Consider the following 57,671-nt stretch of genomic DNA (forward strand, 5'->3'; position numbering starts at 1 on the left):
GGTCATTTCTATGCCTATGCGCCGACCAAAATCGAATACGCCATCGATCGTTTCGCCATGGAGGTCAAACGTCAACTCGACGTGCTGGATCGGCGTCTCGCGGAGAGCGAGTACCTGGCGGGCAACGACTATACGATTGCCGATATCGCCGTGTTCCCATGGTACGGTGGGCTCGCGAAGGGCTGGCAATACGGCGCCGCAGAGTTCCTCAGCGTCCAGGATTACAAGCACGTTCAACGCTGGGCCAACACCATCCTGGCACGCCCCGCAGTACGCCGCGGACGTATGGTCAATCGCATGAGCGGAGAGCCATCCGAACAATTGCGCGAGCGCCACGACCCGAGTGACTTTGAAACCAAAACTCAGGATAAGATCGAAGCGAACCAATCCTGACGATCATTCACGCCCGTCAACACGCAAAGGAGACACCCCGCATGACCGATATCGTACGCAGAGAGTCCAACGAGCGCTTGAGCCGCGTCGTGATTCACGGAGATACCGTGTATGTGGCGGGCGTGACATCGAATGCCGCGGGAGGCATTACCGAACAGACCCGCGATGTACTGAAAAAAATCGACGGCTATCTGGCACAGGCCAAATCGGACAAGTCCCGGCTCTTGTCCGTGCAAATCTGGCTCAAAGACATCGAACGCGATTTTGACGGTATGAACGCCGCCTGGGCCGAATGGGTCCCGGCGAATGCAATGCCGACGCGTGCAACGTGCGAGGCCAAATTGGCCTCGCCGGAGTTGCTGGTGGAAATCATTGTCACTGCAGCCAAGCGTCCGAAATATCCGGGCGGGCCGATGTCTGAGGCATGATTGGGCGTCGGAACTACATGGCAGCACCCGCCCATTACCTCTTTCTCGCAGGCAAAAAATTCTCGTCCAGTGTTCTCATCCTGGAATTGTGAATGTGTTCTCGCATCGCATCACGTGCCGCGTCAGGTTGCTGATCGCGAATCGCCTGGAAAATACATTCATGCTCGCGCTGCACCTGCTGGCCTCGTGTCACCGCGCTGGATAAGGCCAAGCTGCGCATGACGCGCATGTAGTCGAATATCTGCTGCGAAAGCGACTGCAACGTCGTCACGAATAGATCGTTACCGCAGGCCACGGCAATCGCTTGGTGAAAACGGTAATCGGCGTCGTTGCCGACTTGACGTGCCTCGAAAGCGACTCGCATATCGTCGAGGGCTTTGGCCATGATGTCGAGATCATCTTCACTGCGTCGCGCCGCAGCCATATAGGCAGCATCACCCTCGATTGCGCTGCGTAGCTCCATACAGCGCACCAGCTCGGCCAAGCCTCCTATCGGAGCCAACCGTATCAACTCGGGACTGGGACGCTTTCGCACATAAGACCCCGCCCCACGCTGCGACACGATGACGCCATCAGCCTGCAGGCGAAACAATGCCTCGCGAACTACCGGGCGGGAAACGCCGAACGTTGCGCATAAATCGAACTCTGACGGGAGGCGGCTTTCTTCGGGATATTTCCCGTAGGTGATCTGTTGCAACAGACGGTCATAGAGTTGATCGGCCAATCGCGGTGGACGCGTTGCCCGCAGGTCCTCGTCGGAAGGCTCATTGGGAGGCGTTTTCCGCGAGCGGTCATTTGTCGGAGCGCTAGCCATAAAATAGTTGCCTGACAACTTAACAATGATGTAATTTACCAAACAAATAATCGTCGGCCACGAGAGCCGAGAAGACGAGTTTGACATGCAAAGCATGTCTATCGGTAGTACGAACAAAAATTCGGAGACAAGCAATGTTGAAAAGGCTGTTATGCGCGGCTGGCATCGCGCTCGGACTACCACTCGTTCCTATCGCTGCGAGCGCGCAGGGCGGGCAACCGGTGCAATTGATTGTGCCGTACAACCCTGGCGGCGGCTCTGACCTGTTCGGCCGCATGGTGGCGCCAGCGCTGGGAAAAGCGCTGCAAGAAACCATCGTCGTAGAAAACCGCGCCGGTGCAGGCGGCATCATAGGCACCGAAGCAGTCGTCAAATCAGCCCATCCGAATAAGATGCTGTTGGTGTCGGACTCGGCGGTCTATAGCATCATCCCTTCTCTTTACGCCTCTCTGAGCTACTCGCGCAAAGACTTGGTCCCCGTGGCCAACCTGGCGAGTTTTGGCAACGTACTTGTCGTCCCCGCCAACTCGCGCTTCAAGACATTCCAGGACGTACTCGAAGCCGCCCGCAAAACACCAGGCAAGCTCACCATCGGCTCTTCCGGCGCAGGTGGCATCACGCATTTGGCTGCAGAGAAACTCATGGAGCAGGCAAAGATCAAGCTGGTGCACGTCCCCTACAAAGGCAGCGGCCCTGCCATTTCGGATACCGTGGGCGGTCATATCGACATGGTGTTTACGGGATTGCCGTCCGTGTTGGAGTTGCTACGGGCAGGCAAGCTGCGTGCTCTGGCGATCGCGACTCCCAATCGCTCGCCCTACGCATCAGACATCCCGACCATCAGCGAATCCGGTGTGCCGGGATTTTCCGCGATGATCTCGCAAGGCCTATTCGCGCCGGCAACGATGCCGGCAGCAGATATCCAGAAGCTTAATCAGGCAGTGCAGGATTTCATGCGTGATCCTAGAACCGTGGAGACGCTGCGAAAAATGATGGTCGAGCCTGTGTACCAGTCCGCCGCTGAATACAAACAATGGTTGGATGCGGAATCCAAGGACTGGGCCGGATTGATCAAACGGGCAAACGTGAAAGTGGAATGATCCGAAGGAAGCTGGCCGCATCGTCGGCAAAGCGCTGTCACAGCACATCAACAGAAAGGTAAATGAATGATAGATGTCTACGCTTGGCGTACCAGCAACGGTCTACGCGCCACTATCGCTTTAGCGGAATCAGGTTTGCCGCACCGCGTGATCCCTATTGATGTAGGTGCAGGCGCGCACAAGACCCCGGACTATCTGGACATCAATCCGGCCAGCCAGATTCCTGCCATAGTGGACCCTGACGGCCCGGATGGCCGCCCGCTTGTGTTGGCGCAATCCGGAGCCATCGTGCTGTATGTGTGCCAGAAATCCGGCCGCTTTGTACCTCAAGACGCAGCAGAACAGGCCCTGGCAATGCAATGGGCCTGGCAAGCCGGCACCGATATTGGCGGCACCAGCGCCGCCATGAATCAGGTGGAGGTCGTATCCCCTGAAAAAGTCCAATCACACATCGATCTGTTTCGAAAGCGCTTCCTGCGCTATTTCGGCATTGTCGAGCAACATCTCCAAACGCGCGAGTATCTGGCCGGTGCGATCAGCTATGCCGACTTCATCCTTTACCCCAACTATGCGCTACGCCGCAACCTGCTGGATCCTGCGATATGTCCCGCATTGACCGCGTGGGCCGAACGCATGGCGGCACGGCCCGGCGTAATTGAGGGTATGCGCTTATATACCGAAGCCAGTCATTGATCACCGAGGCTGCCGCTGCACTACTGCATTGAGCTGAACAACAGCGAGCCGCCTCACCTCGGAGCATTCATGAAGATCGACAATGTCAGCGTCACCCTCTTCTCTTGGGATGACATTCCTCCTACCAGCTACGCGGCCCATACTGGCAAGTTCGCCGGATCAAGCAAAATGGGTCTGCTATCCATCCAGACCGACGACGGCGTGACCGGGCATGCGTTTCTGGGGTCCGCGTACTATCCGGCGGACTTGGATGCTCCTAATCTGATCAAATATCTCAAGCCCATTTTGATGGGTCAGGACCCTCTGGATCGGGAGCGGCTGTTTCAAGCCATGTGGCGTCGCGCCCGCACCACCACCATACGGACGATTGGCGCATGCGACGTGGCGCTATGGGACATTGCGGGTAAAGTCGCCGGCCTGCCCATTCATCGCCTGATCGGCAGCTATCGCACCAAGATCAAGGCTTATGCCAGCTCAATGATTTTGGACTCGGCTCAGGAATATGCCGACGAAGCGTTGCATTATCAATCCTTGAACTGGGCCGCCTACAAGATCCACCCTCCTCACCCGTGGCAAGAGGATATCCGAGTATGCCAAGCAGTACGCAAGGCGGTCGGCGACGATTATCTGGTCATGCTCGATGCCGCGTGGGCATATCAGTACCCCGAGGCCGTCCGCGTTGGTCGCGCTATCGAGGAATTGAATTACTACTGGTACGAAGACCCGCTACAGGACTCAGACCTCTACAACTACGTAAAGCTCAAGCAGCAACTGCATATTCCCATCATGGCCACCGAGGCCCCGGCGGCTGTGCTCGATGCTTATGTGCCGTGGATCCAACAGAATGCGACTGATTTCCTGCGAGGGGACATCCCACTCAAAGGCGGCATCACCAGCATGCTGAAAACCGCTCATCTGGCCGAAGCCTTTCGCATGAACTATGAAATTCACCATGGTGGAAACTCATTGAACAACGTGGCTCAACTGCACGTTGCAATGGCTTTGAAGAACACCGAGTTCTTTGAAGTGCTCTTGCCTGGCGGCGCACAAAAGTACGGTTTGATCGAAGACATCGAGCCTGATGCGCAGGGGTTTGTTCATGCTCCGACCGAACCAGGGCTCGGGGCAAAAATCGATTTTGATCTTATCGAGCGTAAGCGTATCGCCGTATTGTGAATCCGGCGGGGTGAGGCAGGCAGGTGCTGCATCGGCCTGCCTGGAGGAGTAGCGCGCCGGCGTGCCGCAGTTGCATTGAAATGTTATTACATTACAATTCAGTCACTTTTAAGCACCGACGCATTTGCCGCATTGCCGGCACGCCTGCCTCCATTACATGTCTGCCGTCCAGCCTCACTCGCCTAACCCATCTGCCGTCTTTCACCGTCTTTATTCCATCGATGCCTTGCGTGGCTTGGTCATCGTCATCATGCTGCTGGATCACGTTCGCGAAACGTTCTACCTGCATTTTCAGGTGGGCGATCCGATGGATGCCGCGGCCACGCCCCCCGATCTGTTTTTCTCCCGTCTGCTGGCGCACTTGTGCGCCCCGGTGTTCGTTTTACTGACCGGCATTTCGGCTTGGTTATACGGCGACCGTGCCGGCAGCCGAGCCGCCACGGCAGCATTCCTGGCCAAGCGGGGTCTGTTCCTGATCGTGCTGGAAATTGTGGTCGTGAACGTCGCGTGGACGTTTGCTTTTCCGCCATCGGTCATTTATCTGCAAGTCATCTGGGTCATCGGCCTGAGTATGCTGGCTCTGGCGGCGTTACTGTGGCTGCCGCGCTCAGTCGTGGCAGGCGTGGGACTGGTGCTGGTTGCAGGCCACAATCTGCTGGATTCGGTCCACTTCGCACAAGGCCACTGGGCACACATCCTCTGGGCCGTCCTTCACGATCGCGGCTGGATCGAAGTGAGCGACGCGTTGCGTCTGCGCACCTCATATCCTCTGCTGCCCTGGATAGGCGTCATCGCACTGGGATATGCCGCCGGTCCCTGGTTTCACGCGAGAGTCCAATCGACGGTGCGACAACGGGGCCTGCTTTATGGCGGCTTGGGAGTATTGGCGGCGTTTATCGTACTGCGTGCGATCAATGGCTATGGCCAAGCGCAAAAATGGGGGATGCAGGACGACACGATACACACGCTCATGAGCTTTTTGAACGTGACGAAGTACCCGCCATCGCTCATGTTCCTGTTGCTGACCCTAGGCCTGGGATTGGTGTTGCTGGCGTTGATGGAACGCGCAGGACGAGCCGCCTGGATACGCGTGTTGTGCGTGTTTGGCGCCGCGCCCATGTTCTTTTATCTGCTGCACCTTTATGTCCTGAAAGCGCTATATCTGGCGTGCGTTGCGATCTGGGGATTGAACCAGGGCGACTACTTTGGTGTGTCTGGCGTGCCTGCGTTGTGGGTCATTTCGATACTGCTGGCCGCCGCGTTGTTTGTACCGGTGCGCTGGTATGGCCAACTGAAAGCGCGCCGTCGTGACATCACCTGGCTGAAGTATCTGTGATGCGCAGTTGGCTACGGAATGCGGCAATTCATGCCGGATGCGCGGCTGCCGTCTGCGCGCCGTACGTCGCACACGCGCAATCGCAGAAACTCGTGCTGTATGGCGTCATCGACCTGAGCATCGCGGGCATCAACTCACAAGAACAAGGCACGTCGATCTCCATGCAGAGCGGCGTGCAATCGGGATCGCGATGGGGCCTGCGCGGCACCGAAGACCTGGGCTCGGGTTGGCGTGCAAGCTTCAATCTGGAAAGCGGCATTCTGGCGGCCAACGGACGGTCCGCGCAGGGAGGCCGGCTATTTGGGCGAGCCGCCTGGGTGGGGCTGTCAGGCCCCATTGGCGAGTTACGACTGGGGCGTCAGGCCTCGGCATCGTCCGCTACGCTGGCTGAGTTCGATCCGTTCCTGGCGTCATATCTGAATACCGGTGCGCAGACCGATCTGTTGCCGTTCAATGCAAATCGCGCCGACAACATGGTGTCCTATTGGACGCCATCGTGGAACGGATGGCGCGTCGGCACGGACTATAGCTTCGGCTACGACGGTGCAGGCGGTTTCGCCACGGATACCTCCAATAAGCTGGCCAGCGCGGCGCTTGTCTATGAACAAGACGCCTACGCGATTACCTTGACGCACGAGCGCGCCCACTGGGCAGAAAACACCCCGCAGGCCCAGGCGATGGCGGCACAGGGCGCCGCACGCCAACCCTATTCCACAACGGCCGCGGCGCGTGCCACGTGGGACGCGTTGACGGTCTATGTCGCATGGTCATGGATACGGCACGGCTCCACGATTCCCGCCGTTCCGTCTCCGGGGCAGCAGGCGTATTTTCCCGATAGCACGGTACATGGACTATTGGCGGGCCTGACCTGGCGCGTGGGCGCAGGATCGGTCATGGCGTCCTGGCAGGCGAGCGTGCCGCAGAACGACGGTGCATTGGCAGCAGCCAATGCCACGCATCACCAGCAAGTCTATTCACTGGGTTACACCCACGAACTGTCCAAACGCACGGGCGTTTACGCCATTGCGGGATACTTACGTGGTGCTTGGGACGATCCGTCGTGGCACCAGACGCAGTATGCGGTGGGGCTGAGACACAGGTTTTAAGCACGGCATAGATGTAGCGCGAGTACCTGCACCATTGTCTATGCCCGTTCCTATGAGGATGCCGGAGAAGCATCGAAACGCTCAGAGGATCAAGCCGCCGCGCGCATCAATACCTGTGTCTCCGTGAGCAATCGTTTGAGCTCTGGCACGCACGAACCGCAGTTGCCGCCGGCTTTGACACAGGCCGTTATCTCACCCGTCGTCTGCAACCCCTTGTCGCGGATCGCGTCGCAGATGGTATTGCGGCCGACGCCGAAGCACGAGCAAATGACTGAACCGGTATCCGCTCCAGCCACGATGGGCTGGCCGAGCAACACACCTGCGCGATCGATGTCCTCCAGACGCTCCTGAGCGAATAAACTTGCCAACCATTGGCGCGACGGTAGATCGGGACGTGGCGACAGATAAACACAGGCTTCGATGCGATCATCGATGAGGTACACGGCGCGATAGACGCGTGCGGTACGGTCTTCGTATTCCAGCCAATCGGCCTGCATGTCGCTCACGCCCAGTAGCGCGCGGGCCCAATCCTGAGGGGTATCGACGAGCTGCCGACCGGCCAATTCATAGCGCAGAAACTTCCGACCCTGGATACGCGTCCACCAAGCGACATCGTCGGTCTTCAGCTCTCGGCGCGTCAGCACAAAACCGTGCCATGCCACGTCGAAAGGCTCCACCATCACCGGTGTGTGCTTGAACTCTGGCTCGCCCGAAACAGGGTCGACGACTGGATTGACCACAGCCCCCACGCGCGCGTCGGAAGCAAACTGGCCATTCCAGTGAATGGGCACGAATACACTGCCGCGAGCGATGCCGCCCCCTTGGCGCACTCTGGCAACCATGCTGCCCCAGCGAGAACGTACCCGTGCCAACGCTCCTTCTCGTACGCCAGCCAAGAGCGCATCGTGCGGGTGCAGGTCAATGAAGGGCTCGGGAACATGCTCGGCGAGTTTTGGAGCACGACCCGTGCGTGTCATGGTGTGCCATTGGTCGCGCACACGGCCCGTGTTGAGAATCAGCGGATATTCGTCATCTACGGCGTGTTCCGGAGTACGCACCGGCGTAGGAACAAAGCGTGCGCGTCCGTCCGCATGGGAGAAAGCGCCATCGCTGAACAGGCGCGCAGCGCCACTGCCACCCGACGGCAGTGGCCATTGCACCGGCGTCAACGCATCGTATGCCGCTGGAGATAAACCCGCCAGCCCGCCAATATGAAATGCTCTAGGTATGAGATTCGCTTCATTGGACTCAGCCGATAAGCGGGCATGCTCGTCGAATACCTCTCGTTGGTGACGATACGAAAAGCCCTCATAACCCATACGTCTCGCCACGTCGGCAATGATGTCCCAATCTGCTCGCGCCTCGCCTGGCACCGGCAGGAAAGCGCGTTGGCGCGAAATCCGGCGTTCCGAGTTGGTGACGGTGCCGTCTTTTTCGCCCCAGCCCAAGGCAGGCAGCACGATATCGGCATGAGCCATGGTGTCGGTATGAGCGACGATATCGCTCACCACGACGAGTTCACACGCATCCAGGGCACGTCGGACCTGGTCGGCATCAGGCAGGCTGACCACGGGATTCGTTCCCATGATCCATACTGCCTTGACGCGCCCCGCCTCGATGGCCCGAAACAAGTCAACGGCCTTCAAACCCACACGATCGGCCATACGCGGCGCATCCCAGAATGCCTGTACGAGTTCGCGATGCGCCGGCTCATGGAGTTCCAGATGAGCGGCCAGCATATTGGCCAAGCCCCCCACCTCGCGTCCGCCCATGGCATTGGGCTGGCCGGTGATTGAGAATGGCCCCGTTCCGGGTTGACCGATACGGCCGGTAAGCAGATGGCAGTTGATGATGCTGTTGACTTTGTCTGTGCCTGCCGAGGACTGATTCACGCCTTGCGAGAATGCAGTGATCGTCCGAGGCCGTTCGATGAACCACTGAAAGAAAGTGCGAACCGATTCCTCATCGAGCCGGCAGTCGCGGGCCACGGATGCGATGTCGCTATCAGCGCCTGCGGCGAGCAGCGCCTCATCAAGGCCCGCGGTGTGCTCGGCAACGAAACGCTCGTCTGCCAGGCCCTGCCGCACCAGATGCGCCAGCAAACCATTGAACAGCCAGACATCGGTGCCGGGCTTGATCGGCAGGTGCAGATCCGCCAACTCGCACGTCGCGGTATGGCGCGGGTCGACCACCACCAGCTTCATGTCGGGCCGGGCTTCTTTCGCGCGCGCGATCCGTTGGAACAGGATGGGATGGCACCATGCCGCATTCGATCCCACCAGAACCACCAGGTCAGCCAATTCCAGATCGTCATAGCAGACAGGCACCAGGTCTTCACCAAAGGCACGCTTGTGTCCCGCCACAGCCGACGACATGCACAGCCGGGAGTTCGTGTCGATGTTGGCGCTGCCGATAAAGCCCTTCATCAATTTATTGGCAACGTAATAGTCTTCGGTCAGTAACTGACCAGAGACATAAAACGCCACGGCGTCAGGACCATGCGACTCGATGATGCGACGCAATCCCTGGGCTGCGGTGTCGAGCGCCTGATCCCACGATACGCGTTGCAAAGGCGCGCTTTTATCGGACACGGCCTGCCGCATCGCAGGATAAAGCAGACGGCCTTCCAAGCCAACGGTCTCACCGAGCGCGGAGCCTTTCACGCATAGACGTCCGCCATTGGCGGGATGTTGAATATCCCCTTCAATGCGGACTTCGCCATCCGACTGCGGCATAGCCAGCACCCCGCAACCGACGCCGCAGTACGGGCACGTGGTACGTACCGACGTATCAACGGGAGCTATCTTAATCGTCGTTGTCATCTGCAATCCTGCCGTCAACCTGCTTCGCAGAGCTTTTGGCCGAACAATAGGCGTTGCCGAATCGAGGTGATCGGCGCTTGCCGTTGGATCAAATCGAAATACCACGGCCCATCCGTCACGTCGCCGTACAACACCGCGCCGACGACGCAATCATTCTTGAGTACCAGCCGCTTATAAATGCCCCGCCGTGGATCACGCAGAACGATATCCTCAGTATCGGCGCCGCCGACAATATTTCCGGCCGAATAAAGATCGACGCCCGTGACTTTGAGCTTGGTCGCAGTGGCACGCTGTACATAGCGGCGGTGGCCCGCCCCCGCCAGATGCGCCGCACATACGCGCGCCTGTTCCCATATAGGGGCGACTAAACCGAACGTGCTGCGGCGATGCTCGACACACTCTCCCACCGCGTACACGCACGGATCATAGGTTTGCAGCGTATCGTCCACAACAATCGCACGCTCGCAATGCAGGCCCGAGTCACGAGCCAGGTCGACATTTGGCCGCACACCTGTCGCCATCACGACCAGATCGGCTGCAATCTCGCGCCCGTCGTTGAAACGCACGGCGGTAACGCGCTCCGTGCCTACCAGCTCGGCAGTTTGCGCGCCCATTTCAAAACGCAGGCCGCTGGACTCCAGTGCCCGCTGCAACAATGCAGAGGCCGGCGCATCCAGCTGGCGCTCCATCAAACTCGGGTGCAGGTGCACCACCGTTACCGTCATTCCTTGACGCAACAGACCGTTGGCAGCCTCCAGCCCCAGCAGTCCACCTCCGATCACCACGGCATGATGATGCTGGCGCGAGGCTTCGAGCATGGTTTCCACGTCCTGAATATCGCGAAACCCGATTACGCCATCGAGATCGCTGCCCGGCACAGGAGGAATAAATGGTCTCGACCCCGTGGCGATCAACAATCGGTCATAGCGAACCTGCAGTCCGCTTTGCGCATGCACGAGCCGGCGCGAACGATCGATCTGCACCACCGGATCGCCGGCATGCAAGGTGATACCGTATTCGGCATACCATTCGCGCGTATTGAGCATGATATCGCCGACGCTCTTTTCGCCAGCCAATACTGGGGACAGCAGGATACGGTTGTAGTTGCCATGCGGCTCTGCGCCGAACACAGTGATGTCGTACAAGTCCGGGGCGAGCTGCAGCAGTTCCTCTACGGTACGCATGCCAGCCATACCGTTGCCTACTACCACCAAACTGGGGCGCCCCGACTGACTCATGCTGCCACCCAGATCCGAGCCTTGTCGATCTTGGCGGGGTAGGCCGGCACCGAGTGCTCTGGCTCCTCCAGGCACTCGCCGGTGAACAAGTCGAAATGCTGCTTGTACAGCGGCGACGCGACGACGACACGATCACCGATATTTCCGACCAAGCCGCGTGCCAGCACGCTGGCGCCGCTCTTGGGGTCGATATTGCCAATGGCAAAGATGCGCCCGTCACCCAGACGAAACACCGCCACATGCTGCCCGCCGACCAAGGCACAGACGCCGGTGCCGGACACGATGTCTTGAACTGCGCAGACGTCTGCCCAGCCTTTTTCAAGGGTTGTCATGCTGCCATTCCTTCTCTATATCCAATGAGGCCGTACTAGACGGTGAGGGCTTCCGCCCGCTCGGTCTCTTCGCGCTCCTGCGGCGACGCCGGGCGTATCTGTCCGCGTTCCGGTACAAAGACGATTTTTTCGTCCAGCGATTCGCTGTTCACAAAACTGCGAAAACGCTTGCGAACCTCCGGTTGCGTGACAGCGACCTTCCACTCATCCTGATAGGTATCCACGACATGCTGCATCTCGGCTTCCAGCTCGGCCGCAATGCCCAGCTTGTCGTGCACCACGACATCTTGCAGATACTGCAGACCGCCCTCTAGGTTGTCGCGCCAGGTGCTGGTGCGTTGCAAGCGATCAGCGGTACGTACATAGAACATCAGGAATCGGTCGACATACTTCACAAGCGTGGCCTGATCCAGATCGGATGCCAACAGCTCGGCGTGCCGCGGTTTCATGCCGCCATTGCCGCACACGTAGAGGTTCCAGCCTTTCTCGGTAGCAATGATGCCCACGTCCTTGCCCTGCGCTTCGGCGCATTCACGTGTGCAGCCCGACACGCCGAACTTGATCTTGTGCGGGGAACGCAGGCCTTTGTACCGGTTCTCCAGAGAGATGGCGAAGCCCACGGAATCCCCCACACCATAACGGCACCACGTGGATCCCACGCAACTTTTGACGGTACGCAGGGATTTTCCATACGCATGACCGGACTCGAAGCCCGCCGCGATCAACTCTTCCCAAATCAAGGGCAGCTGCTCTACTCGCGCGCCGAACATATCCACGCGCTGACCGCCCGTGATTTTGGTGTAGAGCCCGTATTTCTTGGCGACCTGTCCCACGGCGATCAGCCCCTCGGGCGTAACCTCGCCACCGGGCATGCGGGGCACAACGGAGTAACTGCCGTCCTTCTGGATGTTGCCGAGGTAATAGTCATTGCTGTCCTGCAGGCCAGCCAACGGCGGCTGCAGAACGAACTCGTTCCAGCAGGACGCGAGAACGCTCGCCGCGACGGGTTTACAGATGTCGCAGCCCAGCCCCTTGCCATGCTTTTCCAACAATGCTTCGAAAGTCTTGATCTCACCCACGCGCACCAAGTGGTAGATCTCTTGGCGCGAATAGGGAAAATGCTCGCACAAATGGTTGTTGACGGCCATTCCCTGCTTTTTCATCTCGGCCTTCATGACCTGCGTCACCAACGGCACACAACCGCCGCAAGTCGACCCGGCCTTGGTGCAAGCCTTTAGATCGCCGATCGTGCACACCCCTTCCCCTACAGCCGCGCAGATCTGTCCTTTGGTGACGTTATTGCAGGAACAAATCTGTGCGCTGTCGGGCAGCGCGTCCACGCCCAGGCCAGGCTTGGCCTTGCCGTCGCTCGAAGGCAGAATCAGAAACTCGGGTTCCTCTGGCAGGGCGATACCGTTGAGCGCCATCTGCAGCAGCGTGCCATACTCATCGGCGTTGCCTACCAGCACGGCGCCGAGCAATTTTTTGCCATCCTCGCTGGTGACGATTTTCTTGTAGACCTGCTTGCGTTCATCGACATATTGGTAGCTGCGGCAGTCTTTCGTCTTGCCATGCGCATCCCCGATGCTGGCCACATCCACGCCCATCAGCTTGAGCTTCGTGCTCATGTCGGCGCCGGCGAAACGGGTGGCCTCGACACCCATCAGGCCAGCCTCGCTGGCGATATGACGAGCCGCCACACGCGCCATGTCATAACCGGGCGCCACCAGGCCAAACACCTGCTCCTGCCACGACGCGCATTCGCCTATCGCATAAACATTACGATCGCTCGTGCGACAGAAGTCATCGATCACTACACCGCCACGCGAGCCTACCGCCAGCAAACACTGACGCGCCAGTTCGTCTCTCGGCCGTATCCCGGCCGAGAACACAATCATGTCGGTTTCCAGGAGTTTGCCGTCGGCAAACACCATGCGGTGCTGCGCCAGCGCTCCGTCTACGATCTCTACCGTATTGCGATCGGTGTGCACTTGCACGCCCAATGCCTCGATCTTGCGGCGTAGCATCTGGCCGCCGCTCTCGTCCACCTGTACCGTCATCAGCCGAGGCGAGAATTCGACTACATGCGTTTCCAGACCCATATCCCTCAAGGCTTTCGCACACTCCAGCCCCAACAGTCCGCCACCGACCACCACACCGCGCCTGGCCCCACGGCCTGCAGCCTGCATCGCCTCCAGGTCTTCGATCGTGCGATAAACGAAGCAATTCGGACGATCCCGCCCGGGCAACCCTGGCACAAAAGGATTAGAGCCCGTGGCCAGCACCAGCTTGTCGTAGGGCAGCACTTCGCCATCCGCAGTGGTCACCGTATTGTTACGGCGTTCGACGGCAACAGCGCGCGCAGCCAGGCGCAGCTTGAAACCGGTACGTTCAAAGAAACCAGGTTCTACCAGCGATAGATCGTCAGCGGTACGGCCGCTGAAGAACTCGGACAAGTGCACCCGGTCATAAGCAGGACGGGGTTCCTCGCACAACACCGTGACTTCGACATCTTGCAGTCCCGTCTCAGCGAGGCTTTCCAGAAACTTGTGGCCCACCATCCCGTGGCCAACAACGATGATCTTCATACTCATGAAAAATTCCTCCTCAGGCGCCCGCGGCGCTGGGGTTCAGCGTGTTGTCGTACAGGGCTTGCTCGCGGGCCTTATGTTCTGCAGAAAAGCGCACGGCGATCGCACATGCCGCCGACAGGATCACCAACACACCCAGCACGGATAGCGTGCTCTGCGTATCGCCCATCCCCTTCATCAAGAAACCCGCCGCCACCGCGCCCACATTGCCGCCGGCGCCGATAATGCCCGCCACGCCGCCCAATGCATTGCGATCCACAAAGGGCACCAGCGCATACGTCGCGCCGCAGGCCATATGGGTAAAGAGGCCGAACACCAGCATTGCCAGCACGGCTAGCGTGGCGTTATCCGCATGAGCAAAGCCCAACAGTCCCACGCCCTCACCGACCATCAGCACGCATAGCAGCAGCGTGCGTCCATCCAGCCCGCGCCGCTGCGCCATCCGATCAGACACGATGCCGCCCAACGCGCGGGCAAACAACGCCAGCAAGCCAAAGCTCGCCGCCGCTATGCCTGCCGACGAGAGGGACAGGCCGAAACGCTCGACGTAGTAAATAGCCGCCACGTTATGGATGAAAATCTCCACACCAAAGCAGGCGCCATAGGTCACGAACAAGAGCCATACGCGATAGTTACAGGCGGCCGCGGCAAAGCTGGCCCAGCCGCCTTTCTTGCCGCTGTCGATAGTCTTTCCTGCTGCTCGCAAGTCTGAATAGTTGCCTTCCGGGCAATCCTGGGTGTAGCGCCAGTAGAGCGCGGCAACGATCAGCATCGCGACACCAGGCACCACCATGGCCAGACGCCAGCCCAGGCTTTGGCTCACGCCCATCATCACGATGGCCGTCAACAGCAGCGGCATCGTGCCTTGCGCCACACCGCCGCCGGCGTTGCCCCAGCCCGCTGTGGTGGCATTGGCCGTGCCGACCACATTGGGCGCGAACATGACAGAGGTGTGATACTGCGTGATGACGAAGCTCGCCCCGATCGCGCCTATCGCCAACCGGAAGAACAAAAACGCTTCATAACTCTGCGCCAGTGCCACACCCAATACCGGAATCGCTCCTAATACCAGCAAGCCGGTATAAGCCTTGCGCGGCCCATAGCGATCACACAGCGGCCCGACAATGAGACGCACAAGGATGGTCACTGCCACCGCGGCAATATTGATATTGGCGATCTGTCCCGGCGTGAGATTGAATTCGCCCTTTAGTACGGGCATCAGCGGCGCGCACGCGAACCACGCGTAGAAACACACAAAGAATGCCAGCCAAGTCAGGTGAAAGGCACGCATCTGCGGCGTACGCAGGCTGAATAGATCAATGCGAGTAGCTTTGGCAGTCATGTCTGTCCCAATAACGTAGTACTTGAGACCAGCTGGTGTACCGGCTGGCACGGGTCTTTTTTGCCTTAGAAACTATGCAAAAACCATGCCAAGCAGGACTACCAAGACGAGACAATGTTGCGTCGCACCAAACGAGTGCTGGACGCACTCATTCCGGGTAAAAGCGCACCAACGAGGTGCTGACGGGTTTTTGCGGACATCTGCCCGCACGACAATGGTGCTGATCGTTCCCGCTAAAGGGGACGCATGAACCAACAAGGGGAATGCTGGATATCGGCGCCAGCATTCCCCTTCAATGAAGATCTGAGCATCCTCGGTTGCCCTAGGCCGCCTGAGCTTGCTCGGACATTAACGAACTCCTGCCATCAAACCAGGCGCGAAGTTATTGCTTTTCTACTAAACCCAGGCGCTTGATCAGATCGCCATACATTTTGAACTGGTCCTGTGCAAACGCGGCGAAGGCTTGCGAGTCCATGTAATAGGCTGGGGTATCTAGCGGCTCGACGTCAGCCCGATAGGCATCGCTTTTCAATGCCGTTTGGCAGGCGTTTTCCAATGCACCCATCGCCTCTTTAGGCAGGCCCTTGGGCGCAATCAATCCGCCCCAGATAGAGGCATTGATAGACCATCCCGCCTCTTTAATGGTCGGAACATCCGGGTAGCCGGCAAGCCTCGTGTCCGAGAACACCGCCAATGGGCGCAGCTTATAGCGCTTGGACACCGTCGGCGTTTCATTGAATACCATGATCTGCTTACCCATTAGATCGGTGACCATCTCGCCAGAGCTTTTGTATGGAACGTGCAGTGCCGTAGCCCCAGCCTGGTCCATCAACATTTCCATGGCCAGATGCAGCAATGTGCCATGCCCCGAAGACCCATACGTCAGCTTGCCCGGGTTTTCTTTCGCGTAGGCAATGACATCCGACACACTCCGAAAAGGCGAGTCCTCGGTAACCATCATCATCAGCGGCACTGAATAGGTCGCACATACGTGATCAAAATCCTGATAGGTGTACCCCGTCTTGCGGATGGCCGGCTGCAGGACTTCCGGCCCGATCACAGACAGGCCGACCGTGTATCCGTCCGCCGCTGATCGCTTTAGTTGGGTCATACCGATGGCCCCGCCCGCCCCGGCTTTGTTTTCAACAACAATCGTCGCAGGCAACGCGGCGCTCAGATGCTTTGCCAGGATTCGAGCCATGATGTCGGAGGTGCCGCCTGGACCGAACGGCACGATCATGGTGATGGGTTTACTGGGGTAGTTCGCTTGCTGTGCAGACACGATCTGAGGTGCCATTGCCAGCGCCGCGGCCGCCGCGATCGCGCTCACCAGAGCCGATGGTGATTTCATCGTGATGTCTCCCAATCTCTCTTTTTTAGTACACGCTGCTTTCGAATTTTTTTGCGATGGCGGGCCGGATAGCACCGATGAAAGCAGTCGCCTGCCGCATCATCATGCCCATATCCGAAGCCACGGCAACGAACGAATAACCGAGTTCGATGAACTCGGAAACCATCTCTGGGGTAGGACCGACAATGCCGCAAGGTTTGCCGATCGCCTGGCAACGTTTGGCCACATTGGCGATCACGGCTTTCACGTCGGGATGAGCGATATTGCCGATATGCCCCATGTTGGCAGATAAATCGCCCGGTCCCAGGAAAAGCGCATCGACGCCCGGCACACTCGCAATATCCTCCAACGCGGCCACGGCCTGCGGCGTTTCCAGCTGGATGATGGTGAAGACCGAGTCATTCGCACGTTTGGCGTACTCGCTGGCAGTGCCATAGCCGCTGGCTCGATGCACGGCCGCAAAACCGCGAATCCCTTCGGGCGGATACTTTGCATACGACACCGCTTGCCGGGCAGCAGCGGCACTATCCACGAACGGCACCATGACGGTTTTGGCACCCAGGTCCAAGGCGCGCTTGAACAGGATCGGATCATTGGCAGCCAGGCGGGCGATGGGGCAGGCATTGGTGCCAGCGATCGCCTGCAATACCGCGAGCGTTTCTTTTTCATCTAGCGGGACATGCTCCAGATCGACCAATAGCCAATCGAATCCAGCGTGACCCATGGCCTCTGCTGTGCTGGACGTGCCCGACATCAGCCACGTCCCAAGCGGCACGCCTGGTTCGTTCAAACGGGTGCGAAATGCGTTTTCTAACAGGTCTTTCGGCGCTGGCATTGCGTGTCCTTGTCTGCGTCTTTAGTAAATGGAGGGTTCGGGCGTAGGCGCGGTCCCTTCGAGGGCCTTGAAATCGCAGCCCTGATGGGCCTGCGTCACTTCTGCCTGGTAAATGCGGGTGTAGCCGCGTTCGTAGGTCTTGGCGGGTGGCGCCCATTGTTTTCTCCGCTCAGCCAGTTCGGCGTCGGAAATCAGAACATCGAGTTGCCGTTTCGCGATATCGAGCTGGATCAGATCGCCCGTACGAATCAGAGCCAAAGGCCCGCCTACAGCGGACTCGGGGCTGATGTGCAGAACACACGTCCCATAATGCGTGCCGCTCATTCGCGAATCCGAGAGACGCAGAATGTCGGTAACGCCTTTTTCGAGCAGCTTTTTGGGAATCGGCAGATTGCCCCATTCCGGCATGCCAGGACCACCGACCGGCCCACCATTGCGCAACACCAGAACAGTATTCTCATCAACCTCCAATGCGGGATCGTTGATGGCGGCCAACATATCGGCGTTGGAATCGAATACCAACGCTGGTCCGGTATGTTTCAGCAGCCGTGCCGATGCGGCAGACGGCTTGATGACAGCTCCCTCTGGGCATAGATTTCCATGCAACACGGCGAGCGCCATGCTGGCCTCAGGACAGCCCTCCGCCGCACTCACAACCGGATTATTCAACGGTCGAATCACATCGTCGTCTGTGCTGACATGACCCTCGATATTGGCGCCTAAGGTCTTGCCCGTACACGTCAATGCATCCAGTGCCAAGACATCGCTGATACGGTTCAGCAATGCAGGCAGCCCACCCGCGTAATAGAAGTCTTCCATCAGGCGGTTACCCGACGGGAATAGATTGGCGATGACGGGGACCTTGCGCGCCATGCTATCGAAATCATCCAGCCCCAGCTCAATGCCGGCGCGGTTCGCCATGGCAGGTAGATGAACAGCCGCATTGGTCGACCCACCCAACGCCATCCACGTCGCCACCCCGTTCAGGAACGACGCACGGCTCAAGATCTTCGACGGTGTAAGGTCGTCCCACACCATGTCGACAATCCGCGCTCCGCATGACCAGGCCATTCGTGTATGCCCCGCGTCCATGGCAGGCACACTCGTGGAGCCTGGCAAGGCCAGCCCCATGGCCTCTACGATGGCGGTCATCGTGCTGGCCGTGCCCATCGTGTTGCACGTGCCGGGAGCACGCGTCATCCGCGCCTCTAGCGATATCCATTCTTCCTGATCGATCGCGCCTATGGTGTACTGTTCCCAGTATTTCTTGGTATGCGTGCCGGCTCCGACTGCTTGTCCCTTGTATCGGTCGTTCAACATGGGACCCGCTGGGCAAAAGATGGCAGGGATCCCCATGGAGATAGCGCCCATCACCAACCCCGGTGTGGTTTTATCGCATCCGCCCAGTAGCACCACGCCATCCAGAGGCAAGCTGCGGATAAGCTCCTCGGCCTCCATGGCCAGAAAGTTTCGATAGAGCATGGTGGTCGGTTTCACCATGACTTCGCCCAAGCTCATTGCCGGGAGCTCCAACGGATATCCCCCTGTCTGCAAGACGCCCCTTTTGATCGCCTGTGCACGGTCTCTCAGGTGAGCATGGCACGGCGACAGATCGCTCCACGTGTTCAGGATGCCGATAATAGGCCGCCCCATGAACTCTTCGCGATTCAGCCCTTGCTGCTGCATTCGTTGCCGATGTGCAAAACCGCGAATGCTTTCCCCAGCGAACCAGCGTTGGCTGCGCAGTTCGCCGATTTTCTTTTTTTCAACCATGTTTCAATCCAGCTTGATATTGGCAGCCTCGATGAGCTCGCCCATTGCTTTCAGATCCTTGTTCAATAGATCCGAGAATTCTTGCGGAGAAGACGACAGGACTTCGTAGCCCTGCGCCTCTAGCGTTTTGCGAAATGCGGGATCGGTGAGGATGGCCACGATCTCGGTGTTCAGCTTTTTCACGATGGCACCGGGCGTGCCTTGCCGTACCAACAACCCGTTCCATACGCGAGAGACCACCCCATCGACGCCCTCCTCACTGAAGGTAGGCACGCCGGGCGCGCTGTTGGCGCGCTTGGTGTCCGTCACCGCCAGAATGCGAATCTTGTCCGACTTTTGATAGCCGACGATGGCGGGCAGGTTGATAAACATCATCGGAATAGCGCCGCCCATGACATCAGTCAATGCCGGCGGTGCCCCCTGATACGGGACATGCATCAACTCGATGCCCGCTTGCTTTTGAAACAGCACTCCCGCCAAATGCATGGAATTGCCGTTCCCCGCTGATCCGAACGCAATCTGCCCCGGCGCCTTCTTGGCCGCGGCAACCACATCCGCAACGCTGTGATATGGCGTGCCGGTATTGACGATCAGCACGTTAGGCATTTGATGCGTCAGCGTGATTGGCTGCAGGTCCTTGACGGGGTCGTAGCCCATGTTCTTGTACAGATGCGGGTTGACCGCCAGCGTGCTGGTCGAGCCGAGCAGCAAGGTATAGCCGTCCGCGGCCTGCTTGGCCACCAGGGCCGAGCCTATGTTGCCATTCGCGCCAGGACGATTTTCCACAATGACGCTTTGCCCCAGGCGCTTGCCCAATTCACTGGCCATGCTGCGCGCGAACTGGTCGGCGACGCCGCCGGCCGGATACGGCACCACCAGAGATACCGGCTTTTTGGGGTAATCCTGCGCCTCATCCGCCAACGCGGACAGTGGGGATAGCGGCAGGCAGCTCAGCAACGCTGCAGCAAAGGCAAATCGACGTCTGGATCCAGATCCATTTACGGCCATCTTTTGTCTCCCGGGGCACAAAGTCCCTCTTCGTTCTCGTGCAATTTCTAGCGAATTGGCATCTCAGGGTTAGCTCCAATGTTACCGGTAACTGTTACCGGTAACATTGGACGCAGTGTAGGATCAACATTCGATCTGGCGCCATCAGTAGAAACCATGACTCAACACAATAAGTCCGACACTAAAGAGACCCCACGCGCGGCCCGTCGCAAGACCGGGACGTACACCATCCATGACGTTGCCAATATGGCTGGGGTGTCCTCGATTACCGTCTCCCGCTACTTCAACTCGCCCGATAAAGTGTCCGCCGCATTGCGCGAGCGCCTGAAAGAGATCGTCGACAGCATTGGCTATGTTCCCAGTCAAGTCGCCGGCGGACTCGCCTCGGGCAGAGGCCGCGTGGTCTGCGCCGTCATGCAGAACATTGCCAGTACAACGTTTGCGGATCTCGTAAAGGGAATGACCGATGAACTGCAGTCGTCGGGTCTGCAGCTCTTGCTGGCGAACGCGCAGTATTCAAAAGAACAGGAAGAACAAGCCATCCGCACTTTTGTGGGTTGGCATCCCAGTGCGCTGATATTGACCCGTGATGATCACACCCCCGCGTCGGAGACCATACTGAGAGGGTTGAACATTCCAATCGTCGAGGCCTGGGGATTTGTGCCGCAGCGCCCTTTTCATCAAGTGGGATTTCCGCACGCTGAAGTCGGCGCAGTACTCGCCGGACACTTTCTGGATCAAGGATGCCAGCGCATTCAGTTTGTATTGCCAATGGCCTCAGAAGATTTCCGTGCCAAACAACGGGCTGACGGATATGCATCGCAGATGCGAAAAGCCGGTTTCAAACCAGATATCCAGGTCGCGACGCATGCTGACGACTTTGATGTCGGCGAAAAATGGATCGAGTCATTCGCAAAAGCGCCAAAACGCTCGCGCCCCGAGGCCGTGATTTTCTCCAACGACAACATGGCCGCCGGGGCTATTCTGCATGCGCCGGCGTGTGGTGTAGCGCTGCCTCGTGATTGCCTGATGGCGGGGTTCGGAGATGCGGCGATATCTGCACGCTTGACGCCTGCGTTGACGACGGTGAGGCCGCCTAGATACCAGATCGGTCAACACGCGGCGCGGGCGATATTGAAACTCTTGAATGCTGAAGGGGAAAACCCGGCGGATCTGGTGCGGGATGAGTTCGAGAGTGAGTTGATTGTCAGGGAAAGCAGCCGACGTAGATGATCTGCGCGGTACGTCCGTCAGGACTGGCTCATTCTTATGAGCATGGTGCAGACGCCTGTACTATCCCACGTAATCGAGAGGCGTCCTTGGCAGGCGGAGCGCCAAACATACGGGCATAGTCGCGGCTGAACTGAGACGGGCTTTCGTAGCCGACACAAAACCCCGCGACTGCAGCGTCCATCGCCTCAGAGACCATCAGCCGGCGCGCTTCCTGCAACCGCAATTGGCTGCGAAAATCCAGGGGGCTCATGAATGTGACCGCCTTGAAGTGCGCATAGAACGTCGAGCGGCTCATGCCGGCCACGTCGGCGATTTCTTCGATCCGGCGGTTTTCGCGGTAGTGTGCCCGCAGCCAGGCAATACCCTTGGCGATCTGATTCAGTCGGCTGTCCGCCGCCGCCATCTGCCGCAGAATGCCATTTCCCGAATCCGTTAGAAGACGATAGAGAATCTCGCGGATCATTAGCGGGGCCAGGGCATCGATATCGCGCGGCGTATCGAGCAGCGCTGCCAGCCGTACCGCTGCGTCCAACAGTTCCGGGGTGGTGTCGTTGAGCGCGATGCCGGCCGACGGTGCATCGTCGTTCCGGCCATGGACCGGATAACGCAAACAAAGATCGCTCAGTTCGGCCAAATCGAGATCGACTACCAGGCACAGATAGGGAGCCGCCTCGCTGGCCTCGATGACTGCCCCGGTAACAGGCAGATCGACTGATGCCACCAAATACCTCGCCGGATCGTACACGTAGGTAGTTGTTCCCAGCATCACCCGCTTCCGCCCCTGTGCAATAAGACAAAGTGTCGGCTCATACACGACAGGCATCGGCAGGGTAGGAGTATCTGAGCGGATCAGGCTCACACCTGGAATCGGCGTGCCGTAGGTGCCATTACCCGGAGTATGACGATCCAAAATATCGACAAGCTTTGTCAGGGAACCCATGTGTCACTCTAAGAGGATGTTGGCGCTCCAACGACTGGAGAGCCGTCAGTTCGGACGATCGTACAAGAACTCAGGACGATCCCGCTACAACGATTCGCATCACTCGGCTCAAACTTCTGCCTGCGGATTCAACACCTTCACTCAGGCAGGAGATCATCATGTCCCATCCCACTGCGCTCGATCAATACCGTCTTCTCGGACGATCCGGCATGCGCGTCTCGCCACTGGCTCTCGGCACCATGACCTTTGGTGCCGACTGGGGCTGGGGCGCCGACGATGAGCAGGCACGCAGGATCTTTGATATCTACGTAGACAGCGGCGGCAATTTCATTGATACGTCGGTCAACTACACAAACGGCACATCGGAACGCATTCTGGGCCAGTTGTTGAAAGGCAGGCGCGATCGCATTGTGGTTTCAACCAAGTTCACCATGGCGCGTGATCCAAGCGACCCCAATTCAGGAGGAAATCACCGAATGAACCTGGTGCGCTCGGTGGAGGCCAGCCTGCGGCAGCTCGACACCGACCGGATCGAACTGCTGCACCTGCACGCCTGGGACTTTACAACCTCGGCCGATGAAGTCATGCGTGCGCTGGACGATCTGGTGCGATCCGGCAAGGTCCTCTATCTCGGCATCTGCAATACACCGGCCTGGAAGGTCGCGCAACTGCAAACCCTGGCTGATCTGCGCGGATGGTCTCCACTCGTGGCTCTGCAAATCGAGTACAGCCTGGTCGAACGCACCCCCGAACATGAATTGATGCCGATGGCGCAGGAAATGGGCTTGGGAGTCATGCCGTGGTCACCGCTCGGCGGCGGCATTCTAACCGGCAAATACAGCCGGGACGACCTGCAACAGGCGAGCGAAGCCGGTGTCTCTGTGACGCGGAAGGGAGTGATCGCATCGTCTGGGCATATGACAGCGCGCTCGCTGGACATCGCTGAGGTCGTGAACGCCGTTGCCCATGAGATCGGTGCAACGCCGTCTCAGGTCGCACTGGCCTGGACGCTGCTGAACCCTGCTGTCGTCGCACCTGTCATCGGGGCCAGAACGCTGATACAGGCTCAGGACAACCTGGGTGCGCTGAGGATCTGTCTGGACACCGAGCATATCGCCCGATTGAGTCAAGCTAGTGCACCCGAGGCCATCTTTCCCAATCGTTTTGTGGAACGCCCCATGGTTCAGCAGCTGATTTTCGGCCAGACAAATCTGCAGCGCCGCGTCTGAACGAAGCGGCTTGGTTTTCTCTCATAAACACAGGAGCACACCGCATGTTGATTTTCAGATACATCACCACAGTAACGGCGCTGATTTTCATCACACTGCTCAACGGTTGCGCGAATGCTCACACCGCCGGCTCGACAACCGAGCGTAATCGGCAGTTCATCGTGCAGGCCTTCGAACAATGGGCGGCCGGCAACGGGACGTTCTTTCAAGACGTGCTGTCGCCTGACGTCGTCTGGATAATCAAAGGAACGAGCCCCGCAGCCGGAACCTACCGAGGCCGGGACGCGTTCATGGAGCAGGCAGTAGCCCCCTTTGCAGCGCGACTGGCTGCACCCGTGCGGCCCACAGTGAAAGATGTATGGGCCGAGGGTGACGATGTCATTGTTCACTGGGACGGCGCCGCAACAGCTGCCGACGGCGAGCCTTACCACAACAGCTATGTGTGGATTTTCCGAATGGAAAATCAACGCGCAACTGAAGTCATCGCCTTCCTAGACCTCGTCCCCTATGACGACGTCATAAAACGGGTTTCTATTGAGCAACAAGGAAAAACGCAAATGAATGAGCATCCTTACATTGGAATGTGGGTAACTGACGACGGACACATCCGCCATGAGCTTCTTGCCAACGGCCGATACGACGAGGCCCGCGGCAGCCGCGAAAGCGCCTATCAAGGCCGCTATGAGGTGAAAGGCAAGCACATCGATTATTGGGACGACACCGGATTCACCGCCGATGGCGTATTCGTCGATGAGAACACCCTTCATCACGGCGGAATGGTTTTTCGCCGTCAAGGATAGGGTCGTGTAATGATGCGAGTGCCTGGCTCACCGATCAGTTATCCGGTTCCTCGGCAATGGCTACCATGTGACATGCGCTATGCCGCAATCGCTCGAGCGAGTTCTTGAATAGAAAGCGGCGCACAACCCTCGGCATCATTGCTGACAGTCACATAGGCAGGCTGGCCTGCGCCCGTGATGCCGCGGATGGTGCGTGCCAGCACGGCACGTGTATGAGGATCTTCGCTAAGAATGGCGTTGAATGGATCGTGCTTTTTTTGCGCGTCGGAATAGCCATACGCGCCAAAGATCCGATTCAAGGTCCAACGGCAGACCAGCGGGCCCGGCCATAGCGCACGCAGCATGGGCAGCTGCTCCTCGATCGGCGGCATCTTGCCGTGCAGGCCCAGGCAGAACGTAGCCCCGTGCGCCTTGAGTGTGTCTACCAGCCCCTGGCTCAGCAACTCGGGATCTCGGACTTCCACCGCCACGATGACGGCGCCATCCGCAGGCAGCGCCTCCCGGACGGCAGCCAGCATAGCGTCCAGCCGCTCTAACAGAGACGCGGGATGGCCAAGCCAGTTCCAGGGCAAAGGACTGAGTTGAAAGACCAGGACGCCCAGCTTGGCGCGCAAGCCGGCGAGCGCCGGCTGGACAAAGTGTTCCACGGCCAGGCGCGGATCGAGAAAATTCGGATTGGCCTTGCGCGCCTTGCCGTCCTCGCTGCGTATCTGGGCATCGGTGATGCTGGCGGGACACTTGACGACAAAACGGAAATCCTCGTCGACCTGCCCTGCGTAAGCGGCGTATTGGCTGGTCGTCAACGGCCGCCAGAAAGTACGGTCCACGCACACTGTCCGCAGCAACGGATGCCGATGGTAGGCCTGCAGGCCATTTTTGGACAGCGTAGCCGGAGCGTAATCACCATCCCACACCAGTCCATCCCAGCCCGGATAGGACCAGGTAGAGACACCAAAACGCAATTGCGCTGGCAGTTGCTGCGCAAGATCGCGCCAGCCCTCGACGCTGGCCGCGGGCTGCACCCCGTTCGGGTTCAAGCTGATGAAAGAAACCGGATCCCCCTGAGGGGCAGTAGTGTCCTCCGGCTGCGTAGCGGTATCTCCAAATAGGTCGTCTTGCATGCTTGGATACTGGCATTGAAACAGGCTAAAGCGTACCGTATTGCCGCCTGGATGGCGGAAAGGAGTAATCTCACCCTGCAGAGCGATCCAGCTCCTCCCGGCCCGTCGCCCGAAAGGATTACACTTGCTGACAACGGGCACGTGATCCCGGCCTGCGGCTTTGCCTTTTGATTCAAGCCGTTATTTCAGTGAACTAGCGAATATTCCCATGTCCAACACCGTCTCTTCTCCTGTTTCCTTCACTACGATACGTTCTACGACAGCGCGGACGGTCGCCGAACGCGACTCCATCCTGGCCGATCCCGGGTTTGGGAAATATTTCACGGATCACATGGTCTCGATCGACTGGACCAAGGAAAAGGGTTGGCATGATGCCGAGGTACGGCCTTACGGTCCGTTGCAGCTGGATCCGGCGGCCTCGGTCCTGCATTATGCGCAGGAAATCTTCGAGGGCCTGAAGGTCTACCGCCATGCCGATGGCTCGGTCTGGACGTTCCGTCCGCAAGCCAATGCGGAACGCATGCAGCGCTCCGCGCGCCGCCTGGCCCTGCCGGAACTGCCCACCGAGATATTCATCGAGTCGCTCAAGCAGTTGCTGGCCGTCGACGCCCCCTGGGTGCCATCCGCACCGGAAACCAGCCTGTACCTGCGTCCGTTCATGATCGCCAACGAGAGCTTCCTGGGTGTTCGTTCGGCGCACCGTGCGGCCTACTACGTGATCGCCAGCCCGGCGGGCTCGTATTTCGCCGGCGGGGTCAAGCCCGTCTCGATCTGGCTGTCGACCGACTACGCGCGTGCGGCCAAGGGGGGTACGGGTGCTGCCAAGTGCGGCGGCAACTATGCAGCCTCGCTGCTGCCTCAACAGGAAGCCTACGAAAACGGCTGCGCTCAGGTGCTGTTCCTGGACCCGCTCGAGGGCAAATACCTCGAAGAACTCGGCGGCATGAATGTGTTCCTGGTCCGAAAGGACGGAACCTTGGTCACTCCCGAGTTGTCCGGCAGCATTCTCGAGGGCGTGACCCGCGCCAGCATCATTCAATTGGCCCGTGACCGCGGCCATGAGGTGCAAGAACGCAAAGTCTCGGTACAAGAATGGCGCGATGGCTTTGCATCAGGCGAGATCGTGGAGGCTTTCGCTTGCGGTACCGCAGCGGTGGTCACGCCGATATCGGTGCTGAAAGGAGCCGACTTCACCGTGGGCGACGAGAATGCGCCCGCAGGCAAGCTCACCATGGCCTTGCGCGAGGAATTGACGAATATCCAGTATGGCCGTACGGCTGACCGTCACGGCTGGATGATGCGTCTGGCCTGACGGTTACTGCAAAGTAAGCCTTTCGAACTACCGGAAGGTTTACTCCTCGCCGATGTCTGCGTGCGTAGACACCCACAGTACCAGCGCGTCTTTCTTGCTCACGCTGATCACTCGATGGCCCATGCGGCTGTCGATGTAGAAACTCTCGCCCGCTCGCAGGCGGGCCGGCTCGTAAAACTCGGTGTAGAGCTGGACTTCACCTTCCAGGACGTAGACAAACTCCTCGCCCCGATGGCGGCTCCAGTCGTGGAACTCCTCAAACGAGCGAGCCTTCACTCGGGTATGGAACGGCATCATGCGCTTGTGCGACAGCGCGGTGCACAGCAGACGGTGGTCGTAGTACGGCGTTTCGTACGGGCGTCCTTCCCCCGCAAGGCTGAGACTGCGGCGTCCGGTGCCCATATGGGCGTCCGATGCTGTGAACAATTCGGCCACGTCCAGATCCAGGCCCGCTGCGATCTTGATCAAGTTGTCATAGGTAGGCGACAGCAGGCCGTTCTCGATTTTGGACAACGTGGACGCGGACACGCCGGTAGCCGCTGCCGCCTGCTTCAAAGTCCAAGTCCGCGCTCGACGCAAGGCTCTCAGCCGTTGTGCCAACACGCTCTGTTTGTCGTCTTCCATCTATACGCCCTGTCATGCCCGCGACCGCCTCTCCCGCCACCAGTCGCGGGCCTGGTACGACCAATAAGTCAATTGAACCGCCGCCCTGCCGACACTGCCACCGGCCCATGCAAGCCCAAAGGGGGCAAACAACTTGTAGCGCTGGGTATCGCCTGCGATGCCCTCGGCGACGACTCGGCCGCCAATCGCGGTGGTATTCATGCCATGTCCGCCGAACGCCGTGCAGTACCAGACATCCGGAGCCAACTGGCCAATCTGTGGCATCAGGTGCCGCGCGTAGGCCATGCGTCCCGACCATGCCGTCTCGACCTTCAACCCGGTCAGCTGAGGGTAAACGGAAAGTAATTCGCGACGCAGCGACTCTGCCAGATCCGGCGGATCGTTCACACGGGTGGTGATTCTACTGCCCCAACCAATCCGGCCGCCATCGAGTACCCGGTAATAGTTGCCGGCGCGGCGGTCATCGCCGATGGCGGCATTGGTGCGGATGGCGTCCCGGACCCGATCGCCCAGAGGCTCCGTCAGCATGATGTAGGTGACTATCGGCTGCATTGCCCGGCGCAACGCGGGCACGATTCCATCCGTATAGCCGCCGGTGGCCAGCACCACGGAGCGGGCGTCGACTTGGCCCTGCCCGGTTCTCACGCGCTTGACTGCGGCGTCCAGTTCGACATGCTGGACGGCAGTATCCTCGTGAATCCGCACGCCCAGCCGCGCGCATTCGCGGGCCAGCGCGCGAGCGTAGTTCAACGGATGAAAGTGAAACGACGAAGGATCTTCGATCCCCTGGTGATAGACGTCCGATAGCAGCCGCTCACGCACCTCGGCACGGGTCAGAAAGCGGACATCTCGGCCGAAGTCGCGCTGCTGGCTATCGCACCATTGCCGCAGCGCGTCGGTCGCCTCATAGCGCACCACGCGTAAACGGCCGTCTACCTTGTGCGCGTCGTCGATCGACAGATCGCGGATATTGGCGCGGATGATTTCCACGCCTTCCATAGAAAGCCGGTATAGCTGACGGTAGTGGTCTTCGTCCACGTGCCGGCGTATGGTATCCGTGCCTGCAGCAAAGGCAGGCGACACCGATCCGCCGTTGCGGCCCGATGCGCCCCAGGCGATGCGCCGCCCTTCCAGCAAGGTCACTTCACGCCCGCGCCGTGCCAGTTCAAGCGCGGTGGACAAACCAGCCAACCCTCCTCCTATCACGCAGACATCGGTGCTATCGGCCCCCGTCAACGATGGATAGTAGGTGCCGGTGTCGGCCAGCGTACGGCGGTAATAAGTGTCAACGTACTCGGATGCCATGATGCTCTGTCTCAGTGCAGACTTGCGCCCTGCAGGCCGCCGGCCAGCCGCCTTTCGAGCCAGTTGGCCAGACGCAGCAGCGGATAGCAGTAGATGAAATAGATGGCCGCGATCATGCCGTAGATAAAGAGCGATTTGGACGGAAAGGTGATGATGAATACTTCGCCCTGCCGCGTCAGTTCGGTGATGCCCACCACCGACAGAATGGCTGTGCTCTTGATCAACATGACGTAGACGCCGCTCATCGGCTGCACGATGAGGCGCATGGCCTGCGGCAGAATAACCAGCCACAGGATTTGCAGAGGTTTGAGGCCGAGCGTCATCGCGCCCTCGGTCTGGCCACGCGGTACCGACTGGATAGCGCCCGTGACGATCTCTGCCACATAGCAGGACGTGTAGACTGATAGCGACACAAACGCCGCCGTGGCGGAATCCCAATGCAGGAGTTCGATGCCGGTGCTGGGCAACACGAAATAGAAGATGTAGAGCTGCACCAAAAACGGCGTACCGCGCAACACGTGGATATACAACCCCAGCAACTGATGCACGCCGCGGATTCGATAACTGCGGATCACGCCGATCACGAATCCCAGCAGCGAGCCGGCGATGATAGCCACGAAGGAAACCTTCAGCGTTTCCCAGAAGCCCTTCAACAGGAAGGGCAGCACGACGCCTGCGGTGGAAAGATAGGAGTCCAGCATGATCACCTCGCGTTCCAGGCAGGACCCGCCAGCCAGAGACTCACGCCCTTGGACAACAGCAGCATGCAACCGTAGATCAACAGATAGCCGGCTGCGATGGTCAAGAAACTCTCGCTGGGTACGATACGGTCGCTGTTCATTTGCACGCCAGCGGCGACCAGTTCGAATACGGTGATCAATGACAGCAAGGAGGTATCCTTGATCAGCACCGCGGTCTGGCCTAGCAGCGGTGGCAGCGTATTGGCGAAGGCCTGAGGCAGCACGACGTAGCGCAAACGCTGGCGGTAATTCATGCCGCAGGCCTTGGCACCGTCAATCTGACCTCGCGGCACAGATTCGATGCCCACGCGAATGATCTCGCTCATGTAGGCAGCGTGGTGCAGCGTCATTGCGATGATACCCAGCAGCATCTCGCTCCAACCCTTGGCCCCTGGCACCAAGTATGGCACGGCATAGTAGACCAGATAGATCTGCACCAGGAGCGGCGTCGAACGGATGAACTGCACATAAGCCGCCACGGGACGCCAAACCATGCCCCGCGACGACATATGGGCAAGTGCTATCGGAATGCCCGCCAACACCGATAGCACGAGGCTCGCGCCAGCAGCAATGAGCGTGTTGCCCAGGCCGGTCGCAAACTCGCCTGCGTACTGGCTGACGATGCGCCAGTTATAAAAATCGATCAGCCAGTCCATGAGCTCAGTGCTCTTTCTTCCACTCGGTGGAATACCAATACTTGACCAGTTCAGGCAGCGAGTTATCAGCAGTCTTCAGGGTCTGCCAGTTATCCAGCCAGAACTTCAGACGCACGGCATTGGGACCCACAGCAAAGGCCAAGGGCTCACGCACCATGACGCCATCCAACACCCGCAGGGTGCCGAAGTCCGCCAGAAACTGGTTGGCGGTGGATAACGACATGATGCCGGCATCCAAGCGGCCGCTGGACAGGGCTTGCCCTACCGGGGCGCTGCCGCCAGAGAACTCCTTCAGGGTGGCCTTGGGCAGCATTTTCTTGCCTACCTCCGCATACGTGCTGGCCCCCAGCGCGCCGACGGTCACGCCCTCTTTGTCGAGTTCACCATACGACTTATACGGCGAGTCCTTGGGGACGACTGCGACCGTGTCGGCGTAAAACATGGGCAGCGAGAACAGCACCTGCGCTGCGCGCTGCGGCGTGGGCGTCATGTCGGCAGCGACCATATCGGCCTTGCCCGACAGCAGCGCGGGAATCAGGCCCTTCCACTCATAGTCCTGCAGCACCAGCTTTACGCCCAGGTCGTCGGCCATGCGCTTTGCCACTTCCACAGCCAGACCGGTGCGTTTGCCGTTTTTGTCCATGAAACTCATGAGCGGCCCTGACGTCTGGACCGCCACCCGTAGCTCGCCGCGCTTGAGGATGTCCGCCAGCTCGTCGGCCTGTGCAGGAACGCTGACCGCCGCAGCTGCCAACGCGAGACCCGCCACGCCTAGCCATTGTTTAATTTTCAGCATGTCTAACCCCTTGTGGTGAATGGATTCCTATCATTCCGGGCACAGCGCATCACGCGCCCGTGCTTCTTGTTTGCTTCTTTGCTGCTGGAACTACAGGATCATCTCCAGGAACGCGCGCGTGCGCGCCTCTCTGGGATGACAGAAAACTTCGTCGGGCGTACCCATTTCGACGATACGGCCAGCGTCCATAAACAAGGCACGGTCAGCTACGTCGCGGGCAAAATTCATTTCATGGGTTACGACGGCCATGGTCATGCCCTCGCGCGCCAAGGTTCGCATCAATTCCAGGATGCCGCCCACCGTTTCCGGATCGAGCGCCGAGGTCGCCTCGTCGAACAGCATCAGCTTGGGATCCATGGCCAGCGCACGGGCAATAGCGACGCGTTGTTGCTGGCCGCCAGACAGCTGGCTCGGGTAACGATCACCATAATCGGCCATGCCGACGCGGCCCAACAGTTCGCGGGCGTGGCGCTCGGCTTCAGCTCGGCTGCGTCCGCGCACCACTCGTTGTGGCAGCACGACATTGTCCAGCGCCGTGCGGTGCTGGAACAGATTGAAATGCTGGAACACCATGCCCACCTCGGTACGCCATAGATTGACGTCGGTGTTCGGATCGGTGAGCGACACACCCTCCACACGGATCGTGCCGCTATCAATACTCTCCAACCCGTTCAGGGTGCGCAGCAAGGTGCTCTTGCCGGAGCCCGAGGGCCCCACCACCGCCATTACCTCACCCTTGCCGAGCTCGCAATTGATGGTGTCCAGCGCGCGATGAGGGGCCTGCCCATCACGGTGATAGGTCTTGGTGACTGCTTGCACAACCAACAACGGATCCGTCACGGAGTCCCCTGCAGAAAAGGTTTCGCATTTCACGTCAGAGTTTCGTATAGTAAATTTTTTTCCAGAATCGCCACTTAGGCATAACCCTTAAAAAGCGAAGGAACTGGCATGGACACCCCTCAAGAAATCTTGCGAGCGCTCGGCCTGAATGCGGATTCGCTGACTGGAGGAACGCTGAGCGCGCGCAGCCCCATCGACGGCGCCGAACTAGCCCGGGTGCATGAACACAGCGCCGCCCAGGCCCACACCGCCATCACGCGCGCGCATCAGGCTAGCTTGGTGTGGCGTGACGTCCCAGCGCCGCGCCGCGGCGAACTGGTCCGTCTGTTCGGCGAGATTCTGCGCCAGCACAAGCGCGAGTTGGGCCGCTTGGTCAGTCTGGAGGCCGGCAAAATCATCGCGGAGGGCGAAGGCGAAGTTCAGGAAATGATCGACATCTGCGATTTTGCGGTCGGCCTGTCACGCCAGCTGTATGGCTTGACCATCGCATCCGAACGCCCTGGCCACCGCATGATGGAGACGTGGCATCCGCTGGGCGTGGTCGGCGTGATCAGCGCCTTTAATTTCCCAGTCGCCGTATGGTCCTGGAACGCGGCGCTGGCACTCGTCTGCGGCAATGCCGTAGTGTGGAAGCCGTCAGAGAAAACACCGCTGACCGCACTGGCCTGCAAGGCGCTCTTTGCCCAGGCCACACAGCGCTTCGGCGAGACTCCCGCCGGTTTGGTGGAGGTGCTGATCGGTGGCCGAGACATCGGGGAAGCGCTGGTGGACTCGCCTACAGTAGCATTGGTGTCGGCCACCGGGTCGACCCGCATGGGCCGACAAGTGGGACCACGCGTGGCCCAGCGTTTCGGCCGCGTGCTGCTGGAGCTGGGCGGCAACAATGCCATCATCGTCGGCCCGACGGCTGACCTGGACATGGCCGCGCGCGGGATCGTGTTCGGCGCCATCGGTACGGCGGGTCAGCGCTGCACCACCACGCGCCGCCTGATCGTGCACGAAAGCGTGGCCGACGATCTGTTGCAGCGTCTGCACAAAGCCTATGCCAGCGCACCTATCGGCAATCCGCTGGACGCGAGCAACCTGGTCGGCCCGCTGATCGACCGCGCCTCGTTCGACACTATGCAGGCGGCGCTGAAGGCCGCGCGCGAACAGGGCGGCAAGGTGACCGGCGGCGAACGCGTGCTGGCCGAGGAATATCCCGATGCCTGGTACGTACGCCCCGCTATCGCAGAGATGCCCGGCCAGACCGACGTAGTGTGTCACGAAACCTTCGCGCCTATCCTCTACGTCATGCGCTACACCGATTTCAACGCGGCATTGGCGCTACACAACGGTGTGCCGCAAGGCTTGTCATCGGCCATCTTCACCAATGATCTGCGCGAAGCCGAAACCTTCTTGTCGGCATCGGGCTCGGACTGCGGGATCGCCAATGTGAACATCGGCACCTCGGGCGCTGAAATTGGTGGCGCGTTCGGCGGTGAAAAGGAAACGGGCGGCGGTCGGGAATCCGGTTCGGATGCATGGCGCAACTACATGCGCCGCGCCACCAACACGATCAACTACACACGCCAGCTGCCGCTCGCCCAGGGCATCAAGTTCGGCGAATAGCGCTCTTGGCCGAGCCGGCGGGGCTGCTTGAGCAACCCCGTCCCGAACAGCCACCGTGCAGGCGGTGGCTGTACAGGCGACTTCAAAAAGGCCGCATACCGTTGTACTACGAACCGGTATGATGGATGGGTTGTTGATCTCACTCCTAAAGGATCACGCCATGAATACCAACGGTCAATACAGGAGCGTGGCCCAGACTATCGGCTGGGTAATCTTGCTGATCATTGCGCTCTATTCTCTAGTGGGCGGCGTCTGGTTGGCGACGCTGGGCGGCTCGTGGTACTACGCCGTGCTGGGCATCGTGCTGCTGGTGTGCGCGGGGCTGCTGTGGAGCAATCGTGAGACGGGGTTGTGGCTTTACGCGCTGGTGCTGGCGGCCACCGTGGTCTGGGGCGTGTGGGAGGCCGGAACCGATTTCTGGGCACTGGCGCCGCGCTATGACATCCTTTTCCTGCTGGGCCTATGGTTGTTGCTACCGCCAGCCACGCGCGGCTTTGCCGCGCCCCGCCCCGCGAAAGCCGCTATCGGCATAGCCATGATAGCGATGCTGGGCGTGTTGGGATACGGCATATTCAACGACCCGCAGGAAATCAACGGCACCCTCAGCCGCGCGCAACCGGCCGAGGCAAAGCCCGTATCCGGAGTCGCCGCGGAGGACTGGCCATCCTACGGGCGCACCGAAGGCGGCGTACGCTACTCGCCGCTCACGCAGATCAATGACAGTAACGCCAAAAACCTGCAAGTCGCATGGACCTATCGCACGGGCGATTTTCGTACGGAGAATGATTCCGCCGAGACCACCAACGAGGTCACGCCCATCAAAGTCGGCGACAAGCTATTCCTATGTACGCCCCATCAGTTTCTCGACGCGCTCGATGCCGCCACCGGCAAACGCCTATGGCGCTACGACCCGAAACTGAAAGCCGACAAGACCTTCCAGCATCTGACGTGCCGCGGCGTGTCCTACCACGATGCCGGGAACACTGAGCGCTTTCCGGCCAGCCTCGCCAAGGGTGACAGCACCGCGTCTACCATCTGCCCACGAAAGATACTGCTGCCCGCCAACGATGGCCGCCTGATTGCCGTGAATGCCGACAACGGCCAGAAATGCAGCGACTTCGGCAACGACGGTGAGATCGACCTGCAAAAAAGCATGCCTCATGCCTATCCTGGCGGCTACAACCCCACCTCGCCGCCCGTGGTGACATCAACCACCATCGTCATAGGCGGATCGGTCACGGACAATTTTTCCAACAAAGAGCCGTCTGGCGTGATTCGCGGCTACGACGTGCGCACTGGTGCGCTGAAATGGGTGTTCGACACCGGCGCGCAGGATCCGAACGCCATGCCGGGCGAGGCCACGCAGTTCGTGCACAACTCGCCGAATGCCTGGGCGCCGCTGGCCTATGACGCGCAGAGCGACGTCGTTTACGTCCCGACTGGCGTAGGCACCCCAGACATCTGGGGCGGAGACCGCGATCCGTTGAAAGAACGCTATGCCAATTCCATGCTGGCGCTGGACGCCACGACGGGGCGCCTCATCTGGCATTTCCAGACGACGCACCACGACCTGTGGGATATGGACGTGCCGGCGCAACCGTCGCTCATGGACGTGACACTGGCGAATGGCCAGACCATGCCGGCGATCTATGTGCTCACTAAGACCGGCAACGTATTTGTGCTTGACCGCCGCAACGGGCAGCCTATCGTGCCCGTGACGGAAAAAGCCGTGCCGCAGAATGTCGCACGCGGTCCGCAGACACGCGACGAGCGTTACGCCCCGACGCAACCGTTCTCGGCCCTGAATCTGGCGCCGCAGGAAAAGCTCACGGACAAGGACATGTGGGGCGCCACGATGCTCGACCAGCTCATGTGCCGTGTGATATTCAAACGCCTGAATTACGACGGCATCTACACGCCGCCTTCTGAAAACGGCACGCTGGTGTTTCCCGGAAACCTCGGCGTGTTCGAATGGGGCGGCATGTCGGTGAACCAGGATCGACAAGTGGCACTGATGAATCCCATCGGCCTGCCCTTTGTCTCCAAGCTCATACCCGAAGACGCGAATCGCCCGCATAAAGAGAAACACGCGGGCGCAGAAAGCGGCGTGCAGCCCATGTACGGCACGCCGTATGGCGTCGAGCTGAATCCTTTCCTGTCGCCGCTAGGCCTGCCGTGCAAGGCCCCGGCCTGGGGCTACGTCGCAGGCGTCGATCTGCAGAACCACCAGGTGGTATGGAAAAAGCGCATAGGCACCATACGCGACAGCCTGCCGCAGCTGTTCCAACTGCCGCCCTTGAAGATCGGCGTGCCCGGCCTGGGGGGCCCCATCTCGACTGCCGGCAACGTGATGTTCGTCGCAGCCACGCAAGATAACTATCTGCGCGCTTTTAACGTCAGCAACGGTGAACTGCTGTGGGAAGGACGTCTGCCCGCGGGCGGCCAAGCCACGCCGATGACCTATGCTGTCAATGGCAAACAATATGTGGTCGTGATGGCCGGTGGCCATGCCTCGTTCGGCACCAAGATGGGAGACTATCTGGTGGCCTACGCCCTGCCGGACTGATAGCCCAGACCTTGCATGACCAGAACATCAGCACATACATCCAATATGCTACGCATCGACAACCTCAGCAAAAGCTATGGCGATCACCTCGTATTTCAGGGGCTGACGCAATCTTTTTCCTCTGAATGCGTGGCGCTATGCGAAGAAGACAGCACAGGCAAATCCAGCTTGCTGCGTGTTATCGCAGGCGTGCTCGCTCCGGATGAAGGAGACGTCTGGATCGATGGGCATTCGATCATCAATGCCGCTGGACAGGCAAAATCCCGGCTGGCCTACGTGCCCGACAATTGCTTGGCGTTTCCCGAGCAGACGGGCAAAGGTTTGCTCGAGCAGGTGGCTTTGGAGAAGAAAGCCCCCATAGATGAGGCCGTACTCGACCTTGCTTCTCGGCTGGGGCTGACGCCTCATCTGGACAAGCGCTTCGATCAAATGTCGACAGGGACACGCCGCAAAGTCTTTCTGACGGCCGCCGCCATTGGCGACCCGGCGGTCATCATCGCAGATGGCCCCAGCAACGGGCTCGACGCACAAGCCCGCGCCGCGCTGGCCGAACAATTCCGAATCTGGTCTCGGGATCGCGTGGTGCTGTTCGCCAGCCATGATTACGAGCTGGTTCAGGTTTGCGGAGCAAGGGCGATCAATGTCGCGGGTTTGAGCTGAAACGGTTCACTAACACCATCACGGACTCCAACCAGAGGGAGCCAACTCGAAGCTGGCATACTCGAACCCGGGCGCGACGGTACAACCTACCAGCGTGTAACGCCCTAGCGGGCGGGCTGCTTGCCAGACATTAGCCGGCACTACGGCTTGCGGCCGTTCGCCATTCACCACATCGATACCGAGCGTGATGTCTTCGACCTGATTGCCATCGAACAGCGAGAGAAGCAATGGCTCGCCGGCATAGAAATGCCAGACCTCCGCCGCATCGCGCACGCGGTGCCAGTGGGAGCTGTCACCGGCCTCCAGCAAATAGTAGATAGCCGTTGAATGAGCGCGCGTTTCGCCGCGTACATCACGAAAAGTCTCGACATACCAACCGCCTTCCGGGTGACGCTGCATGCCTAAAGTCTCGATAATTTCGCTAGCTTGCATTGAATGCTGTCCTTGTCGCAGGAGGGTTGGAGACCATGGGAAAAGCAGTTATGCTCAGTGCAGTAGGCTGTTCGCGAACTGAAGGAGCACGCATGAATAAAACCACACTTTCGGGCGCAATTGGCGCACTCGTCCTGTTTCCTGTCCTCTGCACCGCAGCGGCATCGCCTCCCGCATCGACCTCAATGACGGCGGAGCAACGCCAACAACTCGATACCGATCGCAGCGGCAACGTGAGCCAAACAGAATACCGGGCTTTCATGGACGCGGCCTTTGGAAAACTGGACGCGGATTCGGACGGCTATCTCGGCAAGAACGATTTCCCTAAGGAAGTCACCGAGAGTCAGTTTGTGGCGATGGACACGAACCGCGACGGCCGCGTCGCTAAAGCAGAATTCATGACTCAGGTGATGAAAGACTATACGGCAGGAAAGTAAACGAGGTAGCCGTTCCGGCCCAACTCCGGTCAGGCAATCGAGAAGCGCTCCCGGTACGCTTGAGGGCTGATCCGTAGCAATCGGATGAAACTACGCCGCATGCCCTCCTCGTTGCCAAATCCGCAACGGGCGGCGATACGCTTGACCGACCACGCGGTATCGACAAGCAGCCGCCGTGCCGTCTCGACCCGAAGTTTCTCAACCGCACGCGCAGGCGTCATACCCGTTTCTGCTTTGTAGTGGCGCATGAAACTGCGCTCGCTCATGTGGAGCCGTCTGGCTAACACAGGAACGGACAGGTCGGAGCCCAGATGCTCGCCCATCCACGTGTGCAATTCGCCAAACTGATCGTTCGCGTTTTGCATCGAGAGCGTGGCGCTGAACTGTGATTGGCCTCCCGGCCGCTTCAGAAAGACGACGAGCTCACGAGCGACTTCCAGCGCCATCGAGCGCCCCAGGTCCTCTTCCAATAACGCCAGGGCTAGATCGATTCCTGCGGTCACTCCCGCGGATGTCCAGATGTCACCATCCCGAACGAATATGGGATCCGCCTCTACACGCACTGTTGGATAACGTTTCGCGAGCTCGTCGCAGCGCGACCAATGCGTTGCCACGCGGCGTCCATCCAGCAATCCGGCCTCTGCCAACAAAAATGCACCGGAACAAACGGAGGCGATGCGTCTCGACCTGCCTACTTGCCGCCGAATCCAATCAGTCAGCCGCGTATCCGCCGTGGCGGCATAGACGCCGCGCCCGCCGGGTACCACCAGCGTGTCGATCGGCCCTCTCACGGTACGCAGGGAGTGGCTCAACAGGGCCAGGCCGGAGGACGAGGTCACGAGCCCCGGATCAGCCGACACGACTTTGGGAGCATAGGGCCGTGCGCCCCCTCGTGCTGCCAAAAGCTCATTGGCCGAGGCAAAAACCTGCAGTGGCCCGCTGACGTCCAGCAATTGAACGTCCGGATACGCCAGCAGCAAAATGGATCGGGCTTTGGTCGACATGATTTGGCAGAAACCGAGGGGTAATTGGCAATTCCGCCAAAGGCTACCTGCATAGAATGTATCTGTCTATCTCGAGCCGCGTCGTTATCTCGCGTCGCCGCTACCTTTGAAAAAGGCATCCTCATGACGATTCAAATCGGGTTTCTGGTATTTCCCCGCGTGCAACAACTGGACCTGACCGGCCCTCACGATGTCCTCGCGTCGTTGCCTGACACAACGATCCAGTTGATCTGGAAAACACGTGAGCCCGTGGCATCCAGCAGCGGCCTTATCTTGACGCCCACCACCACCTATGAAGACTGCCCCCCGCTGGACGTTATTTGCATACCCGGCGGGAGTGGTGTGACGGATTTGCTGCAGGACAGCCAGACCATCGAATTTGTCAAAAGACAGGCCGCCAGCGCTCGATACATCACGTCCGTGTGTACCGGAGCGTTATTGTTGGGTGCGGCAGGATTACTACATGGCCGGCGAGCGACTACGCACTGGGCCTCTCACTCATTGCTTGAACCCTTGGGCGCCATTCCGACTCACGAACGGGTAGTCCGCGATGGCAACATCATCACAGGTGGCGGCGTGACAGCGGGTATTGATTTCGGATTGACGGTAGCCGCGGAACTGGCGGGCGCTGAGCAAGCGCAGGCTATTCAACTCCAGCTCGAATATGATCCGGCGCCGCCGTTCAATGCCGGCAGCCCGGATGTCGCGCCGCGGTCAATCGTGGAACTTGTAAAGCGACAGTCCGAACCCGGGCTTGCAGCTCGACGCCGGATCGTTGCCGACATCGCTGCCTCGCGAAACTGAGTGCGCGGCGCCGCCCGAGCTCTTCGGGCGGCCGGATACAGGCGCCAGCGCACTCTCGCTACAAGACAGGTACCGGATCAAGCCAGCATTCGCACCTTGGGCTCACGGTCCCATTGCCGCGTCTTGGCTGCCGCGATAAAACCGCGAATATCGTCGGTCCCTACCACGCCTGGGTCCTTCGCGACGTCTCCTGCCTGCAACACCGCTTGCGCCCCCTCGTTGGCAGCAATCGCCTTCAGATGTCCGTAGGCATCCCGGACCCAGTCAACTGCCGCGGCCTCCTTGGCGAGTTTTTTGCCGGCCTCGGCGGACAACACGATAGCAACCGCGTCGAAAACCACGGATGGCGTTCCCGCCAGCTGCCCGTCGGCGGGCAGCTTGGTCCCGTCGCTCAGCTTGGCGCCGCCCACCTTGGGCGCAACGATCTTGACGCTGGCCCCAGCTGCCTCCGCCGCCTGGCGTAGCGACTGAATCGTAGCCGCGTCCGAGCCGTCGTCAACCAGGATGCCAACCGCTCTACCCTCCAGCGTGGCTTTCATTTTGCCGATGATCTGCAATGCTGGCGATGGCGGCATATCCTGGGGTTTGACAGCGGCCGGCGGCGCAGGCGGCAGGCTGTCCAACGCCAGGCCATCGGCCACGCGCTTGGCCAGATCGCCATCGATATGGCGCAGGTGCCCGACGAGGGCTTCCCGCACATGGAGTGTTTCTACTTTGGACAACTCGAACACCAGCGCCGAGGCGATATGCGCCTGCTCCGGCGCGGTCTGGCTCTTGTAAAACAATCGCGCCTGACTGTAGTGGTCGGCGAAGCTCTCAGGCCGGATGCGCCCCTTGGTTCCATCCTCGGCGGGTTGTGCGTAGCTGCGAAAACCCGATGCGGTTTCGCGGGGCGTATCGGCCTGCAGAGAACTAGGCTCGTAGTTCACTCGTCCTTTTGGAATCTGCATCTGCATATGACCGTCGCGTTGCAGGTTAGCGAACGGACACTTCGGCGCGTTGACAGGAATCTGGTGGAAGTTCGGTGACCCGAGGCGGGACAGCTGAGTATCGAGATACGAAAACAAACGCCCCTGCAGCAGAGGATCGTTGCTGAAATCGATCCCCGGCACGATATTGGCCGGACAGAACGCTACCTGTTCGGTTTCTGCAAAGAAATTATCCGGCCACCGATCGAGCACCATGGTCCCGATCACAGTGAGCGGCACGGTTTCTTCGGGAATCAACTTGGTCGCGTCTAGATGATCGAAGGGAAACTTCGCGGCGTCCTCTTCCGTGAATAGCTGCACGGCCAACTCCCATTCCGGAAAGTCGCCTCGCTGAATGGCCTCAAACAAATCCCGCCGATGGAAATCCGGATCGGCGCCCGCGATTTTCACCGCCTCGTCCCATACGGTCGATTGCAGGCCCAATTTCGGTCGCCAATGAAACTTGGCGAAGGTGCTTTCTCCCTTCTCGTTGATCAGACGGAAACTGTGAACGCCAAAACCCTCGATCATGCGCAGAGAACGGGGAATTGCCCGGTCGGACATTGCCCACATGATCATGTGCATCGATTCCGGAGTGAGAGAAATGAAATCCCAAAACGTGTCGTGCGCAGTCGCCGCCTGCGGGAACCCGCGATCCGGCTCCATCTTCACCGCATGCACCAGATCGGGAAACTTGATGGCATCCTGAATGAAGAACACCGGGATGTTGTTGCCTACCAGGTCGAAGTTGCCCTCCTGGGTATAGAACTTCACTGCAAAACCGCGCACATCGCGTGGCGTGTCGATCGAGCCGGCACCACCCGCAACCGTAGAGAACCGCACGAAGACTGGAGTCTTGGCACCGGTCTCCGTCAGCAACTTAGCGGTGGTGTACTTCTTCAGCGATTTGGTCAACTCGAAGTGACCATGGACCGCGGAGCCGCGCGCATGGACGATACGCTCCGGAATACGTTCATGGTCGAAATGCGTGATCTTCTCGCGCAGGACAAAATCTTCCAGCAACGTCGGCCCGCGCGTCGTCGGGCGCAAGGAATTCTGGTTGTCGGAGATCGGGATACCCTGATTGGTGGTCAGCGGCGGGTGTGCCCCACCTGCTTCCTGATGAAGCTCATCACCGTTTCCACGGCGATCGGACTTGCTCTTGATGACAGACGCACCGGAACGACTTTTCGGTATATTGGCCATGGCTGGGCTCTCCTTGAGGGATGGCGGGCTGAATGGACAAACTCGAACACGTACGAGTTTTTTATACCTGAACGGTCATTACGGAGGCGGTGACTGGAACAAAGAGTCACACTGTTTCGCTATCGGTCAGATATCAAACTTGCAAAACCGACGTGATCGGCACAACTCAAATCCCATAGCAAGTATCGGTCCTGGCACCCACTGGCTTGAACGGTTGCAGGAGCGGAGGGTAGTGACTTACCCTGCAAATAGCTGCTAATGGAGGTGTGAATGCAGACCCTCTCCTATGCCATTCTCGAAGCCCCCTCTACGCTGGGCTTGGCGACCAACGGCGTGGAACGTTTGCCCGATCGGCTCTTGGAACTCGGTCTCGCGCAGCGCATCCGTGCGCGACGTGCCCGGCGAGTGGCCGTTCCTCCCAAGAATTCTACGCCCGATCCCACAACGGGCGTCTTGAATGCCAAGGCAATTGCGGCGTGGTCGCCGCAGCTTGCCAACGCCGTGGAGACGATACTGGACGCCGGAGAGTTTCCAGTGATCCTCGGCGGCGACTGCACGATTGTGCTGGGCTCGATGCTCGCGCTTCGACGGCGCGGCCGCTACGGCCTGCTCTTCATCGATGGCAATGCTGATTTCTTTCAGCCTGAGGCGGAGCCGAATGGCGAAGGTGCTTCAATGGATCTTGCGTGGGTCACCGGCTACGGCCCGTCGCACCTGACGGACCTTGAAGGTCGCGGCCCGCTGGTCCGTCCCGAGGATACTGTCGCATTCGCATATCGCGATCATAAGGACCAGGAGGAATACGGCAGCCAACCGCTTCCCAAGGAGCTCAAAGTGATTGATCTTCCCGTCGTGCGGGCGAAGGGCATCGAAGCCGCCGCGCGCGAAGCGGTGGACCACCTGACCCGAGATGAGCTCGACGGTTTCTTCATTCATCTCGACGCCGATTGCCTCGATGATGACATCATGCCGGCAGTCGATTTTCGCGTGCCAGACGGACTGTCGTGGGATGCGCTAGGGACCGCGCTTCGGATTGCGTTAGCGAGCGGTAAGGCGGTCGGCATCGAGATCACCATCTACAACCCACGTCTGGATGAGGACGGCAGCGCAGGACGAGGCCTGGCCGACGTCGTAGCGGCAGCGCTGCGACAGTAACGACGCCGGGGAGATGGATCACAGCTGCCGCCATCGGCGGGCGAACGCAATTGAGAGTTATTCATGATCGAGTACCATAGCGCGGTAGCGTGACACGCTTCATGCTTGTCGACTCTGTCTACAACTAGCCCGCCCTCCTTCATCTCAAGACCGCCGCATGACCTACCCAACCGGAAAGCCCCCGGGTAAGAGCAGGAAAAAACGCTACATCTGGATCGCCGTGGCGCTGGCCTTAGTACTGTTGCTAGGCAAGATGATGTTCTTCAGCGCGCCGGCCAAGCCCGACTTCGCCACCGCGGAAGCCAGGCTGGCCGACATGGAAGACAGCGTGCTGGCATCCGGCACACTGGAAGCCGTGCGGCAGGTCAGTGTCGGAGCCCAGGTATCGGGCCAGCTCAAGTCGCTCAAAGTGCAGTTGGGCGACGAGGTGCGTCAGGGCCAGTTAGTCGCCGAGATCGACGACATGACCCAGCAGAACGATTTGCGCAATGCCCAGGCGGCGCTGGCCACGCGCAAGGCCGAGCAACGGGCCAAGCAGGCCACCCTCAAGCAGGCCGAGCTGGCCTATGCGCGCCAGCGCCAGATGCTGGCGCGCGACGCCAGCTCGCGCGAGGACTTCGAGCAGGCCGAGGCGACGCTGAACGTCACCCGCGCCGACATCGCTGCGCTGGATGCGCAGATCGCCCAGGCCGAGATCGAGGTAGACAAAGCGCGCGTCAACCTGGGCTACACCCGCATCTCGTCGCCGATGGACGGCAAGGTGGTGGCCATCGTCACCAAGGAAGGCCAGACGGTGAACTCGATTCAGAGCGCTCCCACCATCATCAAGGTGGCGCAGGTCGACACCATGACCGTCAAGGCGCAGATCTCGGAGGCCGACGTCACCCGCGTGCGGCCCGGCCAGAAGGTGTACTTCACGATTCTGGGCGAACCGGACAAGCGCTACTACGGCACGCTACGGGCCATTGAGCCGGCGCCCGACTCGATTCAGCGCGACGAGAGTACCAGCGCCTTGACGGGCGCCAGCACCACCACCAGCGGCACCAGCGCTGCGGTGTACTACAACGGCCTGTTCGACGTGCCCAACCCCGACGAGACCCTGCGGATTTCCATGACAGCGCAAGTCTTCATCGTGCTGGGCGAGGCGAAGCAGACGTTGATCATTCCCTCGTCGGCACTAGGCAAGCGCGGGGAGGATGGCCACTACACAGTGCGGGTGGTCGATCCGGACGGCGAGGCTGCCGAGCGCCAGATCAAGGTGGGCATGAACAACAACGTCAACGCCCAGGTCCTGGAAGGCCTGAAGGCGGGCGAACGCGTGGTCTCGGCCGAGGCCGCCACGCCGACGGTGCCGCAATGACCGACCTGGCCCTGCCGCGCCCCGCGGGCGAATACCCGCTGATCAGCCTGCGCGGCGTCTGGCGCGAGTTCGCCGCGGGCGAACAAACCGTGGCGGTGCTGCGCGAGGTCGACCTGCAAATCGAGGCCGGCGAGATGGTTGCCATTGTCGGCGCGTCAGGCTCCGGCAAGTCCACGCTCATGAATATCCTGGGCTGCCTGGACCGGCCCAGCCGCGGCGTGTACGAGGTGGACGGCCGCCCGACCGACGCCATGGGCCCCGACGAGCTTGCCGAGCTGCGGCGCGAGCATTTCGGCTTCATTTTCCAGCGCTATCACCTGTTGGCCGACCTGACCGCACAGGGCAACGTGGAAATGCCGGCGGTCTACGCCGCCACGCCGCGCGGCGCCCGACGCGAACGCGCCCAGGCTTTGCTGCGCCGCCTGGGGCTGGACCAGCGTGTCGACTACCGGCCGAGTCAGTTGTCGGGCGGCCAGCAGCAACGCGTAAGCATCGCGCGAGCGCTGATGAACGGCGGGCGCATCATCCTCGCCGACGAACCCACCGGCGCGCTGGACACGCACACCGGCCAGGAAGTGCTGCGCATCCTGGAAGAACTCAACGGCGCCGGCCATACCGTGGTGATCGTCACGCACGACATGAACGTGGCCCATCATGCGCGCCGCATCATCGAGATCAGCGACGGCAAGATCGTGGCCGACCGGCGCAATGCCGACGCACCAGCCACGCCAGCCGCGCCGCCTGGCGACCCGGTCCGCGCCGAGCCACCGGCCGAACGCACACGTCCCTGGCAAGCCATGCTGGAGCGCGCCAACGAAGCGATGCACATGGCGCTGCTGGCCATGAACGCGCACCGGCTGCGCACCTTTCTGACCATGCTCGGCATCGTCATCGGCATTGCCGCGGTGGTATCGGTGGTGGCACTGGGCGAAGGGTCGCGCCAGAAAATCCTGGCCGACATCAGCGAGATCGGCACCAACACGGTGGATATCTACCCGGGCAAGGACTTCGGCGACGAGAAAGCCGCCACCATTCGCACGCTGGTGCCGGCCGACGCAGACGCGCTGGCGCGCCAGACCTACGTGGACAGCGTCACGCCGGTGGCCTCAACCACGGCCTCGCTGCGCTATCGCAATGTGTCGGTCAACGGCTCGATCCAGGGCGTAGGCGAACAGTTCTTCCGCGTGCGCGGCCTGACGCTGGCCCAGGGCCAGTTCTTCGACGCCGAGGCCGTCGCGCGACGCGCCCAGGAAGTCGTGATCGACGAGAACACGCGCAAGGCGCTGTTCGGCAACCACACCGAGCCAGTCGGGCAGGTGATTTTCCTGGGTACCGTGCCGATGCGCGTGATCGGCGTGACGGTGCCCAAGGAGAGCATGTTCAGCGACGGCCAGGCCCTCAACGTCTGGGTGCCGTACACCACCGCGCTCAGCCGCGTGCTAGGCCAGCAGCACCTACGCAGCATCACCGTGCGGGTCAGCGATGCCATGCCGACCAAGGCCGCCGAGCAGGCGATCACACGCCTCATGCTGCAGCGACACGGCTCCAAGGATTTCTTCGTCTTCAATACCGACACTATCCGGCAGACCATCGAGCGCACCACCGCCACCATGACCCTGCTGGTGTCGGCCATCGCCATCATCTCGCTGGTGGTGGGCGGCATCGGAGTGATGAACATCATGCTGGTGTCAGTCACCGAACGCACCCGCGAGATCGGCGTGCGCATGGCGGTGGGCGCACGCCGCAGCGACATCATGCAGCAGTTCCTGATCGAGGCGGTGCTGGTCTGCCTGATCGGCGGCATGCTGGGCATCCTGCTGTCGCTGGGCCTGGGCGTGCTGGTGGCGCAGGCTTCCGGCGGCAGCTTCCGCCTCATCTATTCCGGCGCCTCGATGGTGGCCGCCTTCGTGTGTTCCACGCTGATCGGCGTGGGCTTCGGGTACCTGCCGGCGCGCAACGCCGCCCGGCTCGACCCAGTCGAATCCCTGGCCAGAGAATGAGATTCCCGTTCCCCCGCCCCCGTCGCGCCGCCCTTTCGTGCCTGCTGGCATTGCCCGTGGCACTGGCCGGCTGCGGCCTGATGCGCACCCCGTACGAACGCCCGGCAGTGCAGGGTCCGGCATCCTGGGCGTACGGCCCCGCCCAGGACGTAGCCGCCGCCGGCGGCACCTGGTGGCGCCATTTCGACGACCCCACCCTCACCCGCCTCATCGATCAGGCGCTGGAGCGCAACAACGACCTGGCCGCCGCCGCCTTGCGCGTGCGGCAAGCTCAACTGCGGGCCGGTCTGGCACGCTCGGACCAGTTCCCCACGCTGGGCGGCAGCGTCGACCTCAGCCGCCAGCGCGACCTGTACGGCGACCGAGCGATCCTGCGCAACAACAGCGCCAGCCTGACCGTCAGCTACGAGCTCGATCTGTGGGACCGCCTGCAGGCCCAGCGTGACGCGGCCGAATGGGAAGCCGCCGCCACCGAGGAGGACCGCGCCAGCGCCGCCCTGTCGCTGGTCGGCACCACGGCCACGCTGTACTGGCAGGTCGGCTTCATCAACCAGCGCCTGGACAGCGCCGCGCAAAGCATCGCCTACGCGCAGCGCACACTCGAACTGGTACAGGCGCAGTACGACGCGGGCGGCGCCTCGTCCCTGGAAGTGGCCGAGGCGCGCCAGAACCTGGCCAGCCAGCAGGCTGCACGCACCCTCATGGTGCAGCAGCGCGTCGAGACCCTCAACGCGCTGGCGATCCTGTTCGACGGCCCGCCGGAGCGCGTCATGGCCGACCCGCCGCGCCTGCCGCCCACCACGCTGCCCGCCGTGCCCGCCGGCGTGCCGGCCGATCTGCTGGCGCGCCGGCCCGACTTGCGCGCCGCCGAACTGCGCCTGCGCCAGGCTCTGGCCCAGACCGACGCCACGCGCGCCAGCTTCTACCCGCCCATCACCCTCACGGGCGCCCTGGGCTCGGCCAGCACGGCGCTAGGCAACCTGCTGCAGAATCCGGTGGGCACGCTAGGCGCAGGTCTGACCCTGCCGTTCCTGAACTGGAACCAGATGCGCCTGAGCATCCAGGTATCCGAAACCGAATATGCCCTGCGCGTAGTGCAGTTCCGCCAGGCGCTGTACCAAGCCATGGCCGACGTAGAGAACGCGCTGTCGGCGCGCACCCAGTTGGCCGCACAGGGTGAACTGCTAGAGCAGTCGCTGGCGGCGGCACGGCAGGCCGAGGACATGTACGAAATCCGCTACCGCAGCGGCGCCGTGTCGCTGCGCTTCTGGCTCGACGCGCAGGAAAAGCGCCGCACCGCCGAGATCGAACGCGACCAGAACACGCTGGACCGGCTGCTCAACCAGGTCCAGCTGTACCAGGCCCTAGGCGGCGATACGCGCTGATAGCGGGAGAGTCCGGCAGCAGCCCCCTGCCTATTAAATAATTGCTCCAATGGGAACTCTTATTTATAATTCAAGTTCCCTTGGGAGCATTTAAATGGATTCCCCCATTCCCCTACCCGTCGAACGAGCGATCCGAAAGCTCGGCGGCGACATTTCCTTGGCCCGCAGGCGACGCCATATCTCCCAGGCTTCCCTTGCCGAGCGCATGGGGGCATCCTTGTCCACGGTACGCCGCATGGAGAAAGGCGACGTCCGCGTACCCATCCACTTTTTCGCCCGGGCGCTGCACGTGTTCGGCGAGATTCAAGCGCTGGGGCATCTGCTAGACACACCGAACGACGAGATTGGGCTAACACTGATGGACGAGAACTTGCCCAAACGCGTGCGCAACAAGTCCGGCGGATCCTCGGGAGCATTGTGATGGCTACTGCCGCCCCAATCCGCCAGCAAGTTCAAGTCTGCATCGGCAAGGCTGGGCTACCTCTCGGCTCGCTGGTATACGTCCAGCAAGGCCGGCGCGAAAACTGCGCCTTTGCCTATGACGAAGCGTGGCTGGCCCGCCCTGAGCGGTTCAACGTATCGGCCGACCTGCAGCTGATGCCAGGCCACCAGCCACACAAAGCTGCCTCGCCCCATGACTCCGTATTCCACGGTGCGATCGCCGATACTGCCCCCGACGCCTGGGGCCGGCGCGTCATCGCCCGCGACCATGCGAAGCGTCGCCGTACCGACCCAAAACTGCAGCCCCTGACGGAATTAGATTATCTGCTGGCGGTCGATGACTTCAGCCGCGTTGGCGCACTGCGCCTGCGCGATCCGAACGGAACTTGGCATAGAACGGTACCAGAGGGCCGACGCACTACCCCACCTTTGATAGAGCTCGAACACATCTACCAAGCGAGCCGCGCCGTCGAGCGCGGACAAGAGACGGTCGAGGACTTGCGCTACCTGCAGGGCAAGGGCACGTCACTTGGTGGTATGCGCCCCAAATGCACCATCGTGGACGAAGATGGCAGGCTTGCCATCGGCAAGTTCCCTAGCGTGAACGACACGCGCAGTGTCACGCGCGGCGAAGTCCTGGCATTGAAACTGGCACTGTTGGCGGGCATCGATGCCGCGCCTGCTCGCATCGTCTCCTTAGCCGAAGCCCCCGTGGCCGTCATCCGACGATTTGATCGTGATGGCAACGATGGCCGCACTCCATACCAGTCAGCGGCATCACTGTTGCAGGCTTCGCGCGAGGAGGACCGCAGCTACACGGAAATTGCCGATGCTATCCGCTCCTATGGACACTCGCCTATTCGGGATTTGCATCAACTCTGGCGCCGTCTCGTATTTAATCTGCTGATTACCAACGTGGACGATCACTTGCAAAATCATGGGTTTTTGCATGTGGAGCATGGATTGTGGCGCCTTGCGCCTGCGTTCGACATCAACCCGTTTCCGGATAAGGGGCGAGAGTCTAAGACTTGGTTATCCGAGGAAGATGGCCCGATCAACGATGTGCATATGTTGATGGCTCGGGCACCCTACTTCGCATTGAATAAAGAGGAAGCGTTAGGCGGTTTGGCCGCGGTCTATACAGCAGTAATAAGATGGCGTCAGGCTGCTCTTAGCCCAGAAGTTGGCATGCGTGCGCATGAGCTAGACGACTTCGTGGCAGCTTTCGAACATGAGCAGATAGACGCGGTCGCCGAGCTGCTTAAGCGATGAAACTCTAGACTCTAGCGCCACACAAGCCGTCTACGGTGTCTAAACGGTCGCTTCGCCCGCCCTCTCTCAACCGGCAACCCGAAGAACACCTCCGTCGGAACGTCACTGGAATGATTGAGCTTGATACACTGCTTTGATGGGGGCTTCACCGCGTCAACATAAGTGGTAAGTCTCACGTCAATAGTCGGCTACACAAAGACCTAGTTTCGCGCTTTATCCGATAAAGAAATAGCTGCCAGCTTTCGGAGAATATCCCAATTTCCCGAAGTGAAAGTATCGTCGTAGGGTTCGATACGATCAATATACGATGGGTCGGTAATCAATTTATCAATAAGATCCAGTTGGCATATAACTTTTTTCCCTAGCTCTTGATTTCTATGCTCGGACAACTCCGCCTCCATCTCTCGGCGCGATACACTCCTTTCAATAGCGTCAGCGCGATCACTCAGTTTTTGTGCTGAATCAAGCTTTTCGTCTGCTTCCTGCGCTTTAGACTGCAACTTGCTAAGGGTTGAGAGCTTGAATTTATTTAGGCTCGACAATACGCCCCACTCCGGAAAACTCTCTATATTGATGGAGGGGGCATTAACGAGCTTTTCCACAGCGCCCTTCATAACCTCAAGTTCCGCGCGGCTTTTGAATTGGTCCCAAGACTTTCTGGCAATCAATGATGGCTTACAGTCAGCGGACAGGATCTCTACAAGGTCTTTGTTCGAACTGGTCGTGACAACGAATTCGAGATAGACGTCCGACAAGGTTTTGACCACCGATTCCCTATTAGCCTCACTCACCCCAGCCGGCCATTGGATAGCTAAAATATCGTGAACATCTTCCTTGCTGAACGATTGCCGAGCCTTTACTTTTAGCGCATCAAGAAATCTTGTCGTCGCCATTTCCCTCAGTTCGTCCCAAGTAGATTGCTCTAAATCAACATGGCGCTGAGCGTTGAGTAAAATGTATTGAGGCCAAGTCGGTACCGGAGAATAATTTGATATAGGCGAGGCTATCGATCTGGCGATTAAATCCTTAAGAACCTCTGGCCAATCTCTTTTTGAGATATACCAAGGTCTTTTGCTATTCAATAATGTGGATACGTCCGGGGAATACTTTCTGAAAGAATAGCGATATCTGAACTCATCCTTGAGACAGACATACATCAAATATATGTAGGCGACTTGCATTAAAGCCCATAAAGCGTCCAAAATCCCGAAGCCCGACGCGTTACTGCCAGGGGATATGAATTTGGCCTTGCCGCCCTGATGAAATACGTCAACCTGATGAACCGACAGATCAGTACTCGTTTTTACCGTCAATTGAAAACCTGTTGACGGAGGCAAGTTTGGATAGCTCAATTCGAAGCCACTCGGACTACTTACAACGTGCGACTCTGCTAGAACTGAATGTTTAGCTAGATAGAACTGAGAAATCGATCCCGACAATTTGATTACGACATTCTCTGCCGGCCCTTTCCCTGAGTTCGCGACTTCAATTTGTTGTACGTACTCGCTTTTGGAACTGTTAACATTCGACGTCTGGTCGAATGCCAAAGGTATGGACGCAGAAATCGAATATTGAACATCAGGCGTTTCTTTGAGATAGTAGTTCCAAAAAGCCGCCGGTATTCCTAATGCAACTAAAATGGACAGTATCGTTTTCATGCGGATTATTTCGCAATTCTAATTTCGATACTCTACTCGCTTCACTGTACATAATGAAGCCCAACTTAGTATTGTCTGCAGACGAGCCATCCACTGCTCGAGTGGTCCAATCGTCGTTTGGGCTTCTACGGGCCACATAGCCGGCTTGAGGCGATCGCAAATGATCAGACGCCGAGTTCTGATCAACGCAGAATTTTAGAATTCTGAGAGACATCCCTAAAAAGCGCGCAAGACGGGGAAACTGGAGCGGGTGATGGGAATCGAACCCACGCTTGAGGCTTGGGAAGCCGCCGTTCTACCATTGAACTACACCCGCTTTGGTGTCGTGCCGCGCACATAGGCGCGGCAGAGGCGATGGATTATAGCGCGGGTTTCAACCCCGTGTTTTAGTTCGCCTTGATCCCGGCGGCTTTCACGACTTTGCCCCAGCGGTCATATTCCTGCTGCGTGTATTCACCGAGCTTTGCTGGTCCCATGAACTCGGCTTCCGCGCCCTGCGCTTCCGCTTTTTTGCGGAAATCCTCGGTCTTCATGATGGTTTCGATCTTGCCTGCCAGCTTGTCGATAACGGTCTGAGGCGTGCCTTTAGGCGCATACATGGCGAACCATGACGACACCAACAGGTCCGGATAACCCGCCTCAGCAACGGTCGGTACATCCGGCAATGACGCCAGACGATTCGGCCCGGTCACTGCCAACGCGCGGAGCTTGCCCGCGGCGATATGCCCCAGCAATGGCGGCGGAGTCGTGATCGTCATATCCACCGCACCACCCAGCAAATCGTTCAAGGCGGGACCGGTGCCCTTGTATGGGATGTGTGCGATTTTGATATCGGCCATCTGCTTCAGCAACTCAGTAGCGACGTGCTGCAAAGCACCGTTGCCAGACGACGCGTAGTTCAATTTGTCGGGATTGGCCTTGGCATAGGCGACTAGTTCTTTTAACGAATTGATCGGCAAACTCGGACGAATAACGATGACCTGCGGGGCGGACAGGATGTTGGCAATGGGCGCGAAATCCTTGATCGGATCCCACTCGGCGGGCTGCACGTGCGGAGAAATCGCGTTGTAGCCGGAGTACTGCAGCAACAAGGTATAGCCGTCGGGCGCGGCTTTGGCGACGGCTTGCGAGGCGATGCTGCCCGAGGCGCCTGGTTTGTTTTCCACGACGACGCTTTGGCCCAGGGCTTCGCCCAAGGGTTGTGCGATCAGACGCGCGGCCAAGTCCGTCGTACCGCCAGGTGCGGCGGGAACAAGCAGCGTGACGGGACGATCGGGATAATCGGCCAGCGCAATCGCGGGGCTGGCTGCAATAGCCAGCGTTGTAGCGGCCAAGCCGGCGCGCAGGGTTTTAGATAGTAAAGATAGCGTCATGGACAGGGTCTCCTGATCGTTGTTCTGGACGATGTTGTTGGAATGATTCTGATGTCTAACTTGTTATGGGTAATGCCGCGTAAAGATTTTTATCTGCTGCAATGCGTTGCTTAGCTTGAGCACGTGTCCCGCGCTTGATCACGCGCCCGCAATAGAGCACCGCGGAGCACGTCCGCTACATACGACCGATTACGCATGAACGCCGTCGGCCGGCCCGAATTTTTCCGCCAACCATGCCGGCGGCTGATGAGTAGCCAGCCGATGGCCCGCCGCCAACAATGGGATAGAGAATTCGCGCTGCACCAGTTGCGGCAGCCCGCGCACGATGTCCAATAGCGGCTGCAAGGACACACCGGTTTTGACGCCCATGCACTCGAACATGTGCACGAGCTCCTCGGTGTTGACGTTGCCGCTGGCGCCAGGCGCATAGGGACAGCCGCCCAATCCGCCCGCCGCTGCGTCAAAACGCGTCACGCCGGTTTGCCAGGCGGCGATGGCATTGGCTAACGCCATGCCACGGGTGTTGTGCAAATGAATGGTGATCGGCAGGCCGGGCAGCTCCCGCAATACGGTCTCGCACAACGCTGCGACCTGGGTGGGGTAGGCCATGCCGGTGGTGTCGCACAGCGTGATGCCAGCCGCGCCAGCTTCTGCGAGTTGATGGGCCAGACGCAGCACATCGTCCACTGGCACATCGCCATCAAAGGGACACCCGAAAACAGTAGACAGCGATACATTGCAAGGCGTCGAAGTGCCCTGCGCCGCACGCAGAATGCTGGTCAGCTCCGACAAGGATTGGTCACGCGTCATACGCAGGTTGGCGCGGTTATGCGTTTCGCTGCTGGACATCACCAGATTCATTTCCTGGGTGCCGACTTCGATGGCACGCTCCAGGCCACGGATGTTGGGGACGAGCGCGGTGTAGATGACATCGGGATGCCGGCGGATGCCGCGCATGACTTCTTGCGCGTCGGCCAATGCGGGAATGGCTTTCGGCGAAGTAAAACTGGTGACTTCGATACGTGCGAATCCGCAGTCAGAGAGTGCGTCGACCAAAGCGATTTTTTCTTCGGTAGACACAAATGTCTTTTCGATTTGCAGACCGTCGCGTGGACCGACTTCATTGATTTCGATGCTGGGCGTACCGGTGTTCATGCAATCACTCCGCGAGCGCGCAATTCGGCGCGTTGTTCTTCGGTCATCCCGGCGTCGGCGAGTACGGTATCGGTATGTTCGCCCAGGGTGGGCGCACGATCATGAATGGCGCCAGGGTTATCCGACAGGATGGGGAAAACTGCAGGCATTTCGACGCGAATGCCGCTGGCGCCCTGTATTTCGGCAATGGCGTTGCGCGCGCGGTAATGCGGGTCGCGTGCAATGTCGGCAACCGAATAGATACGGCCGCTGGGGACATCAGCCTCGCGCATGGCTTGCAGGACTTCGTCGATATCACGCTCCGCCGTCCAGGCGCTGATGGCGCCGTCGATTTCGTCTACGCGGGCGGCACGGCCATCGTTGTGAGCCAGACCAGGATCTTTGCCCAGATCATCGCGGCCGATGCGAGACATCAATCGGGTGTAGATGCCATCACCATTGCCGGCAATGAGCACGTAGCCGTCCTTGCAGCGATAGGCGTTCGAGGGCGCTATGCCTGGCAAGGACGCGCCGGATGGCTCGCGCACGGCACCAAAGGCGGTGTATTCGGGAAGCAGGCTTTCGGTGAGGTTGAACAGGCTCTCGTAAAGCGCCGCGTCGATGACCTGGCCTTGTCCACCGCGCGCATCGCGTTGATAGAGAGCCAGCAGCACGCCCAGCGCGCCATGCAGACCGGCGATCGTGTCACCCAACGAAAGTCCACCGCGTACGGGCGCGCGGCCCGGCTCACCATTCAGATAACGCAGGCCGGCCATGGCCTCGCCGATCGCAGCAAAACCGGGCTCGCGGGCTTTGGGGCCGGTTTGGCCATAGCCGGACACGCGCAGCATGATCAGGCGTGGGTTCAGCGCGTGCAACTCCTCCCAGGACATACCCCATTTTTCCATGGTGCCGGGGCGGAAATTCTCTATCAACACGTCGGCCTGAGAGGCCAGCAGGCGAATGATTTCCTGGCCTTCTTTCTGGCGCAAATCGACACAGACCGATTGCTTGTTGCGCGACTGAGCCTCCCACCAGACGGAGGTACCCTCGTGCAACAGCCGCCATTTACGTAGCGGATCGCCTAGGCCGGGCGGTTCGATCTTGACGACTTGTGCTCCGAAATCGGCCAAAGTTTTGGCGGCAAAAGGGCCTGCGATCAGTTGCCCCAGCTCCAGTACGCGTATGCCTGCCAGAATTTGCCCAGCCATGTGTGTTCCTATGAATGATAGATTGCAGCGGATGGGAGTGTGCGCGAAAGCGCGCATCGCGGGAATTGTTCTTATAAGAAATGGGGTTTCCCGAACGAGAAAGGCCCGACTGACGGACTGAGAAACCTGACGTAAAAACTAGGGAATGTACTAACCTGAGAACTCGTGCAAAACAATCCGTCTATTACCCAGCTTATGCCCTCGCCCGCTTTACCCATCCTCTATTCATTTCGCCGTTGCCCCTATGCGATGCGCGCACGATTGGCATTAGCCGCCAGTGGCCAGCGTTGCGAATTACGCGAAGTCGTCTTGCGCGCAAAACCCGCGGAACTGTTGGCGGCCTCGCCCAAAGGCACTGTGCCGGTGTTGATGTTGCCGGATGGAAAAGTGATAGATCAGAGCTTGGACATCATGCGTTGGGCATTGACCCAACACGACCCCGAACATTGGCTGACGCCAGATCGAGGCTCGATAGCGGATATGGAGTCCTTGATTCAACAGTGCGATGGCGCATTCAAGACTGATCTGGATCGTTATAAATATCCCGACCGTTATGAGAACACCGATGCTCTTGCGCATCGCACCGCCGGGGCGAAATACTTGATGGAACTGGGCCGCCTCTTGCAAGAACAGGATTATCTGTTTGGCACACGCCGCAGCTTGGCCGACATGGCCATCGCGCCCTTCGTGCGCCAGTTTGCGCATGTCGATCAGACCTGGTTCGAGGCGCAACCCTGGCCTGCATTGACGCATTGGTTAGAGGCCTTTCTGGCGGACGCGCGGTTTCAGCAAGTCATGGAAAAATATGCACCGTGGGTGTCCGGCACAGAAGGCGTTCGCTTTCCACACGACAATGACTAGCCGTCAACGTATGACACCGTGCTGACGAATTAATAGGCCTACTACGTACGCGACGCGGCCCATCAAACACCGCACGACCCGGATACATCGGAAATACCAACGTATCCGCACCCCGCGTCCCTACACGTTCGAGCCCTCGTCACTGCGCAGGTGTGCCAACAACAATCGCGCCGCCACAGTCAGCGTATCCGCATCGCGCACGCCCAACAGCAACCATCGGTGCGCCCACTCATCCGTCAACGGAATCAGGCGTATCGACATCGAGCGCGCATGCGGCTCTGCCGCAATACGCGGCAACACCCCCACGCCCCCCGTCGCCACGACCATTCGGCAAATCGCATCAAAACTGCGCACCTGAATCCGCAGCCGCATCGCCTTGCCCAAGCGCACACTTTCCTCGTTCAAGCGCGATGCCAACGACGTCGACGGCGGCAGGCTCACATACTCGTAATCCAGCGTCTGCGCGAATGCGATAGACGGTGAATTCGCCAGCGGATGACGCTGCGGCGCGATCAACACCAACTCATCCGGGCGGTACGGCACCGTCAACAACCCCTGTGCCGGCGTGCGATCCGCAAACACGCCGATATCCGCACGATTTTCCAACACCGCCGCCACGATGTCGGTGCTGTTCTGCTCTTCCAGATCGATCCGCACAGCCGGGTGCTCGTCCATGAACGACGCCAGGTCTTCTGGCAAAAACTGCGTCAGCGAAGACGTATTCGCAGCAATCCTCACCTGACCCTTCACCCCTTGGGCAAAATCAGACAAACTGCCCGCCATCTGCTCGACCTCTTGCAGCACCCGCTGCACATGCACCAGACAGGCCTGCCCCGCATCCGTCAGCTCCACCCCCGCCGTATTCCGATACAGCAGAGGCGTTCCTAAAGCCGCCTCCAGATCCGAAATCCGCTTGCTCGCCGCCCCCACCGCCAGATGCGACTGCCGTGCGCCCGCGGAAATACTGCCCGCCCGCGCAACAGCGGCGAACAAAGCCAGCGTAGTTAGGTCAAATCGAGCAACATTCATAGCCGGAATGCTACCCCATAGCCATGGTCCACCTCGCGCCGCAACGGTCCTGACCAGCCCCGCTGGCCCGATTGAACCTGACCGGCGTCCTGAAGAGCGACTGCACCCGGGCAATTCCCCCCGGGCCTACTACAATCCCCCCTATGAACACGAACACCCCCGACTCCCCCGATACCGCGCCCCTGTCGGAAGCCACCCGCGCCGCCCTAGAACCGGCCACGCAAGCCCCGCACAGCCCGGGCGCGACCCACATCCGCAGTTTCGTCCACCGCCGTGGCCACATTACCCAAGGCCAACGCGATGCACTCGAGCAACTGCTGGACAAATGGTCCATCCCCTACACCCCCCAGCGCCTGGATCTGGCGGCCCCGTTCGGCCGCCAAGCTCCCACCGTGCTGGAAATCGGCTTTGGCATGGGCGAAACCACCCAGAAAATCGCCCAGGCCCGCCCTGACGACAATTTCCTGGGTGTGGAAGTCTTCAACGCCGGCGTAGGCTCATTGCTACGCCGCATCGAAGAATCCAACCTGCAGAACCTGCGCATCATTCAGCACGACGCCGTCGAAGTCGTGCGTGACATGATCCCCCCCGACAGCCTGGCGGGCGTCCACGTCTATTTTCCCGACCCGTGGCCCAAAAAGCGCCACCACAAACGCCGCCTGCTGCAACCCCCATTTGTCTCGCTATTGGCCAGCCGCATCGCCCCCGGCGGATACCTGCACTGCGCCACCGACTGGCAGGACTACGCCGTACAAATGCTGGAAGTCCTGAGCGCCGAGCCACTGCTGCGCAACACCGTTGCCGATTACGCACCGCGCCCTGACTACCGACCGCAAACCAAATTCGAAACCCGTGGCCTGCGTCTGGGCCATGGTGTTTGGGACCTGATCTTCCGGAGGACCGCTTAACTATGTTGTACCCCGCTATCGAGCCCTATCGCCATGGCATGCTGGACACTGGCGACGGGCACCTAGTCTATTGGGAACTCTGCGGCAACCCGCAGGGCAAACCGGCCGTGTTCCTGCACGGCGGCCCAGGTAGCGGGAGCGCTCCCGTACACCGTCAATTGTTTGATCCGCAGCGCTACAACGTGCTGTTGTTCGATCAACGCGGCTGCGGCCGCTCGACGCCGCACGCGAGCCTGGACAACAACACTACCTGGCATCTGGT

General features: G+C 59.8%; 51 protein-coding genes and 1 tRNA gene (2 of these 52 cut by a window edge). 25 read left to right on the forward strand and 27 right to left on the reverse strand.

Annotated elements, in window-relative coordinates; translation table 11 throughout:
- On the forward strand, positions 1-393 hold the end of the coding sequence (gene yghU / locus CAL20_RS22840) for a glutathione-dependent disulfide-bond oxidoreductase (RefSeq protein ID WP_094839090.1). 486 nt of this gene lie to the left of the window's left edge; 393 of the gene's 879 nt are visible here — the last part of the coding sequence; its start codon lies beyond the left edge, outside the window; the stop codon is at positions 391-393.
- 41 nt (positions 394-434) lie between these two features.
- Positions 435-821, forward strand: a complete 387-nt coding sequence (locus CAL20_RS22845; protein WP_094823379.1) for a RidA family protein — start codon at positions 435-437, stop codon at positions 819-821.
- Between the two features lie 34 nt (positions 822-855).
- Here the strand turns inward: CAL20_RS22845 and CAL20_RS22850 are convergent, their stop codons facing one another.
- Positions 856-1,635 carry a FadR/GntR family transcriptional regulator gene (locus CAL20_RS22850; protein WP_179266724.1) on the reverse strand — a complete coding sequence of 260 codons (780 nt, stop codon included), beginning with the start codon at positions 1,633-1,635 and terminating at the stop codon, positions 856-858.
- Positions 1,636-1,769: 134 nt separating this feature from the next.
- Here CAL20_RS22850 and CAL20_RS22855 point away from each other — a divergent pair, with 134 nt between their 5' ends.
- From CAL20_RS22855 to CAL20_RS22875, 5 genes are all read left to right on the forward strand, one after another.
- Positions 1,770-2,735: a Bug family tripartite tricarboxylate transporter substrate binding protein gene (locus CAL20_RS22855; protein WP_094823381.1), complete on the forward strand. Its 966-nt coding sequence runs from the start codon at positions 1,770-1,772 to the stop codon at positions 2,733-2,735.
- A gap of 66 nt (positions 2,736-2,801) precedes the next feature.
- Positions 2,802-3,428, forward strand: coding sequence for a glutathione S-transferase family protein (locus CAL20_RS22860; protein ID WP_094823382.1), 627 nt, complete (start codon positions 2,802-2,804; stop codon positions 3,426-3,428).
- Positions 3,429-3,497: 69 nt separating this feature from the next.
- Positions 3,498-4,604: an enolase C-terminal domain-like protein gene (locus CAL20_RS22865; protein ID WP_094839092.1), complete on the forward strand. Its 1,107-nt coding sequence runs from the start codon at positions 3,498-3,500 to the stop codon at positions 4,602-4,604.
- Positions 4,605-4,761: 157 nt separating this feature from the next.
- Positions 4,762-5,940 (forward strand): DUF1624 domain-containing protein, encoded by a 1,179-nt coding sequence (locus CAL20_RS22870; protein WP_094823384.1) that lies wholly within the window; start codon positions 4,762-4,764, stop codon positions 5,938-5,940.
- A complete protein-coding gene (locus tag CAL20_RS22875) occupies positions 5,940-7,046 on the forward strand; it encodes a porin (protein ID WP_094839093.1) in 1,107 nt (368 codons plus the stop codon). The genes CAL20_RS22870 and CAL20_RS22875 overlap by 1 nt, the downstream gene beginning before the upstream one ends.
- 89 nt (positions 7,047-7,135) lie before the next feature.
- On the opposite strand, the gene CAL20_RS22880 is transcribed toward CAL20_RS22875, so the two are convergent.
- From CAL20_RS22880 to CAL20_RS22920, 9 genes are all read right to left on the reverse strand, one after another.
- Positions 7,136-9,868, reverse strand: a complete 2,733-nt coding sequence (locus CAL20_RS22880; protein ID WP_094839094.1) for a nitrate reductase — start codon at positions 9,866-9,868, stop codon at positions 7,136-7,138.
- Positions 9,869-9,882: 14 nt separating this feature from the next.
- The gene (locus tag CAL20_RS22885) at positions 9,883-11,106 is read right to left on the reverse strand and encodes an NAD(P)/FAD-dependent oxidoreductase (RefSeq protein ID WP_094839095.1); all 1,224 of its coding nucleotides are present in this window, start codon (positions 11,104-11,106) and stop codon (positions 9,883-9,885) included.
- Entirely contained in the window at positions 11,103-11,438 is a 336-nt protein-coding gene (gene nirD, locus CAL20_RS22890; RefSeq protein WP_094839096.1) for a nitrite reductase small subunit NirD, read from the reverse strand. Before nirD ends, CAL20_RS22885 begins: the two co-directional genes overlap by 4 nt.
- A 35-nt stretch (positions 11,439-11,473) precedes the next feature.
- Positions 11,474-14,026 (reverse strand): nitrite reductase large subunit NirB, encoded by a 2,553-nt coding sequence (nirB, locus tag CAL20_RS22895; protein WP_094839292.1) that lies wholly within the window; start codon positions 14,024-14,026, stop codon positions 11,474-11,476.
- Positions 14,027-14,045: 19 nt separating this feature from the next.
- Positions 14,046-15,371: an MFS transporter gene (locus CAL20_RS22900; protein WP_094823389.1), complete on the reverse strand. Its 1,326-nt coding sequence runs from the start codon at positions 15,369-15,371 to the stop codon at positions 14,046-14,048.
- Positions 15,372-15,753: 382 nt separating this feature from the next.
- Positions 15,754-16,722, reverse strand: a complete 969-nt coding sequence (locus tag CAL20_RS22905) for a tripartite tricarboxylate transporter substrate binding protein (RefSeq protein WP_094839097.1) — start codon at positions 16,720-16,722, stop codon at positions 15,754-15,756.
- 25 nt (positions 16,723-16,747) lie between these two features.
- The gene (locus CAL20_RS22910; RefSeq protein WP_094839098.1) at positions 16,748-17,557 is read right to left on the reverse strand and encodes an HpcH/HpaI aldolase family protein; all 810 of its coding nucleotides are present in this window, start codon (positions 17,555-17,557) and stop codon (positions 16,748-16,750) included.
- A gap of 21 nt (positions 17,558-17,578) precedes the next feature.
- Entirely contained in the window at positions 17,579-19,330 is a 1,752-nt protein-coding gene (araD, locus tag CAL20_RS22915; RefSeq protein WP_094839099.1) for an L-arabinonate dehydratase, read from the reverse strand.
- A gap of 3 nt (positions 19,331-19,333) precedes the next feature.
- Positions 19,334-20,338 (reverse strand): Bug family tripartite tricarboxylate transporter substrate binding protein, encoded by a 1,005-nt coding sequence (locus tag CAL20_RS22920; RefSeq protein WP_094823393.1) that lies wholly within the window; start codon positions 20,336-20,338, stop codon positions 19,334-19,336.
- A gap of 156 nt (positions 20,339-20,494) precedes the next feature.
- Here CAL20_RS22920 and CAL20_RS22925 point away from each other — a divergent pair, with 156 nt between their 5' ends.
- Complete coding sequence (locus tag CAL20_RS22925; RefSeq protein WP_179266725.1) at positions 20,495-21,571, forward strand: LacI family DNA-binding transcriptional regulator; 1,077 nt, start codon at positions 20,495-20,497, stop codon at positions 21,569-21,571.
- Between the two features lie 34 nt (positions 21,572-21,605).
- On the opposite strand, the gene CAL20_RS22930 is transcribed toward CAL20_RS22925, so the two are convergent.
- Positions 21,606-22,511: an AraC family transcriptional regulator gene (locus CAL20_RS22930; RefSeq protein ID WP_094839101.1), complete on the reverse strand. Its 906-nt coding sequence runs from the start codon at positions 22,509-22,511 to the stop codon at positions 21,606-21,608.
- A 158-nt stretch (positions 22,512-22,669) separates the two neighbouring features.
- Between CAL20_RS22930 and CAL20_RS22935 the strand changes: the two genes are divergently transcribed.
- Positions 22,670-23,740, forward strand: coding sequence for an aldo/keto reductase (locus CAL20_RS22935; protein WP_094839102.1), 1,071 nt, complete (start codon positions 22,670-22,672; stop codon positions 23,738-23,740).
- Between the two features lie 44 nt (positions 23,741-23,784).
- On the forward strand, positions 23,785-24,540 hold the full coding sequence (locus CAL20_RS22940; protein ID WP_094839103.1) for an Atu4866 domain-containing protein: 756 nt from the start codon (positions 23,785-23,787) through the stop codon (positions 24,538-24,540).
- Positions 24,541-24,617: 77 nt separating this feature from the next.
- On the opposite strand, the gene CAL20_RS22945 is transcribed toward CAL20_RS22940, so the two are convergent.
- Positions 24,618-25,661 (reverse strand): DUF72 domain-containing protein, encoded by a 1,044-nt coding sequence (locus CAL20_RS22945; protein WP_094839104.1) that lies wholly within the window; start codon positions 25,659-25,661, stop codon positions 24,618-24,620.
- Between the two features lie 208 nt (positions 25,662-25,869).
- Here CAL20_RS22945 and CAL20_RS22950 point away from each other — a divergent pair, with 208 nt between their 5' ends.
- The gene (locus CAL20_RS22950) at positions 25,870-26,973 is read left to right on the forward strand and encodes a branched-chain amino acid aminotransferase (RefSeq protein ID WP_094839105.1); all 1,104 of its coding nucleotides are present in this window, start codon (positions 25,870-25,872) and stop codon (positions 26,971-26,973) included.
- 39 nt (positions 26,974-27,012) lie between these two features.
- On the opposite strand, the gene CAL20_RS22955 is transcribed toward CAL20_RS22950, so the two are convergent.
- From CAL20_RS22955 to CAL20_RS22980, 6 genes are all read right to left on the reverse strand, one after another.
- Positions 27,013-27,597: a helix-turn-helix domain-containing protein gene (locus tag CAL20_RS22955; protein WP_094839106.1), complete on the reverse strand. Its 585-nt coding sequence runs from the start codon at positions 27,595-27,597 to the stop codon at positions 27,013-27,015.
- A 12-nt stretch (positions 27,598-27,609) separates the two neighbouring features.
- Complete coding sequence (locus CAL20_RS22960) at positions 27,610-28,902, reverse strand: NAD(P)/FAD-dependent oxidoreductase (RefSeq protein ID WP_094839107.1); 1,293 nt, start codon at positions 28,900-28,902, stop codon at positions 27,610-27,612.
- 11 nt (positions 28,903-28,913) lie between these two features.
- Entirely contained in the window at positions 28,914-29,603 is a 690-nt protein-coding gene (locus CAL20_RS22965) for an amino acid ABC transporter permease (protein WP_094839293.1), read from the reverse strand.
- 2 nt (positions 29,604-29,605) lie between these two features.
- The gene (locus tag CAL20_RS22970; RefSeq protein ID WP_094823407.1) at positions 29,606-30,298 is read right to left on the reverse strand and encodes an amino acid ABC transporter permease; all 693 of its coding nucleotides are present in this window, start codon (positions 30,296-30,298) and stop codon (positions 29,606-29,608) included.
- Positions 30,299-30,302: 4 nt separating this feature from the next.
- Complete coding sequence (locus tag CAL20_RS22975; RefSeq protein ID WP_094823408.1) at positions 30,303-31,094, reverse strand: ABC transporter substrate-binding protein; 792 nt, start codon at positions 31,092-31,094, stop codon at positions 30,303-30,305.
- 90 nt (positions 31,095-31,184) lie between these two features.
- Entirely contained in the window at positions 31,185-31,934 is a 750-nt protein-coding gene (locus CAL20_RS22980) for an amino acid ABC transporter ATP-binding protein (protein WP_094823738.1), read from the reverse strand.
- A 108-nt stretch (positions 31,935-32,042) separates the two neighbouring features.
- Here CAL20_RS22980 and amaB point away from each other — a divergent pair, with 108 nt between their 5' ends.
- From amaB to CAL20_RS22995, 3 genes are all read left to right on the forward strand, one after another.
- On the forward strand, positions 32,043-33,545 hold the full coding sequence (gene amaB, locus CAL20_RS22985) for an L-piperidine-6-carboxylate dehydrogenase (protein ID WP_094839108.1): 1,503 nt from the start codon (positions 32,043-32,045) through the stop codon (positions 33,543-33,545).
- Positions 33,546-33,705: 160 nt separating this feature from the next.
- Positions 33,706-36,111, forward strand: a complete 2,406-nt coding sequence (locus CAL20_RS22990) for a glucose/quinate/shikimate family membrane-bound PQQ-dependent dehydrogenase (RefSeq protein WP_094839109.1) — start codon at positions 33,706-33,708, stop codon at positions 36,109-36,111.
- A 45-nt stretch (positions 36,112-36,156) separates the two neighbouring features.
- Positions 36,157-36,771 (forward strand): ABC transporter ATP-binding protein, encoded by a 615-nt coding sequence (locus CAL20_RS22995; RefSeq protein ID WP_094823411.1) that lies wholly within the window; start codon positions 36,157-36,159, stop codon positions 36,769-36,771.
- Positions 36,772-36,789: 18 nt separating this feature from the next.
- Here the strand turns inward: CAL20_RS22995 and CAL20_RS23000 are convergent, their stop codons facing one another.
- Entirely contained in the window at positions 36,790-37,203 is a 414-nt protein-coding gene (locus tag CAL20_RS23000; RefSeq protein WP_094839110.1) for a cupin domain-containing protein, read from the reverse strand.
- 92 nt (positions 37,204-37,295) lie between these two features.
- Between CAL20_RS23000 and CAL20_RS23005 the strand changes: the two genes are divergently transcribed.
- On the forward strand, positions 37,296-37,640 hold the full coding sequence (locus CAL20_RS23005; RefSeq protein WP_094839111.1) for a hypothetical protein: 345 nt from the start codon (positions 37,296-37,298) through the stop codon (positions 37,638-37,640).
- A gap of 29 nt (positions 37,641-37,669) precedes the next feature.
- Here CAL20_RS23005 and CAL20_RS23010 read toward each other — a convergent pair whose 3' ends face one another.
- Positions 37,670-38,644 carry a GlxA family transcriptional regulator gene (locus tag CAL20_RS23010; protein WP_094839112.1) on the reverse strand — a complete coding sequence of 325 codons (975 nt, stop codon included), beginning with the start codon at positions 38,642-38,644 and terminating at the stop codon, positions 37,670-37,672.
- Between the two features lie 123 nt (positions 38,645-38,767).
- Here CAL20_RS23010 and CAL20_RS23015 point away from each other — a divergent pair, with 123 nt between their 5' ends.
- Positions 38,768-39,448: a DJ-1/PfpI family protein gene (locus CAL20_RS23015; RefSeq protein WP_094839113.1), complete on the forward strand. Its 681-nt coding sequence runs from the start codon at positions 38,768-38,770 to the stop codon at positions 39,446-39,448.
- 77 nt (positions 39,449-39,525) lie between these two features.
- Here the strand turns inward: CAL20_RS23015 and CAL20_RS23020 are convergent, their stop codons facing one another.
- Positions 39,526-41,622, reverse strand: a complete 2,097-nt coding sequence (locus tag CAL20_RS23020) for a catalase (protein WP_094839114.1) — start codon at positions 41,620-41,622, stop codon at positions 39,526-39,528.
- A gap of 270 nt (positions 41,623-41,892) precedes the next feature.
- Between CAL20_RS23020 and CAL20_RS23025 the strand changes: the two genes are divergently transcribed.
- From CAL20_RS23025 to CAL20_RS23050, 6 genes are all read left to right on the forward strand, one after another.
- Positions 41,893-42,777, forward strand: coding sequence for an arginase family protein (locus tag CAL20_RS23025; protein WP_094839115.1), 885 nt, complete (start codon positions 41,893-41,895; stop codon positions 42,775-42,777).
- 157 nt (positions 42,778-42,934) lie between these two features.
- Positions 42,935-44,137 carry a macrolide transporter subunit MacA gene (gene macA, locus CAL20_RS23030; protein WP_094839116.1) on the forward strand — a complete coding sequence of 401 codons (1,203 nt, stop codon included), beginning with the start codon at positions 42,935-42,937 and terminating at the stop codon, positions 44,135-44,137.
- Positions 44,134-46,137, forward strand: a complete 2,004-nt coding sequence (locus tag CAL20_RS23035) for a MacB family efflux pump subunit (RefSeq protein ID WP_094839117.1) — start codon at positions 44,134-44,136, stop codon at positions 46,135-46,137. Before macA ends, CAL20_RS23035 begins: the two co-directional genes overlap by 4 nt.
- A complete protein-coding gene (locus CAL20_RS23040; RefSeq protein WP_094839118.1) occupies positions 46,134-47,522 on the forward strand; it encodes an efflux transporter outer membrane subunit in 1,389 nt (462 codons plus the stop codon). The genes CAL20_RS23035 and CAL20_RS23040 overlap by 4 nt, the downstream gene beginning before the upstream one ends.
- Positions 47,523-47,616: 94 nt before the next feature.
- Positions 47,617-47,943, forward strand: coding sequence for a helix-turn-helix domain-containing protein (locus tag CAL20_RS23045; RefSeq protein ID WP_094839119.1), 327 nt, complete (start codon positions 47,617-47,619; stop codon positions 47,941-47,943).
- Positions 47,943-49,235, forward strand: a complete 1,293-nt coding sequence (locus CAL20_RS23050) for a type II toxin-antitoxin system HipA family toxin (RefSeq protein WP_179266726.1) — start codon at positions 47,943-47,945, stop codon at positions 49,233-49,235. The genes CAL20_RS23045 and CAL20_RS23050 overlap by 1 nt, the downstream gene beginning before the upstream one ends.
- Positions 49,236-49,435: 200 nt before the next feature.
- Here CAL20_RS23050 and CAL20_RS25515 read toward each other — a convergent pair whose 3' ends face one another.
- The 5 genes from CAL20_RS25515 to CAL20_RS23075 form a co-directional block, all read right to left on the reverse strand.
- Positions 49,436-50,893: a hypothetical protein gene (locus CAL20_RS25515; RefSeq protein ID WP_143277095.1), complete on the reverse strand. Its 1,458-nt coding sequence runs from the start codon at positions 50,891-50,893 to the stop codon at positions 49,436-49,438.
- Between the two features lie 242 nt (positions 50,894-51,135).
- Positions 51,136-51,209, reverse strand: a tRNA-Gly gene (locus CAL20_RS23060).
- Positions 51,210-51,279: 70 nt separating this feature from the next.
- Complete coding sequence (locus CAL20_RS23065; protein ID WP_094839122.1) at positions 51,280-52,266, reverse strand: Bug family tripartite tricarboxylate transporter substrate binding protein; 987 nt, start codon at positions 52,264-52,266, stop codon at positions 51,280-51,282.
- A gap of 189 nt (positions 52,267-52,455) precedes the next feature.
- Positions 52,456-53,421, reverse strand: a complete 966-nt coding sequence (locus CAL20_RS23070) for a hydroxymethylglutaryl-CoA lyase (RefSeq protein WP_094839123.1) — start codon at positions 53,419-53,421, stop codon at positions 52,456-52,458.
- Positions 53,418-54,611 (reverse strand): CaiB/BaiF CoA transferase family protein, encoded by a 1,194-nt coding sequence (locus CAL20_RS23075; RefSeq protein ID WP_094839124.1) that lies wholly within the window; start codon positions 54,609-54,611, stop codon positions 53,418-53,420. Before CAL20_RS23075 ends, CAL20_RS23070 begins: the two co-directional genes overlap by 4 nt.
- 195 nt (positions 54,612-54,806) lie before the next feature.
- Here CAL20_RS23075 and CAL20_RS23080 point away from each other — a divergent pair, with 195 nt between their 5' ends.
- Positions 54,807-55,472: a glutathione S-transferase gene (locus tag CAL20_RS23080; protein ID WP_094839125.1), complete on the forward strand. Its 666-nt coding sequence runs from the start codon at positions 54,807-54,809 to the stop codon at positions 55,470-55,472.
- Between the two features lie 120 nt (positions 55,473-55,592).
- Here the strand turns inward: CAL20_RS23080 and CAL20_RS23085 are convergent, their stop codons facing one another.
- Entirely contained in the window at positions 55,593-56,501 is a 909-nt protein-coding gene (locus CAL20_RS23085) for a LysR substrate-binding domain-containing protein (protein ID WP_094839126.1), read from the reverse strand.
- Between the two features lie 143 nt (positions 56,502-56,644).
- Here CAL20_RS23085 and trmB point away from each other — a divergent pair, with 143 nt between their 5' ends.
- The gene (trmB, locus tag CAL20_RS23090; protein ID WP_094839127.1) at positions 56,645-57,409 is read left to right on the forward strand and encodes a tRNA (guanosine(46)-N7)-methyltransferase TrmB; all 765 of its coding nucleotides are present in this window, start codon (positions 56,645-56,647) and stop codon (positions 57,407-57,409) included.
- A gap of 2 nt (positions 57,410-57,411) precedes the next feature.
- On the forward strand, positions 57,412-57,671 hold the 5' end (the start) of the coding sequence (gene pip / locus CAL20_RS23095; RefSeq protein WP_094823427.1) for a prolyl aminopeptidase. The gene runs 682 nt beyond the window's last position; only the first 260 of its 942 coding nucleotides appear in the window; its start codon is at positions 57,412-57,414; the stop codon falls past the right edge of the window.

Source organism: Bordetella genomosp. 4, from assembly GCF_002261185.1.
Taxonomy (GTDB): Bacteria; Pseudomonadota; Gammaproteobacteria; order Burkholderiales; family Burkholderiaceae_B; genus Bordetella_A.

Bases quoted from the DNA above. Each gene is read 5' to 3' on its own strand.
- CAL20_RS22925 (WP_179266725.1), top strand. From the start codon at position 20,495: ATGACTCAACACAATAAGTCCGACACTAAAGAGACCCCACGCGCGGCC.
- CAL20_RS22970 (WP_094823407.1), bottom strand. From the start codon at position 30,298: ATGGACTGGCTGATCGATTTTTATAACTGGCGCATCGTCAGCCAGTAC.
- amaB (WP_094839108.1), top strand. From the start codon at position 32,043: ATGGACACCCCTCAAGAAATCTTGCGAGCGCTCGGCCTGAATGCGGAT.
- CAL20_RS22855 (WP_094823381.1), top strand. From the start codon at position 1,770: ATGTTGAAAAGGCTGTTATGCGCGGCTGGCATCGCGCTCGGACTACCA.
- CAL20_RS22960 (WP_094839107.1), bottom strand. From the start codon at position 28,902: ATGGCATCCGAGTACGTTGACACTTATTACCGCCGTACGCTGGCCGAC.
- CAL20_RS23080 (WP_094839125.1), top strand. From the start codon at position 54,807: ATGCCCTCGCCCGCTTTACCCATCCTCTATTCATTTCGCCGTTGCCCC.
- CAL20_RS23045 (WP_094839119.1), top strand. From the start codon at position 47,617: ATGGATTCCCCCATTCCCCTACCCGTCGAACGAGCGATCCGAAAGCTC.
- CAL20_RS23040 (WP_094839118.1), top strand. From the start codon at position 46,134: ATGAGATTCCCGTTCCCCCGCCCCCGTCGCGCCGCCCTTTCGTGCCTG.
- CAL20_RS22860 (WP_094823382.1), top strand. From the start codon at position 2,802: ATGATAGATGTCTACGCTTGGCGTACCAGCAACGGTCTACGCGCCACT.
- CAL20_RS23035 (WP_094839117.1), top strand. From the start codon at position 44,134: ATGACCGACCTGGCCCTGCCGCGCCCCGCGGGCGAATACCCGCTGATC.
- CAL20_RS23065 (WP_094839122.1), bottom strand. From the start codon at position 52,266: ATGACGCTATCTTTACTATCTAAAACCCTGCGCGCCGGCTTGGCCGCT.
- CAL20_RS22950 (WP_094839105.1), top strand. From the start codon at position 25,870: ATGTCCAACACCGTCTCTTCTCCTGTTTCCTTCACTACGATACGTTCT.
- CAL20_RS22965 (WP_094839293.1), bottom strand. From the start codon at position 29,603: ATGCTGGACTCCTATCTTTCCACCGCAGGCGTCGTGCTGCCCTTCCTG.
- CAL20_RS23005 (WP_094839111.1), top strand. From the start codon at position 37,296: ATGAATAAAACCACACTTTCGGGCGCAATTGGCGCACTCGTCCTGTTT.
- CAL20_RS22885 (WP_094839095.1), bottom strand. From the start codon at position 11,106: ATGAGTCAGTCGGGGCGCCCCAGTTTGGTGGTAGTAGGCAACGGTATG.
- CAL20_RS22845 (WP_094823379.1), top strand. From the start codon at position 435: ATGACCGATATCGTACGCAGAGAGTCCAACGAGCGCTTGAGCCGCGTC.
- CAL20_RS22995 (WP_094823411.1), top strand. From the start codon at position 36,157: ATGCTACGCATCGACAACCTCAGCAAAAGCTATGGCGATCACCTCGTA.
- nirB (WP_094839292.1), bottom strand. From the start codon at position 14,026: ATGAAGATCATCGTTGTTGGCCACGGGATGGTGGGCCACAAGTTTCTG.
- CAL20_RS22930 (WP_094839101.1), bottom strand. From the start codon at position 22,511: ATGGGTTCCCTGACAAAGCTTGTCGATATTTTGGATCGTCATACTCCG.
- CAL20_RS22940 (WP_094839103.1), top strand. From the start codon at position 23,785: ATGTTGATTTTCAGATACATCACCACAGTAACGGCGCTGATTTTCATC.
- CAL20_RS22945 (WP_094839104.1), bottom strand. From the start codon at position 25,661: ATGCAAGACGACCTATTTGGAGATACCGCTACGCAGCCGGAGGACACT.
- CAL20_RS23025 (WP_094839115.1), top strand. From the start codon at position 41,893: ATGCAGACCCTCTCCTATGCCATTCTCGAAGCCCCCTCTACGCTGGGC.
- CAL20_RS22880 (WP_094839094.1), bottom strand. From the start codon at position 9,868: ATGACAACGACGATTAAGATAGCTCCCGTTGATACGTCGGTACGTACC.
- CAL20_RS23075 (WP_094839124.1), bottom strand. From the start codon at position 54,611: ATGGCTGGGCAAATTCTGGCAGGCATACGCGTACTGGAGCTGGGGCAA.
- CAL20_RS23070 (WP_094839123.1), bottom strand. From the start codon at position 53,421: ATGAACACCGGTACGCCCAGCATCGAAATCAATGAAGTCGGTCCACGC.
- CAL20_RS22910 (WP_094839098.1), bottom strand. From the start codon at position 17,557: ATGCCAGCGCCGAAAGACCTGTTAGAAAACGCATTTCGCACCCGTTTG.
- CAL20_RS22920 (WP_094823393.1), bottom strand. From the start codon at position 20,338: ATGGCCGTAAATGGATCTGGATCCAGACGTCGATTTGCCTTTGCTGCA.
- macA (WP_094839116.1), top strand. From the start codon at position 42,935: ATGACCTACCCAACCGGAAAGCCCCCGGGTAAGAGCAGGAAAAAACGC.
- CAL20_RS23015 (WP_094839113.1), top strand. From the start codon at position 38,768: ATGACGATTCAAATCGGGTTTCTGGTATTTCCCCGCGTGCAACAACTG.
- CAL20_RS23020 (WP_094839114.1), bottom strand. From the start codon at position 41,622: ATGGCCAATATACCGAAAAGTCGTTCCGGTGCGTCTGTCATCAAGAGC.
- CAL20_RS22850 (WP_179266724.1), bottom strand. From the start codon at position 1,635: ATGGCTAGCGCTCCGACAAATGACCGCTCGCGGAAAACGCCTCCCAAT.
- CAL20_RS25515 (WP_143277095.1), bottom strand. From the start codon at position 50,893: ATGAAAACGATACTGTCCATTTTAGTTGCATTAGGAATACCGGCGGCT.
- CAL20_RS22905 (WP_094839097.1), bottom strand. From the start codon at position 16,722: ATGAAATCACCATCGGCTCTGGTGAGCGCGATCGCGGCGGCCGCGGCG.
- CAL20_RS22875 (WP_094839093.1), top strand. From the start codon at position 5,940: ATGCGCAGTTGGCTACGGAATGCGGCAATTCATGCCGGATGCGCGGCT.
- CAL20_RS22935 (WP_094839102.1), top strand. From the start codon at position 22,670: ATGTCCCATCCCACTGCGCTCGATCAATACCGTCTTCTCGGACGATCC.
- CAL20_RS22870 (WP_094823384.1), top strand. From the start codon at position 4,762: ATGTCTGCCGTCCAGCCTCACTCGCCTAACCCATCTGCCGTCTTTCAC.
- CAL20_RS22900 (WP_094823389.1), bottom strand. From the start codon at position 15,371: ATGACTGCCAAAGCTACTCGCATTGATCTATTCAGCCTGCGTACGCCG.
- CAL20_RS23085 (WP_094839126.1), bottom strand. From the start codon at position 56,501: ATGAATGTTGCTCGATTTGACCTAACTACGCTGGCTTTGTTCGCCGCT.
- CAL20_RS22990 (WP_094839109.1), top strand. From the start codon at position 33,706: ATGAATACCAACGGTCAATACAGGAGCGTGGCCCAGACTATCGGCTGG.
- CAL20_RS22865 (WP_094839092.1), top strand. From the start codon at position 3,498: ATGAAGATCGACAATGTCAGCGTCACCCTCTTCTCTTGGGATGACATT.
- CAL20_RS23050 (WP_179266726.1), top strand. From the start codon at position 47,943: ATGGCTACTGCCGCCCCAATCCGCCAGCAAGTTCAAGTCTGCATCGGC.
- araD (WP_094839099.1), bottom strand. From the start codon at position 19,330: ATGGTTGAAAAAAAGAAAATCGGCGAACTGCGCAGCCAACGCTGGTTC.
- CAL20_RS22955 (WP_094839106.1), bottom strand. From the start codon at position 27,597: ATGGAAGACGACAAACAGAGCGTGTTGGCACAACGGCTGAGAGCCTTG.
- CAL20_RS23000 (WP_094839110.1), bottom strand. From the start codon at position 37,203: ATGCAAGCTAGCGAAATTATCGAGACTTTAGGCATGCAGCGTCACCCG.
- CAL20_RS23010 (WP_094839112.1), bottom strand. From the start codon at position 38,644: ATGTCGACCAAAGCCCGATCCATTTTGCTGCTGGCGTATCCGGACGTT.
- CAL20_RS22975 (WP_094823408.1), bottom strand. From the start codon at position 31,094: ATGCTGAAAATTAAACAATGGCTAGGCGTGGCGGGTCTCGCGTTGGCA.
- trmB (WP_094839127.1), top strand. From the start codon at position 56,645: ATGAACACGAACACCCCCGACTCCCCCGATACCGCGCCCCTGTCGGAA.
- nirD (WP_094839096.1), bottom strand. From the start codon at position 11,438: ATGACAACCCTTGAAAAAGGCTGGGCAGACGTCTGCGCAGTTCAAGAC.